General features: G+C 41.8%; 46 protein-coding genes, 1 pseudogene and 1 riboswitch (2 of these 48 cut by a window edge). Of the genes and pseudogenes, 42 read left to right on the top strand and 5 right to left on the bottom strand.

Annotated features, from left to right (window positions below; translation table 11 throughout):
- The 25 genes and pseudogenes from DWY31_RS08870 to DWY31_RS08760 all read left to right on the top strand — a co-directional run.
- Positions 1-168 carry the 3' end of a type I restriction endonuclease subunit R gene (locus DWY31_RS08870; RefSeq protein WP_199671962.1) on the top strand. The gene continues 2,904 nt to the left of window position 1, outside the view, so only the last 168 of its 3,072 coding nucleotides appear in the window; its start codon lies beyond the left edge, outside the window; it ends in the stop codon at positions 166-168.
- 15 nt (positions 169-183) lie between these two features.
- Complete coding sequence (locus DWY31_RS08865) at positions 184-2,580, top strand: AAA family ATPase (RefSeq protein WP_118520148.1); 2,397 nt, start codon at positions 184-186, stop codon at positions 2,578-2,580.
- Entirely contained in the window at positions 2,577-3,647 is a 1,071-nt protein-coding gene (gene mcrC / locus DWY31_RS08860) for a 5-methylcytosine-specific restriction endonuclease system specificity protein McrC (protein ID WP_118520146.1), read from the top strand. The genes DWY31_RS08865 and mcrC overlap by 4 nt, the downstream gene beginning before the upstream one ends.
- A gap of 71 nt (positions 3,648-3,718) precedes the next feature.
- A complete protein-coding gene (locus DWY31_RS08855) occupies positions 3,719-4,765 on the top strand; it encodes a virulence RhuM family protein (protein ID WP_118520144.1) in 1,047 nt (348 codons plus the stop codon).
- Positions 4,766-5,291: 526 nt separating this feature from the next.
- Positions 5,292-6,569 carry a threonine/serine ThrE exporter family protein gene (locus tag DWY31_RS08850; protein WP_118520142.1) on the top strand — a complete coding sequence of 426 codons (1,278 nt, stop codon included), beginning with the start codon at positions 5,292-5,294 and terminating at the stop codon, positions 6,567-6,569.
- Positions 6,570-6,694: 125 nt separating this feature from the next.
- The gene (locus DWY31_RS08845) at positions 6,695-7,054 is read left to right on the top strand and encodes an Hpt domain-containing protein (RefSeq protein WP_118520140.1); all 360 of its coding nucleotides are present in this window, start codon (positions 6,695-6,697) and stop codon (positions 7,052-7,054) included.
- Between the two features lie 27 nt (positions 7,055-7,081).
- Positions 7,082-9,124, top strand: coding sequence for a diguanylate cyclase (locus DWY31_RS08840; RefSeq protein WP_118520138.1), 2,043 nt, complete (start codon positions 7,082-7,084; stop codon positions 9,122-9,124).
- 241 nt (positions 9,125-9,365) lie between these two features.
- A riboswitch (ZMP/ZTP riboswitch) is annotated at positions 9,366-9,452 on the top strand.
- 106 nt (positions 9,453-9,558) lie between these two features.
- Positions 9,559-11,244, top strand: coding sequence for a formate--tetrahydrofolate ligase (locus DWY31_RS08835; RefSeq protein ID WP_118520136.1), 1,686 nt, complete (start codon positions 9,559-9,561; stop codon positions 11,242-11,244).
- Positions 11,245-11,662: 418 nt separating this feature from the next.
- The gene (locus tag DWY31_RS08830) at positions 11,663-13,486 is read left to right on the top strand and encodes a SpaH/EbpB family LPXTG-anchored major pilin (RefSeq protein ID WP_158575505.1); all 1,824 of its coding nucleotides are present in this window, start codon (positions 11,663-11,665) and stop codon (positions 13,484-13,486) included.
- A complete protein-coding gene (locus tag DWY31_RS08825) occupies positions 13,474-14,301 on the top strand; it encodes a class C sortase (protein WP_118520132.1) in 828 nt (275 codons plus the stop codon). Before DWY31_RS08830 ends, DWY31_RS08825 begins: the two co-directional genes overlap by 13 nt.
- The gene (locus DWY31_RS08820) at positions 14,301-20,987 is read left to right on the top strand and encodes a sortase (RefSeq protein WP_118520130.1); all 6,687 of its coding nucleotides are present in this window, start codon (positions 14,301-14,303) and stop codon (positions 20,985-20,987) included. Before DWY31_RS08825 ends, DWY31_RS08820 begins: the two co-directional genes overlap by 1 nt.
- On the top strand, positions 20,971-22,266 hold the full coding sequence (locus tag DWY31_RS08815; protein WP_021861430.1) for an InlB B-repeat-containing protein: 1,296 nt from the start codon (positions 20,971-20,973) through the stop codon (positions 22,264-22,266). The genes DWY31_RS08820 and DWY31_RS08815 overlap by 17 nt, the downstream gene beginning before the upstream one ends.
- Before the next feature lie 40 nt (positions 22,267-22,306).
- Positions 22,307-22,411 (top strand): annotated as a pseudogene (locus tag DWY31_RS14600) (ABC transporter permease); the annotation flags it as partial.
- Positions 22,412-22,656: 245 nt separating this feature from the next.
- Positions 22,657-22,848: a DUF6472 family protein gene (locus DWY31_RS08810; protein WP_021861429.1), complete on the top strand. Its 192-nt coding sequence runs from the start codon at positions 22,657-22,659 to the stop codon at positions 22,846-22,848.
- A gap of 75 nt (positions 22,849-22,923) precedes the next feature.
- Positions 22,924-24,309, top strand: coding sequence for an alanine/glycine:cation symporter family protein (locus DWY31_RS08805; protein ID WP_118520128.1), 1,386 nt, complete (start codon positions 22,924-22,926; stop codon positions 24,307-24,309).
- Between the two features lie 40 nt (positions 24,310-24,349).
- Positions 24,350-24,583 (top strand): FeoA domain-containing protein, encoded by a 234-nt coding sequence (locus DWY31_RS08800; RefSeq protein WP_330422633.1) that lies wholly within the window; start codon positions 24,350-24,352, stop codon positions 24,581-24,583.
- A 169-nt stretch (positions 24,584-24,752) separates the two neighbouring features.
- Positions 24,753-25,685, top strand: a complete 933-nt coding sequence (locus DWY31_RS08795) for a ketopantoate reductase family protein (protein WP_117537386.1) — start codon at positions 24,753-24,755, stop codon at positions 25,683-25,685.
- A gap of 53 nt (positions 25,686-25,738) precedes the next feature.
- Positions 25,739-26,581, top strand: a complete 843-nt coding sequence (locus DWY31_RS08790; RefSeq protein ID WP_118520168.1) for a putative ABC transporter permease — start codon at positions 25,739-25,741, stop codon at positions 26,579-26,581.
- Positions 26,582-26,597: 16 nt separating this feature from the next.
- Positions 26,598-27,023, top strand: coding sequence for a Fur family transcriptional regulator (locus DWY31_RS08785; protein WP_021861425.1), 426 nt, complete (start codon positions 26,598-26,600; stop codon positions 27,021-27,023).
- 90 nt (positions 27,024-27,113) lie between these two features.
- Positions 27,114-28,031 carry a metal ABC transporter substrate-binding protein gene (locus DWY31_RS08780; protein ID WP_442873167.1) on the top strand — a complete coding sequence of 306 codons (918 nt, stop codon included), beginning with the start codon at positions 27,114-27,116 and terminating at the stop codon, positions 28,029-28,031.
- Between the two features lie 64 nt (positions 28,032-28,095).
- Positions 28,096-28,758: a metal ABC transporter ATP-binding protein gene (locus DWY31_RS08775; RefSeq protein ID WP_243060503.1), complete on the top strand. Its 663-nt coding sequence runs from the start codon at positions 28,096-28,098 to the stop codon at positions 28,756-28,758.
- Positions 28,758-29,558, top strand: a complete 801-nt coding sequence (locus DWY31_RS08770) for a metal ABC transporter permease (protein WP_021861422.1) — start codon at positions 28,758-28,760, stop codon at positions 29,556-29,558. Before DWY31_RS08775 ends, DWY31_RS08770 begins: the two co-directional genes overlap by 1 nt.
- Positions 29,559-29,710: 152 nt before the next feature.
- Positions 29,711-31,234 (top strand): alanine/glycine:cation symporter family protein, encoded by a 1,524-nt coding sequence (locus tag DWY31_RS08765; RefSeq protein WP_158575504.1) that lies wholly within the window; start codon positions 29,711-29,713, stop codon positions 31,232-31,234.
- Positions 31,235-31,317: 83 nt separating this feature from the next.
- Positions 31,318-31,455 carry a hypothetical protein gene (locus DWY31_RS13935; RefSeq protein ID WP_158575503.1) on the top strand — a complete coding sequence of 46 codons (138 nt, stop codon included), beginning with the start codon at positions 31,318-31,320 and terminating at the stop codon, positions 31,453-31,455.
- Entirely contained in the window at positions 31,452-32,294 is an 843-nt protein-coding gene (locus DWY31_RS08760; RefSeq protein WP_118520122.1) for an L-ribulose-5-phosphate 3-epimerase, read from the top strand. The genes DWY31_RS13935 and DWY31_RS08760 overlap by 4 nt, the downstream gene beginning before the upstream one ends.
- A 133-nt stretch (positions 32,295-32,427) precedes the next feature.
- On the opposite strand, the gene DWY31_RS08755 is transcribed toward DWY31_RS08760, so the two are convergent.
- Positions 32,428-32,754 carry a tRNA-binding protein gene (locus DWY31_RS08755; RefSeq protein WP_118520120.1) on the bottom strand — a complete coding sequence of 109 codons (327 nt, stop codon included), beginning with the start codon at positions 32,752-32,754 and terminating at the stop codon, positions 32,428-32,430.
- Positions 32,755-32,991: 237 nt separating this feature from the next.
- Between DWY31_RS08755 and DWY31_RS08750 the strand changes: the two genes are divergently transcribed.
- Genes DWY31_RS08750 through DWY31_RS08740 form a run of 3 tightly spaced genes read left to right on the top strand, consistent with a single transcriptional unit; the run spans position 32,992 to position 35,942 of the window.
- A complete protein-coding gene (locus DWY31_RS08750; protein WP_021861418.1) occupies positions 32,992-34,716 on the top strand; it encodes an ABC transporter ATP-binding protein in 1,725 nt (574 codons plus the stop codon).
- Positions 34,717-34,757: 41 nt separating this feature from the next.
- On the top strand, positions 34,758-35,015 hold the full coding sequence (locus DWY31_RS08745; RefSeq protein ID WP_021861417.1) for a hypothetical protein: 258 nt from the start codon (positions 34,758-34,760) through the stop codon (positions 35,013-35,015).
- A gap of 45 nt (positions 35,016-35,060) precedes the next feature.
- Positions 35,061-35,942 carry an exonuclease domain-containing protein gene (locus DWY31_RS08740; RefSeq protein ID WP_118520118.1) on the top strand — a complete coding sequence of 294 codons (882 nt, stop codon included), beginning with the start codon at positions 35,061-35,063 and terminating at the stop codon, positions 35,940-35,942.
- A gap of 82 nt (positions 35,943-36,024) precedes the next feature.
- Here the strand turns inward: DWY31_RS08740 and DWY31_RS08735 are convergent, their stop codons facing one another.
- Complete coding sequence (locus DWY31_RS08735; RefSeq protein ID WP_118520116.1) at positions 36,025-37,053, bottom strand: aldo/keto reductase; 1,029 nt, start codon at positions 37,051-37,053, stop codon at positions 36,025-36,027.
- Between the two features lie 214 nt (positions 37,054-37,267).
- On the opposite strand from DWY31_RS08735, the gene DWY31_RS08730 reads away from it, so the two are divergent.
- Positions 37,268-37,651, top strand: coding sequence for a hypothetical protein (locus tag DWY31_RS08730; RefSeq protein WP_330422632.1), 384 nt, complete (start codon positions 37,268-37,270; stop codon positions 37,649-37,651).
- A 148-nt stretch (positions 37,652-37,799) separates the two neighbouring features.
- Here DWY31_RS08730 and DWY31_RS08725 read toward each other — a convergent pair whose 3' ends face one another.
- On the bottom strand, positions 37,800-38,048 hold the full coding sequence (locus DWY31_RS08725; protein WP_118520114.1) for a hypothetical protein: 249 nt from the start codon (positions 38,046-38,048) through the stop codon (positions 37,800-37,802).
- A 236-nt stretch (positions 38,049-38,284) separates the two neighbouring features.
- On the opposite strand from DWY31_RS08725, the gene DWY31_RS08720 reads away from it, so the two are divergent.
- The 3 genes from DWY31_RS08720 to trpS all read left to right on the top strand — a co-directional run bounded on the left by DWY31_RS08720 (position 38,285) and on the right by trpS (position 41,115).
- On the top strand, positions 38,285-38,737 hold the full coding sequence (locus DWY31_RS08720) for an Hsp20/alpha crystallin family protein (RefSeq protein WP_021861412.1): 453 nt from the start codon (positions 38,285-38,287) through the stop codon (positions 38,735-38,737).
- A gap of 156 nt (positions 38,738-38,893) precedes the next feature.
- Entirely contained in the window at positions 38,894-39,925 is a 1,032-nt protein-coding gene (locus DWY31_RS08715; protein ID WP_118520112.1) for a DnaJ C-terminal domain-containing protein, read from the top strand.
- A 128-nt stretch (positions 39,926-40,053) separates the two neighbouring features.
- Entirely contained in the window at positions 40,054-41,115 is a 1,062-nt protein-coding gene (gene trpS / locus DWY31_RS08710; protein WP_117537379.1) for a tryptophan--tRNA ligase, read from the top strand.
- Positions 41,116-41,289: 174 nt separating this feature from the next.
- Here trpS and DWY31_RS08705 read toward each other — a convergent pair whose 3' ends face one another.
- Positions 41,290-42,318, bottom strand: a complete 1,029-nt coding sequence (locus DWY31_RS08705) for a YeiH family protein (RefSeq protein WP_118520110.1) — start codon at positions 42,316-42,318, stop codon at positions 41,290-41,292.
- A 255-nt stretch (positions 42,319-42,573) separates the two neighbouring features.
- Between DWY31_RS08705 and DWY31_RS08700 the strand changes: the two genes are divergently transcribed.
- The 9 genes from DWY31_RS08700 to DWY31_RS08660 all read left to right on the top strand — a co-directional run bounded on the left by DWY31_RS08700 (position 42,574) and on the right by DWY31_RS08660 (position 56,544).
- Positions 42,574-43,548 (top strand): tRNA-dihydrouridine synthase family protein, encoded by a 975-nt coding sequence (locus tag DWY31_RS08700; protein WP_021861408.1) that lies wholly within the window; start codon positions 42,574-42,576, stop codon positions 43,546-43,548.
- An 86-nt stretch (positions 43,549-43,634) separates the two neighbouring features.
- Positions 43,635-44,126 (top strand): prolyl-tRNA synthetase associated domain-containing protein, encoded by a 492-nt coding sequence (locus DWY31_RS08695; RefSeq protein ID WP_021861407.1) that lies wholly within the window; start codon positions 43,635-43,637, stop codon positions 44,124-44,126.
- Positions 44,127-44,225: 99 nt separating this feature from the next.
- Positions 44,226-45,212: a CPBP family intramembrane glutamic endopeptidase gene (locus tag DWY31_RS08690; RefSeq protein ID WP_118520108.1), complete on the top strand. Its 987-nt coding sequence runs from the start codon at positions 44,226-44,228 to the stop codon at positions 45,210-45,212.
- A 127-nt stretch (positions 45,213-45,339) separates the two neighbouring features.
- Complete coding sequence (gene gltB / locus DWY31_RS08685; protein WP_117537377.1) at positions 45,340-49,875, top strand: glutamate synthase large subunit; 4,536 nt, start codon at positions 45,340-45,342, stop codon at positions 49,873-49,875.
- Between the two features lie 13 nt (positions 49,876-49,888).
- On the top strand, positions 49,889-51,391 hold the full coding sequence (locus DWY31_RS08680) for a glutamate synthase subunit beta (RefSeq protein ID WP_118520106.1): 1,503 nt from the start codon (positions 49,889-49,891) through the stop codon (positions 51,389-51,391).
- A gap of 158 nt (positions 51,392-51,549) precedes the next feature.
- Positions 51,550-52,731 (top strand): coiled-coil domain-containing protein, encoded by a 1,182-nt coding sequence (locus tag DWY31_RS08675; RefSeq protein WP_117537375.1) that lies wholly within the window; start codon positions 51,550-51,552, stop codon positions 52,729-52,731.
- 152 nt (positions 52,732-52,883) lie between these two features.
- Positions 52,884-53,651, top strand: a complete 768-nt coding sequence (locus DWY31_RS08670; protein WP_118520104.1) for a class I SAM-dependent DNA methyltransferase — start codon at positions 52,884-52,886, stop codon at positions 53,649-53,651.
- Between the two features lie 87 nt (positions 53,652-53,738).
- Entirely contained in the window at positions 53,739-54,614 is an 876-nt protein-coding gene (hslO, locus tag DWY31_RS08665) for an Hsp33 family molecular chaperone HslO (RefSeq protein WP_118520102.1), read from the top strand.
- A gap of 16 nt (positions 54,615-54,630) precedes the next feature.
- Positions 54,631-56,544 (top strand): NAD(+) synthase, encoded by a 1,914-nt coding sequence (locus tag DWY31_RS08660; protein WP_117537373.1) that lies wholly within the window; start codon positions 54,631-54,633, stop codon positions 56,542-56,544.
- A gap of 134 nt (positions 56,545-56,678) precedes the next feature.
- On the opposite strand, the gene DWY31_RS08655 is transcribed toward DWY31_RS08660, so the two are convergent.
- A complete protein-coding gene (locus DWY31_RS08655) occupies positions 56,679-57,356 on the bottom strand; it encodes a S1 RNA-binding domain-containing protein (protein WP_021861399.1) in 678 nt (225 codons plus the stop codon).
- A 267-nt stretch (positions 57,357-57,623) separates the two neighbouring features.
- Between DWY31_RS08655 and DWY31_RS08650 the strand changes: the two genes are divergently transcribed.
- Positions 57,624-57,671, top strand: partial view of a putative manganese-dependent inorganic diphosphatase gene (locus DWY31_RS08650; protein ID WP_117537372.1) — the 5' end (the start) only. It continues 1,599 nt past the right edge of the window; 48 of the gene's 1,647 nt are visible here — the first part of the coding sequence; its start codon is at positions 57,624-57,626; its stop codon lies off the right edge, out of view.

The raw sequence follows: 57,671 nt of genomic DNA, 5'->3' as shown, positions 1-57,671 counted from the left end.
CAAGATTTCGAGTTCTCTTATTTTGATGATATCGACGATGCACTCATCGAGGGATTATCGCAGAATCAAGACTTCTTCTCGATGCTGTTGTCGAACGATGAAATGAAGCGTCAGGTGCTGGGTATTTTCTCTGGAGAGATTTATAAGAGTCTCAGAGAATCATTGTAAAGGCGGTGAAAAACAGTGTTTGACAAATTTCGACTAAAAGAGGTACTGGTAGAGTACAAAAAGCGTTTTGTGCAGCTGCAGTGGCCTAATGAAAAATACAAATGGGAAGCGGTACAATGCTTTCAGTTGAATTGGGATGTTAATTCAGATGACTTTGCGCAGATGCTTACAAAGGCACTTGCGCAGACTGCTAATTTACTTGCGTCTGTTAATAACTTTCCAGCAAGAATGATTACCAAGTTTGCGGAGATTGCTCCGGAAGAAGTTCGCTCGATGTATATCGAACTCTATGACGAGAGTAAGGATTTATACGAGAGAGTTGCTAACTTTAAAAACAAATCCAACACATTATTAGAGCGCTACGGAAATGGAGCAGCACAGCATTATCAGTATGAAAATGCGATAATGACATATTTGTGGCTGCGCTATCCGGATAAGTATTACATCTATAAATTAAGCGAAGTGAAAGCTGTCTCATCGGAACTTGAAAGTGATTATCGTTTCAAGAAGGGAGCCTATGCTGATAACATCAGGAACTTCGTGGCATTCTACGATGAGATATGTGCTGAACTGCAGCAGGACGATGAGCTTAGAAATTTGCTTAATTCTCAGATTACATCTACTTGCTATGCTGACCCTGAGTTACGAACGCTTACGATAGATGTAGGATTCTTCATTTCTCGCTATTGGAATAAGGAAGCAGAAGGCCCTAAAGCTGATGAGTGGTGGCCGACAGATTATACTCCGGCGTTAACTGTTGAAGATTGGGTTGTCCTTCTGGGTGATTCGGAAGTGTTCAACGAGAGTAGTCTGGAAATCATGAAAAGAATAAAGGACTACGGAGGCAAGGCGACATGCACTCAACTTGCTGTAAAATATGGGGAGACGAAGAATTTTTACAATAGTGGTTCTGTGTCACTTGCAAGAAGAGTCGTTACTAAAACAGGATGCCCTGTTATGGCGAGAGATGAAGAAAATGCTCGTTTTTGGCCAGTTCTTTATGTTGGAAAAAACGCTAACAAGGATGAGGAGGGCTCCTATGTTTGGAAACTTCGTGATGAGTTATCAGAAGCACTTGAACAGGTTGATTTAACGAGTGTGCATCTTTATGCACAGCTTCCTGAAGGAGAAGACGGACAGCGATACTGGTTCTTGAATGCAAATCCTAAAATGTGGAGCATGTCCAGCATGCCTGTTGGAGAAGTACAAGATTATACATTATATAATGATAATGGTAATAAGCGTCGTATTTTTCAGAATTTCTTAGATGCAAAGGCTGGAGATATGATAATCGGCTATGAGTCCACACCGGTAAAGCAGGTCGTTGCAATTCTCAAAATTAGTGCAGAACAAGATGGAAAATCAATTTATTTTGAAAAAATAGAAGGGCTGTCTTCTCCAATTGATTATGCAACTCTGAAAGCTTGTCCAGAACTTGAAAAGATGGAGTACTTTGGTAATCCGCAGGGGAGTCTGTTCAAGCTGACAAGGGGTGAATATGATTTCATTTATGACATGATTCGTGATGAAAATCCAGCACCACCTGCAGCAGATAGTATTGAAAAATATGACAAAGAAAAGTTCTTAAATGATGTATATATGACTGAAGCAAAGTATGATCGCTTAGTTGCAGTTTTGAAAAAGAAGAAAAATATTATTCTTCAAGGTGCTCCAGGTGTTGGAAAGACATTTGCGGCAAAGAGACTTGCATATTCGATTATGGGTGAGAAGGATGATGATCGCATAGAGTTTGTGCAATTCCATCAGAATTATTCCTATGAAGATTTCATGATGGGGTATAAGCCGGTTGAAGATGGATTTGAATTGAAATATGGTATTTTCTATAGATTTTGTCAAAAGGCTGCAAACCATCCTGATAAAGATTATTTCTTTATCATTGATGAGATCAACCGTGGAAATATGAGTAAGATCTTTGGTGAGTTACTCATGTTAATTGAGGCAGATTATAGAGATACGAAAGCAACATTAGCCTACAATGGACTAAGCTTCTCTGTCCCAAAGCGTCTACATATCATTGGCATGATGAATACTGCTGATAGAAGTCTGGCGATGATTGATTACGCACTTCGTCGTCGTTTTAGCTTCTTTGATATGGAGCCAGGATTTGATTCGGAAGGTTTTATTAAGTATCAGGAAGGATTCGCAAATGACACATTCAATACTCTGATTGACCGCATTAAGGAACTGAATAGAGAAATTGCAAAAGATAAGTCGTTAGGTAAAGGATTCTGCATTGGCCATAGTTATTTCTGCAATGCAGATGAATGTACTGATGAGTGGATGCAAGATGTGGTTGATTTTGATGTATTGCCAATGTTAGCTGAGTATTGGTTTGATGATATCGATAAACTGCAGCGTTGGGAGAATATTTTGCACGGTGTATTTCAATGACAAAGGATAAAAGCATTCTAATCAATAATATTTATCACATGCTTTCTTATGCCTTTCAGACGCTGAATCAAGAGACATACGATGATGTTGCAGTGGAGTCTTTTGATGAAATGTATAATCTGCTGGCTGCAATCCTAGCAAAAGGCATAGGGGTGCAGCTGAAGCAGGGACTTTACAGAGAATACATAAGTCGTCAGGAAGAGCTGCCTGTTATGCGTGGTAAAATAAACATGCCAGGAACAATAAAAAACAAGCTGGCACATGAAAGAGTGCTTACCTGTGATTTTGATGAGCTGTCAGAAAACAACACATTAAACCAAATCCTGAAAACGACAGTGATGCTTCTTCTGCGAAACGGAAAAGTGCAGGAAAAATATAAGGATGACTTGAAGAAAAAAATGCTGTACTTCTCCAATGTGGATGTTATAGAGCCTACGGGGATAAAATGGTCGTCCATTCGTTTTCAACGTAATAATCAAACTTATAGAATGCTGGTTAGTATCTGTCAGTTGATTATCGAAGGAATGCTTATTACAACAGATGCAGGTGACTATAGATTGGCGTCCTTTGTAGATGAGCAGCGCATGTGCAGACTGTATGAAAAATTCATTCTGGAGTATTACAGCATACATTATCCAGCATTATCTGTCAGTGCATCACAGATTCCGTGGTCGCTAGATGATGGTGTTGGGACCATGCTTCCGGTCATGCAAAGCGATATTCAGCTGCAGCGTGGAAATACCGTACTTATTATTGATGCGAAATACTATAGCCACACTACGCAGGTCCAGTTTGATAAACATACTCTTCATTCAAATAACTTGTATCAGATTTTTACCTATGTAAAAAATCGAAGCTATCAATTTGGAGAAGAGGAGAATACAGTTTCGGGTATGCTTCTTTATGCGAAGACAGAAGAAGAAATTCAGCCAGACAATGTGTACCAGATGCATGGTAGTCAGATAAGTGTTAAGACGCTTGATTTGAATTTACCGTTTGCAGAGATTGCTAGTCAAATGGATAGAATTGTGGAGACACATTTTTCTGGATTAACAAAGGCATATTGAAGCTATGAATTTATAGAGTGCTTTTCAATTGAATTGTTGAAACGAGAAATAACAAAGAGGAGGCCTCCTATTTGAAAAAGAAAAAAGACGAAATTACTATCCGTTCCAGTGCAGCAGAATACTTAACCTATGTTGCCTCTGTGGGTGATCAGCAGGACAGCATTGAGATGCGCTACGAGGATGAGAATATATGGCTGACACAGAAGATGATGGCCACGCTGTATGATGTGGATGTTCGTACAATCAATGAGCATATTAAGAAGATTTATTCCGACTCAGAGCTTGAGGAAGATTCAACTATCCGGAATTTCCGGATAGTTCAAACCGAAGGTTCACGTCAGGTGACTCGTGATACAAAGCATTATAATCTTCAAATGATTATTGCGGTTGGATTCAAGGTGAATAATGAGCGAGCGGTGCAGTTTCGCAAGTGGGCCAATGGCATCGTGAAGGACTACACCATCAAAGGCTGGGTCATGGACGATGAGCGTCTGAAAAATGGTGGATCTGTGCTCACAGTGGAATACTTCGACCGTTTGCTTGAGCAGATTCGTGAAATCCGTCTTTCTGAACGTAGATTTTACCAGAAGATAACGGATATCTATGCTACAGCTCTTGATTATGACCGAACAGCGAAAACAACAAAGCAGTTCTTTGCAAAAGTGCAGAACAAGATGCACTATGCAGTTCACGGACATACAGCAGCGGAGTTGATTTATGAGAGGGCCGATGCTGATAAGCCACATATGGGATTAACCACTTGGGCAGCAGCACCGGAAGGCAAGATTGTAAAAAGTGATGTGAGCGTTGCGAAGAATTATCTTTCGGAGAAGGAAATGCGGTCACTGGAGCGTATTGTATCCGCTTATCTGGATTTGGCAGAGGATCGTGCGGAACGTCATATTCCGATGACAATGGAGGACTGGGCAAAGCGTCTGGATTTATTCCTGATGGCTGATGACAGAGAGGTTCTTCAGAATGCAGGTAAAATCACTGCTGAGATTGCTAAAGCAAAAGCTGAAACTGAATTTGAAAAATATCGTGTTATTCAGGATAGATTATTTATGTCTGATTTTGATAAGTATATGCTGGAACTGGAAGAGAATGCGAAGAAGTAGCAACATCGCCATTAAATTTTTAGCTTACCAAGGTCGAGTGTATGGGAGTTGGGTCATCAGTTGGGATGAAAAATAGCCGTTGACCTGTTATAAGTACGAAGAACAGACAAGGTGGAGACGATGGCAGTTCTTCGTCAAATTTGACTTTTCTATTGGAATCACTATAATAGTAGAAACGAATAAAAAAGTTGAACTTTTTCCATGAACAGGCGAGGTTCAGGCTGTGATATGGATAGCGAGTTGTATTAATACTTTTTTGCTACAGAATTTGTTGATATGTTTCCGCAAACAAACGGAGATATTTTGCTACAGTCTACATTAGTCTGGATCGGTTCCCGAAAACTGACATCAATCTGGACGTATCGTGCCACGTGGAGACTGTGGCGGTGATGAGCAGAGAACACGGTTAATAGACCTCCGGACATGAGGATGATTCAGTTATTCGAAAATTTTGGATAACTGTCGCTGATGGAAAAAGCTTGTAAGTAATATATAGAATTTGAAAACAATAGAAAGGGAAATACCTGTGAATTATGATAAAATCGTTCAGGGAATTATGGATATTGGCGAATCGCTACTGTGTACAGGCGCGGAAATCTACCGGGTGCAGGACAGTATTGATCGCATGTGTGCAAGCTATAGCTTCCTTCGGCAGGATGTATTTGTGATACAGAACAATATTCAGATCACGGTGGAAACAAAAGAGCATGAAATGATCACGCAGATTCGTCATGTCGAGACGACAGGATTCAATTATGACCGGTTGGATGCATTAAACGGGTTATCCAGATATATATGCACCAACAGACCGGACGATGAAGAATTGCAGAAAAGATATCGGGAAATTATGGACGCACCAACACAGAAAGCATGGATAATCGTTCTTGCGCAGATTGTTGGAGGTACCAGTTTTGCGGTGTTTTTTGGATGTAATTTCGGAGACGCGCTGATAGCGCTGGTGCTGTCCGTGTTCATCGTGTTCTTTGGAAAATGGTTGGAGAAGCGGGAAGAAAATCTCCTGATCTACAATCTGATACTTTCTTTTCTGTCAGAAGTATTTGCTGTTCTGGCATTCCGGGCAGGAATTACGGGGCATCCGGACTGGATCATGATTGGTGTTGTAATGCTGCTTGTTAGTTCGCTTGGTCTGATTAACGGAATCAGGGACGTAATGCAGGCAAATTTTATATCCGGCTTTCTGGAAATTATGAATTCACTGCTGGGAGCATTTGGAATTGCTTTTGGAATTGCACTTGCCATGATGTTGATGAAATGGAACGGCACAGATCACTTTGTGATAAATCCAAGTGTCTGGATACAGATTGTATCCTGCACAATAGGCTGTATAGGATATGCAAGCTGGTTTGGCATCCGCGGAAAAAGGATGGTATATTCCGGAATCGGCGCATTCATTACATGGGGAATCTATTTGCTTGCATTTGCATGCAATGGAAATAATTTCTATTCAGTTATTATATCGTCCTGCTTTGTGGCAGCTTATGCGTATATGATGTCCAGACTCATGAAATCTCCTTCAACGTTGTTCCTGACAGGTTCGGTTTTTCCGCTGATGCCGGGAGCACGTCTTTACTATATGATGGCGGGGATGGTTGCCGGAAAATATGCAATCGCATTTGAGCATCTGACAGTTATAGCGGAAACCTGCATTGGGATTGCCTTTGGATTCTGGATTATAGATATTGTAGTGAGAAATATAAGGAAAACCGGGAAAAAATTACAGACAGACCATAGTCTGTACATTGGTTTAAACGATAGCAGAAAATGTCGAAAAAGATTGAGGTAAGACGGATTTTGGTATACAATGATTGTATATATATGCAAAAAAATGCATGAACATGGACAGAATACAGATATACGGAATGTTTGTATCATTTTTTATAGAAAATCAGAGTAATGGAGGACATAGAGATGGATATAAGAGAGTGTTATGAAAAAATGGGAGCAAGTTATGATGATGTTCTGCAGAGAATGGGCAGCGATGCGCTGGTAGCACGTTTTACAGGAAGTTTCTTAAGTGACGGAAGCTACCAGATGATCGCAGATGGCATTGAAGCAAAAGATGCAGAGACAGCTTTCCGAGGTGCACATACATTAAAAGGAGTATGTCTGAATCTTGGCTTTCAGAAGTTATACGAAGTGAGCGCTGAACTAACAGAGGCATTAAGAGATCGTGAACTCAAAGGGTATGAAGAACAGTTTGCAGCGGTACAGAAACAGTATCAGATCACAGTAGAAGCAATCAGGGAGTGGCAGCAGGAACAGAATTAAAAGCCGGAACGGCTAAAAGGAGAATAAATGGATACACAGTTATCAGAGATAAGGCTGACAAAAGAACAGGCAGAAGAACAATTGGAGATTTTTAGACGGATATACAGTAAAGTCCGACTGCTCAGTGCAGAAGAACTCAAAGAAGAAAATACAACGCAGGCAGGAAAAGGCGAAAACTACTGGAAAGAGTCATGCCTTGGCGCAGGGAAATACTGCGACGATTGTGTTTGCGTAGTTGCGTTGAAAGAGAAAGCACGGAAGACACAGCTGAAATATATAGGCACAGAACTATATGAGGTAACTGCACAGTATGTGGAAGTTGACGGGCAGTCCTGTGTATTGGAGATGATACAGAATCTGGGAAATGGAGCAGACATTGCTCAGTCAGATGAGATCAAAGATACGAAAGCATTTTATGAAGCATTGTATACGGATGCTCTGACAGGAGCATACAACCGCAGATATTATGAAGACCAGATCAAGAAGAAATCCATGCATGCCGGAGTTGCAATGTTCGATCTGGATGATTTCAAATTAGCAAATGATACATACGGACATGATATCGGGGATGCATTTTTAAAGACAGAAGTTGCTGTAATCAAGAAGATGATCCGTAAGACAGATGCCCTGATTCGCTATGGCGGTGATGAGTTCTTGCTGGTTATGCCGGGAATATCGGAAGATTTTTTTGAACAGAAGCTTCGTGATATCCGCAGACAGATCTGTTTGGTGGAGATGCCGGAGAGTATCGGAAGCAGGATTTCCGCCAGTGTTGGAGCGGTTATGGCTCAGGGAGAGCAGATCCGGGACGCAATTGCACGTGCGGACCGTTATATGTATCAGGCAAAGTCACATAAGAATGCAATCGTGACAGAATGGGGAACCATTGCCATGGATGACAGCCTGCCACAGGTGAACGCAAAGAAGAAAAAGCGCCAGCGGATACTGATTGTTGATGATTCCAAGATGAATAGAGAGATCTTATACGAGATGCTGAAAGATGAATTTGATATACTTGAGGCTGAGAATGGAAAGGAAGCACTGGAAGTCCTGGAACGGTACGGATGCGAGATATCACTGGTGCTTCTGGACATTGTAATGCCGATCATGGATGGATTTGAAGTTCTTGGACACATGAATGAAAAAGATATGATCGAAGAGATTCCGGTTGTCATGATTTCCAGTGAAGATTCCGCATCTTTTATCCGTCGTGCATATGAGATGGGTGTATCGGATTATATCAGCAGACCGTATGATGCGCAGATTGTATATAAGCGTGTTTATAATACGATCAAGCTGTATGCGAAACAGCGGAGACTGACAGTAATTCTGACAGAACAAATCCGTGCAAAAGAAGAAAGCCGTAAGATCATGATCGGAATTCTGAGTCATATTGTAGAGTTCCGTAATGGTGAAAGTGGACCGCATGTGCAGCATATCAATGTATTGACACAGCTATTGCTCGGAAGACTGGTTCAGATCTCGGATCAGTATCATTTATCATGGATGGATCGTGATCTGATCGTGATGGCATCTTCCCTGCATGATATCGGTAAAATTGGGATTGATGATAAGATTCTGAATAAAAAAGGCCGGCTTACAGATGAAGAGTTTGAGATTATGAAACAACACACTGTGATTGGTGTGGAGATTCTGGAAGAGTTACAGTATTATCAGGATGAACCTCTGGTGAAGACAGCGAGAGAGATCTGCAGATGGCATCATGAACGTTACGATGGACGAGGATATCCGGATGGACTGAAAGGAGAAGATATTCCGATCAGTGCACAGGTTGTATCACTGGCAGATGTGTATGACGCACTGGTGAGCAAGCGTGTATATAAGGCAAGCTATTCTCATGAGAAAGCAATGCAGATGATTCTGAACGGAGAGTGCGGTGCATTTAATCCGCTGCTTCTTACCTGTCTCAAAGATATAGAAGATGAGATACAGGAGATGGTTTACGATACGGATGTTGTAATGTTTGATTCTGCCCAGAAAGAACATGAGAAGATAGGAAAGATAATAGAAATGTCTGAAAAATCCGGGGGGGGCAGTACTAAAAGTTAGTGAATTTCTGAATATGGACGACAAAATTAGATAACAGAAAGACGGCGGGCCACATCGGGAAAAGTGAGTGGAAATATGAGGAGCAGTTTTTGAGATACCGTTATCTGATACGGCCTGATTTAGAATTATAGGAAAAAGGATTCAGAAAAAAGGGAAGAAATAAGCATTAAAAAAACTGGAAGAACTAAAAGGGAGAAAGTCTTGACAATTGTATTTTTCTATAATATTATAAATGGCAGATATAGGTACTGATTACTGACGGATAATTGTGGAGAACCACAGGGGAATCAAGTATTAGAAAGACAAGCCGACCGTCTGGGCAACATTTATTCGAAAGGATAGATGTTGTCCTTTATTTTACTACTATTGTATAGACAGGAGAAAATAAAGGACCGAGAGAAACTGTCGATAAAAAGGACACAGATCAGGAGGATATGACGATGAAAACAGATATTGAAATTGCACAGGAATGTACGATGGAACCGATTACGAAGATAGCAGAAAAAGCAGGAATCCCGGATGAATATCTGGAGCAGTATGGAAAATACAAAGCAAAGATTGATTATAATCTGCTGAAAAAGTCAGAAGCAAAAGACGGTAAACTGATTCTGGTGACTGCGATCAATCCAACTCCGGCAGGGGAAGGTAAGACAACAACAACGGTAGGCCTTGCGGATGCGATGCAGAAGCTGGATAAGAAGGTTATGGTTGCTTTAAGAGAGCCTTCTCTCGGACCGGTATTTGGAATGAAAGGCGGAGCAGCAGGCGGAGGATATGCACAGGTCGTTCCGATGGAAGATATCAACCTGCATTTTACAGGCGATTTCCATGCAATTGGTGCGGCAAATAATCTGCTTGCGGCAATGATCGATAATCACATTTATCAGGGAAATGAGCTTGGCATTGATCCGAGAAAGATCGTATGGAAACGCTGCGTGGATATGAATGACAGACAGCTTCGTTTTGTAACAGATGGTCTGGGAGGAAGAGTCAACGGTGTACCGCGAGAAGATGGCTATGATATTACAGTTGCTTCTGAGATTATGGCAGTTTTATGTCTGTCCAATGATATCAAGGATCTGAAAGAACGTCTCGGTAAACTGATTGTCGGATACACATATGGAAAAGTGTCCGAGCAGAAACCGGTAACAGCGCATGATCTGCATGCAGAAGGCGCGATGTGTGCACTTCTGAAAGATGCATTGAAGCCGAATCTTGTACAGACATTGGAACATGTTCCGGCAATTGTGCATGGTGGTCCGTTCGCAAATATTGCACACGGATGTAACTCTGTGACAGCAACGAAGATGGCATTAAAATTAGCCGATTATGCGATCACAGAGGCAGGTTTTGGAGCGGATCTTGGAGCAGAGAAGTTCCTGGATATCAAATGCCGTATGGCAGGTCTTAAGCCGGATGCGGTAGTGATCGTTGCAACTGTACGTGCACTGAAATACAATGGAGGAGTTCCGAAACAGGAGCTTAATGAAGAGAATCTGGAAGCACTTGAGAAGGGACTTTCGAATCTTATGAAACATGTACATAATATTAAACATGTATATGGACTTCCTTGCGTAGTTGCAATCAATGCATTTCCGACAGATACACCGGCAGAACTTGCGTTAATTGAAGAAAAATGTAAAGAAGCAGGTGTGAATGTGGCACTTTCCGAAGTGTGGGCAAAAGGTGGAGAAGGCGGAATCAAGTTGGCAGAAGAAGTAATCCGTCTGTGTGATGAACCAAGTGACTTCCATTACAGTTATGAGCTGGAAGGAACGATTGAAGATAAGATCAACCAGATCGTACAGAAAATATATGGCGGTAAAGGAGCGGTACTGACTGCAAATGCGAAGAAGCAGGCAGATCAGCTTACAGCACTTGGATTTGACAATGCACCAATCTGTATGGCGAAGACACAGTACAGTCTGACGGATGACCCAAAGAAACTTGGCGCACCGGAAGATTTTGAGATTACAGTAAGAAATCTGAAAATTTCTGCAGGAGCTGGATTTATTGTCGCACTGACCGGAGATATTATGACTATGCCTGGACTGCCGAAAGTACCGGCAGCAGAGCGTATAGACGTAGATGATGAGGGCAGAATTACAGGTCTTTTCTAAGAATAAGAGAAAATATGGATGCCGCACAGATGAATAGAGTCTGTGCGGTGTTTTGGTTCTGATATTGTTATGGTATACGGAGGAAACTGCCAGTGGCAGACTCTGCATTTTGTGCATTCGGAGAAAGAGCTGACAAATATTATAAAAAATATGCTTGCATAAAAGAAAAACTCGTGTTATTCTATATTCACTTTTAGGAGAACATTCTGTAATCCAGAAAGTGATTCTTAGCCGTAAGGCATCTTACATTCGGTGTTTTATTTTCAAAACAAGATCCGATGAAGACAGTTAGTTTAATTATGGGAGAGTGATGTTTCTTCGAAGGAGGATTGTATTTATAAGAGACGTAGCTCTGGAACCAATTCTCAAATTATCCTGGGATTGCCATAATGCAAGACAAGGGAAAGGAGAACATTTTATGAAGAAAAGAAGATTAAGTGCATTTGTAATTGCGCTTGCACTGGCAGTGGGAAGCGTATTTCCCGCATTTGCAGCAGAACACATTGTAGACACATCGAAAAAAGGTTCACTTACGATTTACAAGTATGATATAACAGGCGCCGGCAAAGCTGGTATACAGGCAGGAGAACCGGGAAACGGGCGGAAAGATGAATCTGTAGAGAACAAGTTAAAGGATTACGCAATGGAAGGTGTGGAATTTACCTGTCTTCGTGTCGGAGATGTGGATACATACAGTAAGAATGGGGATGTGAAACTAATATATGGAATCCCGGATATTTTGGAGAAGATTTTAGGTCTGGAGAAGAAAGCAGCCACAGAGACAAAAGATGGAACCTGTTATTATACAGCAGATCAGATTCAGACAGCCATGAGGAATGCACTTGCGGATAATGTGACAACGAAGAACCGTTTGGAAGATTATGTAAAAGCCGGAGAGAAGATGACGCTCACTGACACAACCGGAAAGACAACGAAAGCAGGTCTGGAACTTGGTTTGTATCTGCTTGTAGAGACGAAAGTACCCGAGGATGTTACCGATACGACAGATCCGTGGTTTGTACAGCTTCCGATGACGGATGCAGGTGGAGAAAGCTGGTTTTATGATGTGACCTGTTATCCGAAGAACCAGACTGGAGATCCGACACTGGATAAGAAGGTAAAAGACCGGGCAGATGGAAAATCTGGGTACAAAGACACGGTGACAGCTTCAGAAGGTGCAGCACTGGATTATCAGTTTATATCAAAACTTCCGCATATTACAAGCACATCAACTTATCTTAGTAAATACACATTCAAAGATACAATGGCGAAAGGTCTTCGCTATGGAGAAAATGCAGTTCTTGCATTTTATGATTCCGCAGAAAAAGCAACAACAACAAATATAGATAATGTCGCCGGAAGCGGTGCGGTGGCAGTGTGGACGAAGGATTCAGGAAAATTCACACAGGATTATACGAAAAATGAGGATGAAAGTTCCCAGATGCTTCTTGGCATGACAAAAGAAGGATTAAAAGAAATTAACGAAAATTATTCGGATAAATATCTGGTTGTGTATTATACCGCAACCGTCAGATCTGAAGAATCGGTTGTAACCGGAGATAAAGGAAATCCAAACGATGTTACGCTTGAATGGAGAAGAACAAGCGACTCTTATTACGACACGCAGGATGATAAGGCACTTGTTTATACTTATGGGATCCATTTGAAAAAGACATTTTCAGATGGAAAAGGAGATGCCACGCAGGTACAGTTTGTATTGCAGAATCAGACAGATAGATATTATGTAAAGGCGAATGGAACAGACGGTGTCTACTATGTGACAGGAAAAGAAGAAGAAAGAAATAAAGCAACAGACTTTACACCTGCAGCGGACGGAACGCTCTTGATCCATGGACTGGAAGGAGATACTTACGTGCTGACAGAGACACATTCGGATCAGGGATACAGTCTCTTGAAAGAACCACTTCAGATTGTGATCCATGGGACAAAAGGTGTAGTAAGCAGTTCGGCAAAAGGAACAGAAAGCTCGGTGCAGGTTACAGCGGCTTCTGCAACAGTCGATGGGACAAATGCAATAATGGAGAAATCTTCCACTGATCCGGCTTCTGCAAATGCGCTTGTGAAAATGGAAGTGCAGAATGCAAAAGGTTTTTCGCTTCCGAAAACAGGAGGAAGAGGGCTGTATCTGCTTACGATTGCAGGTGTGATCCTGGCAGGAACAGGAATGATGTTTACTACCGGAAAAAGAAAAAAAGATGAAAAAACTCCATGCGTAAAATAATGCAGATCGGATTAATCCTGGCAGGGATCGGAATGGCTTCTTATCCATGGATCAGTAACAGTTTGTATGAAAAAGAAGCAGGTTCCCGGATACAGGTATATGAAAAAAAGAGCAGGGAACTTCCGAAGAAAAATTATCAAAATCTTATGCGGGAAGCAAGAGATTACAATGCGAATCTTGCAAAAGCGGATGTGATACTGACAGATCCATTTTCATCAGAACAGAGTAAAAAAAATACCGGAAAGGATTACCGGGAGATATTACATATCCCAGGAAGTGAAGTAATGGCATATGTGGATATTCCGGGAATCCGTATATATCTTCCGGTATATCATGGAACGGACGGTGAGGTGCTGGAAAAAGGGATCGGGCACCTCGGTGCGACAAGTGTTCCGGTTGGCGGTAAAGGAACTCATGCAGTACTTACCGGGCATACAGGACTGGATAAAGCAAAATTATTTACAGATTTGGAAGAGGTCAGAAAAAAAGATCAGTTTTATATTCATGTGCTGGGAAAAATCCTGGCATATGAAGTGGACGATATTTCTGTTGTACGTCCCGATGATACGAAGAAACTGTATGTGCAGGGAGAGCAAGATCTGGTGACGCTTTTAACCTGCACGCCGTATGGAGTGAACAGTCACAGATTACTGGTCAGAGGACATCGTATTTCTTACCGGAAGGAAGCATACAGAGAAGAAAAGCATAAGAAAAGGAAGACCAGATGGCAAAAGGAGTATCGGAAAACTTTGCTGATCGCAGCGTCGATGGTTGTGTGCGTTGGAATTTTAAAAAGAAAGTGGACATCTGAGTGATGAAAAAGACAAAGCTTGCGGGAATTGTTTTGTGGTTACTTGGAATATGTCTGTACTTTTATCCGGATGTGGCAACAGATCTGCAGGAGATAAAAGTACAGGCATTTGTAAAAACGTATGAGCGTGAACATAAAAGCAGACGAAGGAGTGTAACAGGAAGCAGGCAGGAAGAATACGGATATATTCAGATCCCGAAAATGAATGTGACGCTGCCACTTTATAGAAATGAGACAGAAGAACATCTTGCGTGGGGAGCTGCTATTTTAAAAGAAAGTGGACTTCCAGAGGAAAAAGGGCAGAATTGTATCATTGCAGCGCACCGGGGATACCGGGGAAAGCCTTATTTCCGGGATATTGAAAAGCTGGAGTATGGTGATGTAATTTATGTACGGACACCTGAGCAGAAACTGGAATATAGAGTGCAGGATATGGATATCATCCGGCTGGAAGAAACACAGAAAATAAAAAAAGAGAAAGATATGCTTACGCTTCTGACCTGTCATCCATATCGGGGGAATGGAAAATTCCGTTACCTGGTATATTCAGTCAGAAAGCGAAGAAAAGAAGGAGACAGGAGCATGACAGAATGCAGGAAGATACAGAAAACGCAGGATGTACGGTTAGAGCAGTATTTCCGGAAAATCTGCGGAATAATTCTGCTTATATTATTGCTGACCGGAATATGGGGAATGTCTGCAAAGGCTGCCAGACACAGCTTGTCAAAGAAAATAGATACGAGCAGTCACATTGTGACTTATCAGTGGAAAAGTAATGCAAAGTTCAATACCGGAAAAGGGTTACAGTATATAAGGGAAAATGCCTGTGTGCTGCTTCATTATATGGATGGCGAACTGGGGCAGTGTGTCTATGCGGAGCAGGATACACCGGTTGGTCCTGCGAAAGAATTCGATGTGACAAAAGACAGCCGTACAAGCTGGATGTATGAACGGAAAAACGGATATGAGAAATATAAATATATCGGTATCGCACAAGAATATCTGCTTTCAGGAAAAGTCACACTTCGTGGGATTACCGGGAGCAGTAAACTGATGAAACTTCCGAAAAACAAAAGACAGATGCTCGCCCAGGGATTCAGTTGGTATATGCAGCATGCATCCTACAACCGGACGGAAGGAAAGACGGTAAAGCTGATCAGTCAGGTTCCGGATTTTGGTGCATCGAAACAGATCATTCTATATGATCAGCTCTATACGGAAGCAAAGAATATACTGGGAGATTATACGATCACAGAGAAAACTTACAAACTGGAGAGGGATGGAAACACTCATCAGCCGATCGCTGTTTTTAAAATTGTGACGAATCCAAAACCGGTCATAAAGAATGTAGAAAGAAAAGGTGCCGGTGAGTCATCCCAGAAAGTATCACTTCGGATCGACAAGAGAGACATTCGTACAGAAAGAGCACTGGAAGGAGCTGTTTTTCAGTTAAGCTGTGACGGAAAAGCGATTGTGGATGTGATAACGGATGCAGATGGGAAAGCGCAGTATATTTATGAGCGGCTGTTGAAGACGAAGACATACACGGTGTCAAAAAAATATGTGTCAAACTGGGATGATCTGGATAAAAAGAAGAAATCAGAGGCGACAGAAAATGGCTATTATCAGAATAAAAGTCTGGCAGAAAAGGCAGCAAAAAGAGAGATAAATAAAAAAGTTCAAGCGGAACTGGCTTCTTTGCAGAGTAAGTTCCACTTATGGAATATAAAAGAGATAAAAGCGCCTTTCGGTCACAGGATTTCCGATGCAGACGGAGTGATGCTCACAGAACAGACGGAGAAAGATCTAAAAGTACAATTGTGGAATTATCCGGAAGACAGAGAACTTAAGCTTGAAAAGATCAGTGCAGAAAAAGAAGAGAGTGCGGAGACATCCCTGGCAGATGCAATTTATGGTCTGTATGCGGAAACAGAAATAATGGACAGTGATAACAAGCGGGTGCTCTATGTACCGGGAGAAGAAGTGACGGAACTTTGCACAAACCAGAAGGGGCAGGCGAATGCAGGAGGACTTCGCCCGGGGAAATATTATTTAAGAGAAAAAGAAGCTCCGAGAGGATTCTTGTTGGATGACACTGCTTATCCGGTGGATTTACGGACTGAAGATCAGAAAATTACTGTACAGGATGCTATGATCAGAGGAAAGATTCGTATACATAAAACATGTGGCAGACAGGATGGTACAGACAGTATGCCGGAAGAAGGGGCAGCGTTTGTACTGTATGACAGTCAGGGAAGAAAGGTTGAGACTCTGCTTACAGATTTAGAAGGAAAGGCAGAATCGGGATGGCTTCCTTATGGACATTATCGTCTGGAACAGATACAGGGAATTGGAGGATACAGTTTTCTGGCACCGCTGACAGTTGCGGTTACAAGAAATCAGAAAATCTATGAGATAAAAGGGCATGACATGCCAGCATATGCAGGTATTGCAATTTCAAAAGTAAAGAAACTATTTGATGCTGAGACAGGAATGAACGAATGTGAAGCAGAAAAAGGTGCTGAATTTGAAATCCTGGACGCATCCGGGAAAAAGGTGGAGAGTCTTGTTACTGATGAGAACGGAACAGCATACAGTCAGGAGATGGAGCCGGGAATTTATACGATACATCAGAGTAAAGGTGCGGAAAATTATAAAAAGATTCCGGATTTTAAAGTGACGATAAAGTCAGGAGAAGAGCGCTTATTATCTTATTATCTGGAAGATGAGAGTACTGCGCAAAAGATACGGATACGAAAAACCAAGGAAAAGGATGGCAAAGAGACACCGGAAGCAGGAGCGGAGTTTGAAGTATTGAATGAGAAAAAAGAGAAGATGCAGACACTTGTAACAGATGAAAAAGGAGAAGCCTGTGCTTTACTGGATATGCTTTCCTCTGGCGAATCATTCTTTGTAAGACAGACAAAAGGAGCAGAAGGTTATTCCTTTGCGGAAATCTTTGATTCGTCCAAAGAAACACCGGTAGAAGAAGACGGTCATCTCGTCTATACATTCAAAGCAAAAGATGTATTTGAGGATTATGCGTTTATTCACATAAAGAAAATGATGGTTACAGATCGTCCGTCAAAGACAGAAACTGTGACACAGCCGGAAGCAGGAGCCAGGTTTGAGATTCGGAACGAGCAGGGAAAAGCAGTGGAGACACTTACGACAGACGAAAAAGGGGAAGCAGTAAGCGGAAAACTTGCATTTGGAACATATATGCTTCATCAGATAGAAGGAGTGTCAACGCACAGATTCAGCGAAGACAGGAAAGTCATCCTTGGGAAAGAGCAAAAAGGAAAAACGGAAGTAATTACTATAATAAATGAAGAAAATTTGATTTCTTTTGAATTAACAAAGCGTTCGGCAGAGACAGGAAAGCTTTTAAATGATGCAACTTATCTTGTGCAGGATGAGAAAGGAGAAACGGTTGCCAGATTTACAACCGGACAGGGGGAGGAGACAGAAAAGCAGGGAGCCGGGATGTGTCGTCTGCCTTACGGACATTACACACTGAAAGAAATTGTATCACCTGATGGTTACAAATGCAGTCAGAAGAAAGAATTTACAATTACATTCAAAGATGCGCCGGATGGAATTATGAAAATGGAAGATCAAGATGTTCCGGTTCGTGGGAAGATCCAGATGACGAAGATGGGTGACCGGTTACATGGATTTTCACAGGGGCAGTTCCAATACAGAACTGGGCAGGTGGCAGGAGCTGTCTATGGATTGTATGCAAAGGAAGATATCTGCCTGGATGATGATTCGGTATTGTGGAAGACAGGAGCATTGATCGATAAGAAGAGGACAGATGAATCCGGTAACATAAAATTCACACGCAAACAGGCAGATGGAACAAAGACAGAATTATTTCCACTTGGAATATATGAAGTACGGGAGCTGGAAGCACCATATGGCTATCGAAAAGATGAAGAGATATATGAAGTCCGTCTGACATGGGATGAAAATGCCAAAAAGGAGAATAAAGTCACATCGCCGGATGTACCGGATAACAATACGGATGAGTCACTGCCTGTTACATACCCGGAAGCGAGCAAGGGACGTTATATTTTAAAGTCCGGAAAAGAATTCCGAAGAATACTACACAGCGTGGAAGATAAGCTTGACACAATAACATTTACAAATGAAAAGGCACCGGAAGGAGCGTCATATAAAGATGTATCTTCATTGGAGGATGGAAGTGTTGTGATGTGGATGGAAGATCAGAATTGCATGATTTCCACGCAGACGGAAGAACAGGATGTCATTCTGAACGCAGACAGTTCTGCGGTGTTCAGACAACTGGTTATGTTGGAGAAGATTTATTTTGATGCTATAGAGACTTCCAGTGTGATCAATGCAAATGATATGTTCAGCGGGTGTACAAAATTAAAAGAACTGGATCTGACAAGATTTTATACAAAAAACATGAAGTATGTAAAAAATATGTTCCGAAATTGTACGAGTCTGGAAAAAATCTATGCCAATACAAGAATCGAAAATGAGGAGACAGAAGGCTCGCCGGTTCCGGTGAAGGCGGACGTAAGTCCGAAATATGATTTTACAGTAGGAAGTGTTTATAAAACGGAAGATTTTAATTTTCAGCTTGTGTATAGTGACGGTTCCAGGAAAGAAGTATATCCTTCGGACGAAGAAGTACAGATTTTGCCACAGAAAGCAGAAAAAGAAGGAAAAGAGACGGTTGGATTTGTATTTACAAAAGGAAGTCTTGCAGATTATCCGAAAGCAGAGACAATCGTACAGGTTGTAGATGTAATAGATGCAGACAGGCAGGAAGTGAAAGATGTTGATTTCCGGTTGGAAGCAGAAGATGCACTCCTGACGCAGACAATTGAGATTGGAAAAGAAGATGAAAGTGGAAATCCGGTAGAAGGAGCTCTGTTTGGTATGTATGCAGGCAGAGAGATCCGGAATGCGGACGGAGAAATTCTCTTCCGGAAAGGTGAACGAATTATGGAAGCACAGTCAGAAAGTACAGGAGAAGGAACACGTTCGAAAGTAATGTTTTCTGGACTTCCATCGGATCTTTACAGTTCTGGCGCAGATGGATTATATGAAGTAAGAGAAATAAGAAGTGCACCGGGGTACAAGATTGAAAAAGGAACAAAGAACAGTTGGAGTTTTGATGGAGAACCGAAAGAAAACAGCAGGACAGTAACAGTCAGCAACCGGAAACTTGAACATGCGGAACTTGTGAAGATATGGGATGATAATCGTAATGCGGCAGGGAAACGCCCTTCGGAGATTCTTATTTCTGCAAAAAAAGACGGAACAGAAAAGACATATATATTATCGAAAGAAAATGACTGGAGGCTGGAAACAGACATTCTGGTTGCAGAGATGAAAGAGTGGAAGTTGTGTGAAGAAGTACCGGAAGGATATGAATCTGACGGGATGATTACAGATGAGAAGAAAGGAGTCTGGACGGTGACAAATAAAATTAAGGACCGGCGATGCAATCTGCAGGTAGAGAAGAAGTGGGAAGATGAAGACAATCTGGATGGAATTCGTCCGGATAAGGTAAAAGTGTATCTGTATCAAAATGGTATTCCGTATCGGGAAACAATTTTGCAGGAGGAAAATAACTGGAAAGATGAAAAAAGCTTTGAGGATCTTCCGGCAGAAGATGAGAAAGGAAGAGCTTATGTTTATGAATTCCGGGAAGAACAGACAGAACTTATTGACGGAAACAAGAAGACAGGATATTTACCGCTTTATACGGAAGAAGAGACAGAGGAAGAGAACAGAAGTTTTCTGAAAACGACAATTACGAACCAGCATGTTCCGGAGAAAGGGAAAATTATAATCTTCAAGAAAATTAAAAAAGATGAGATTGACTGGGAAAAATGGAGACCGGAGTTTTCATTTACACTTCATGGAAAGACGCTTTTGGGCGAGGAAATCAACCAACAGGGAATCCTTTCTTTTTCAAAAGAAGAAGTCAGGTATCTGTTGGAAGAAACGGATGGATATATTACCAAATCTCTGGAGTTTACAGATCTGCAGCCGGGAACCTATACGGTGCGGGAAGAGCAGACAGATCCTTATTACCGGCTGTCACAGATAAGCTGTACAGACGAAGGTGTGAAGATTGATGAAACAAACCAGGAGATAACCTGGCGGATCGGACGTGACGGACAGTCACAGGGGAGAAGAACGCTGGAAGGACATGCTGTATTTGAAAATCGTGCAAGAACCGGAAAGATCCAGATTATGAAAACAGATGAGCATGGAAATGCGCTTGCCGGAGTTTTGTTTGGAATCTATGATGCTAATGGAAAGCAGGTTGCCGTGTCCACATCAGGAAAGGATGGGAAACTGGCATTTTCCGGGCTTAAAACCGGACAGTATGAGATAAAAGAATTGCAGACAGTTTATGGAAAAAGTAAACTGACAAAACCAATTTCTGTAACAATCCCACTTGTGCTGAAAAAGGAAGAAGCAGAGAAAGAAGGAGCCGATGTAGAGAAAGCAGTTGTTTTTCGGGATTCCTGTTATTATTATGATCTTTCTTACCAGATAAGTAACAGCGCTGTTTTAGAACTTCCGGAGACAGGTGCGCACATTGGATATGGATTATTGCTCGCAGGGATGGCATGTATGAGTATGGGAATGTATGCAGGAAGAAAAAGGAGGAAAGGTAAATATGCAGGAAAAGGATAGACAGTCTCTTTGTACCGGAAAAAGAATTGCCGTTATACTGACAATAAGCATTCTTGTACTGGCAACAGCCGGAATGGCTCTATGGAATGTATTTGCGGCAGAGTCAGCATATAAATCTGGTAGCATGGAGATCAGACTGGACGGAATAAATATGCCTTTTCTCTCACCGGAAGATAAAAATCCGGGAGTGCAGACAGCAATCGGAAAGCTGACACTATCCAGAACAACTGCCCCGACGATAGAAGAACTGCGTGCAAAGTCTACGAAATGGAATGTAAGTCTGAAAGTAGCAGATGGATCAGGAAATGCAGTGAACCGGTATAATTTCCGTATTGGAAAATATGTGAATGGAGAATTTACGGCAGTGACGCAGGTTAGTACCGGTAAGGATGCAAATCAGGGATATTATTATATATTTAATATTCCGGTGACGTTTACAATCCCTGCACATAGCCAGATTACCGGGCAGTCTGTCACAAAGAACTGCCCGGATGGCAGATGTCTCTATTATACAGATGCTGCCGGAACGAAGAAGCTTGCGAAAGAGAAATGCACAGATGAAGTGACAATCGTAACTGTTTACCTGCAGGTAAATGCAGCACAAACCGGATTAAAGACATATTCCGGAACGCGTTATGAAGGAGCAACTGCAGGAATTACACTGGAGCGTCCTAAGTATCAGGTTACATTTCGTGCGCCGGGATGTACAAACTGGCAGACAGAGGAAATAAAGAAAGAAGTTTCAAGAGGAGAAAGTGTCGGTAAACCATTGGAACCGAAAAAAACAGGATATCGTTTTGAAGGATGGGATAGATCCGGGGAGGAAATGAGCTGTGTAAAAAGTAATCTTAGCATCAACGCAGTGTGGAAACCGGAAGAGTTCAGCTATCGGTTTCATGCAAATGGAGGCAGTGGAACGATGGATGTATTCCGGCTGGAATATCTGGATTCAGGAAAGCTTCCTGCCAATCAATATGTAAGAAGAGGATATTTATTTCTGGGATGGAGCAAAGAAAAGCGTGGCGAAGTAATGTACAAGGATGAAGAACGGATGCATGCAGACAATCCAGAAGAATGTAAATATAATCTGTATGCCATCTGGAAGAAAAAGCGTGCGAATTTTTATCTGACAGAAGTGAAAGAAGATGCAGATATGTTTACAGGTGATGGAAAACTGACCGGCGGTAATGGAACAAAGTATCAGGAACATTTCACTGACTCGTCTTATGCACATACCGATCAGGAAGATGACCCGGGATATTTTACCGGGAAAGAATAAAAAAAGTAGGTGGTATCAGATGTCTGTACCGGTTATGTGAATCGCCGTGCTTTTTTCCGTAGCGATCGGTGTAATCTTCGGATTGTATCCGGCAAATAAGGCAGCTAAGAAAAAACCGGTGGAAGCACTTCGGTATACGGCTTGACATTTTCCGTATCTTCCTACAAAATAGTAGAGCATATGATGCCAGGGTCAAAAGCCTGAAACCACGATGTGCTTGCACGTGAGTGGTTTTATGGCTTAGTGACCCGCCCCCCGATATGAGCATAAAAGTGGAGCGTAAGCTTCACGATATGCGAATATTGGGTAGAATTGTGGGAGTACGCAGTACGGAACAATTCGTATGGCATCTTTTAACTTTAACATCATTTTACAATAAGAGGAAAAACGATGGCAAGCAAACAGACAAAAGGAAGCTGCGAGAGCTGCACTTATTTCACATATGATGAAGATTATGAGAGCTATGTATGCGATATTAATATGGATGAAGACGAATATATGCGTCTTATTTCCGACCAGCATTACCAGTGCCCATACTACCGCAATGGTGATGAATATATGGTTGTAAGAAAACAGATGTAAGTAAATATAGTAATAAGTTCCGGTCTGTGGTAAAATAATTCTTAATATGTTTACGTTATGGAAAGGACCGGGGAAATGATCATTACAATTATTGAAACAATTTACAGATTTTTATGGGGAGATTTCCTGCAGATACCACTTCCTGGCGGTGGCTCTGTAGGAATATCCCTGCTTATTATCTTGCTGATACCGGTAGGAATTTATTTTACAATAAGGACAAGAGTGTTGCCTATCCGGTTATTTTCGGAGATGGTGAAGGCACTTCTTGAGAAAAAGAAAGAAGAGAGCAGCCTTTCTACATTTCAGACATTGATCGTGTCTACGGCAACACGGGTAGGCATGGGTAACCTGGTCGGCGTGGTAGCAGCAATCTCAGCAGGAGGAGCCGGGGCAGTGTTCTGGATGTGGATAACGGCAGTGATCGGCTCATCTACGGCATTTATAGAAGCAACACTGGCACAGCTTTACAAGGAGAAGGACCCTCTGTACGGTGGTTACCGGGGCGGTCCGGCTTATTATATACATCACTATATAGAAGATAGACAGGGAACGAAGAAAAAGCATGTACTGATTGCTGTTTTATTTGCAATATCCGGACTGATCTGCTGGTGCGGAATCAGCCAGGTGATCAGCAATTCGGTAGCATCTTCATTTGAAAATGCATTTTCGATTCCACCTTTATATACTACGATCGTTCTGGTTATTCTGGCAGCGTTTATTGTGTTAAGAAAGAATGCGACCGTGAAAGTTCTGGATGTAATTGTACCAATTATGGCAGTGTTTTATTTTGCAATCACCGTTTTTCTGATCATGACACACATTCCGAGCCTGCCGGGTGTATTTTCCAGAATTTTCAAAGAAGCATTTGGCTTCAGACAGGCAGCTGCAGGTGGCTTTGGAGCCGTGATCATGAACGGAGTGAAGAGAGGACTGTTCTCTAATGAAGCAGGTTCCGGTTCAGCACCTTGTGCAGCCGCAGCTGCTGAATGTGAGCGACCGGGAAAAGCCGGACTTGTACAGGCTTTAGGTGTATTTATTGATACGATCGTGATTTGTAGTTGTACAGCAATGATCATGCTGCTTGCACCGGAGAAAATGCTGGCAGGAAAAGAAGGAATGGAGCTTTTACAGGCAGCTATGCGGTATCATTTCGGGGAAGCCGGAGTTATATTTATTGCGGTCACGCTGTTTTTGTTCAGCTTTTCAACATTCTTGGGAATCCTTTTCTATGCGAGAAGTAATGTTGCTTATCTGTTTGGAGATAACTGGTTTTCCCAGACAGCATACAAAGTGCTGGCACTGGTAATGCTTTTCATCGGAGGAATCGCGACATACACATTTGTCTGGGATCTGGGGGATGTCGGTATCGGACTTATGACCATTTTCAATATTGGGATTTTGTATCTGATGGGTGGCCAGGCACTTGCAGAGATGCGGGATATGGAGAAAAATATGAAATAAAAAATGTTACGATTGACTAACAGGCAGGTGCGCTCATACAATGAAAAAAAGAGGTGATAGTATGCAGGCACTTGCAGAGGCGAACGTAGGAGAAGACTACACGATTAAATGGATGTTCGGAGTACCGGAAGTGCTGGATCTAATGGCACAGTACCAGATAAAAGAAGGTGTGGATATCCACATTATACAGAAGTTTATCGGAGGATTGATCATCGGAACGAATCAGGTGAGAATCGCGATCAGCGATGATGCAGCATGGAGAATCAAGGTGTAACAGCCTTGATTCTTTTTATATTGTAGGTGTGGAAATTTATTCCGGATTTTGCTATGATAAAAATGATATGCGAATGATCGGAGAGAATTGTGGAAGTACGAAGTACGGAACAATTCGTATGGAATCTATAGTACATGACAGCTTATGAATACGGACAGGAGGAAAAAAGATGGATATAAAAAATGCAGCACTGATCGGACTGGGAGCGATGGGCGTATTTTTCGCGCCACGTATGGAGGAACATCTTGGAAGAGAGAATTTCTGCGTGATCGCAGAAGGGGAAAGAAAAGAAAGACTACAGACAAAAGGCGTGACAGTCAATGGTGTAAATTATCATTTTCCAATCTGTACTCCGGAAGATGGAACACCGACAGATCTGATCATTATGGCAACAAAGGATCTGGGACTTGCACAGGCAATTAAAGATATTGAGAAATTTGTCGGACCGGATACACAGATTTTATGCGTTATGAACGGTGTGAACAGTGAGGAGCAGGTAGCGGCAGCATATGGATGGGAGCATGTACTGTATTCTTATATGCGGATGTCGATTGTAATGAAGGATGGAAAAGCAGATTTTGATCCGTACTGGGGAAAGATTTATTTTGGGGAAAAAATAAATGAGACATTGTCCGGGAGAGTAGAAGCAATAAAAGAAGTATTAGAACGCTGTGATATTCCATATGTGATCCGGAAGGATATGTTGAACGGGCTGTGGTTTAAATATATGTGTAATGTTGGTGAGAATCTGACCTGTGCACTTCTTGGTATTCCGTTTGGCGCTTATGTAAAAAGCAAAGAAGCAAGTGCTATCCGCGTAGAAGCAATGGAAGAAGTCCGTGCAGTTGCAAAAGCAAAAGGAATTATCATTACCCAGGAGCAGTTAGACGACCAGTATGAAACGATCAAAAGAATCCCGCCGCAGAATAAGCCGTCTACGCTTCAGGATATAGAAGCAGGAAAGAAGACAGAGATTGAGATGTTTGCAGGCGAGATGGTACGCATGGGAGAAGAACTTGGCGTGGCAACACCTATTTGCCGGCTGTTTCTGAACGGAATTAAAGTACTGGAGCAGAAAAATGACGGATTGTTTCAGTTTTAAAATGACCGGTAAGCTGGCAGCAGAATAAAAATTATAGAAGAAAAGAGATGAATATGGAAATACAGAATATTATTTTATACTTTTTTATTTACGGCTTTCTCGGCTGGTGTACAGAGGTTGCCTATGCCGCAGTCAAGGAACGGAAATTCGTAAACCGTGGGTTTTTGAACGGTCCGATCTGTCCAATCTATGGAGTCGGTGTTGTGATCGTTGTACAGCTTTTAGATCCGTACGCGCATCAACTTGGATTATTATATTTACTGTCGATTGTGCTTACAACGACACTGGAGTGGCTGACCGGATTTGCGCTGGACAAATTATTTCATCACAAATGGTGGGATTACTCGGAAGTTCCATTTAATCTGAATGGCTATGTGTGTATTCCTTTTTCGGCGGCGTGGGGTGCAGCGTGTGTATTTGTTGTAAAGATTGTCCATCCGCTGATCTGTAAACTGGTACTGCTTGTACCGAAGTGGCTGACAATCGGTGAGGACGTTGCATTTGGTATCAGTATTTTTGTTGATATTTCCGTAACGGTAGCTGCAATCCTGAAATTTAATAAACGTCTGGAGAAAATGGAGGAGATTGCCGCAGAGTTCCACCGGATCTCTGATCAGATCGGCAGCGACATTTACAAAAGTGTCATGGAAGGCATGGAACGCCAGGAGCGCATAAAAGAACAGACAGAAGCGAGAAAAGAGGAGCTTCGTGGTATGTACCTGGAATTGCAGAAACGCAGTCCTAGAATGACAACACGTATGCTGCGTGCATTCCCGAAGATGCAGCCAAGACTTCATAAGGAGCAATTTGGACGATTAAAAGAGTTCAGACGTTCAGAATGTCTTGCGACGAAAGCACTGAAAAAAGCAAGAAAAGCAGCAAAGAAAAATAAATAACAAAGAGGCGAAAGCAATGGCAGAGCGAAAAACATATATAACAAAAACGAGAACGGAGATTCTGGAATATCTGAAACAGAACTGGTCAGTAACGGTCAGTGCTTCCGATATTAAGAAGCATCTGGAAGAAAAAGAGATAAAGGCGAATACGACAACGATTTACCGTTATCTGGATAAACTTCTGGCAGAACATGTAATCATCAAGTATGCGGATGCCGGATCAGAAAGAGCAGTTTATCAGTATTCCGGAGAGATGGGGCATTGTGTACAGCATTTGCATCTGAAATGTGTCAAATGCGGAAGAATCCTGCATCTGGACTGTGGGTTTATGGATGAGTTCCGCAACCATCTAAAAGAAGATCATAAGTTCCGTCTGTTGTGTGAAGGAGATCTGCTGCATGGGATCTGCGGTGACTGTGAGAAAAAAATGGAAGATAAATAAGCAAATGAGTTGCAAATATCGAAGAAGATATTGACAAATAACTGAAAAAGCATTATTGTGTTAAATGCAAATGAGTTGCATTTTTGGAGGATGATTAGGATGAAGAAGATATTCCGTTATCGATTCAGCACAGTGGTGCTTTTTTTATTGGCAATTTCCATGCTTGTAACCGGATGTGGAAAGGAAAGCAGCATGGAGCGTAAAAAAGCAAATGGAAAAGTACAGGTTGTGGCGAGTTTTTATATGATGTATGATCTTGCAAAAAAAATAGGTGGAGATCAGGTGGAAGTGAAGAACCTTGTTCCGGCAGGAACAGAACCACATGAATGGGAACCGGGCGCAAGAGATGTAGCCAGTCTGGAAGATGCAGATGTGTTTGTATATAACGGCGCAGAGATGGAACACTGGACGGATACAATTTTAAATACATTGGATAACAAAGAGCTTGTTGTCGCAGAAGCAAGTAAGGGAGTTAAGCTTACAGGCAGTGATCCGCATGTCTGGCTTGCACCGCTCAATGCAAAAAAGGAAATGGAAAATATCAAAGATGCACTGATAAAAGCAGATCCGAAACACAGAACTGTTTATGAGGAAAATTACAAAAAAAGTGCCGAAAAATGTGAAAAACTGGATGAGCGGTATAAAAGAACACTCGGTCAGATTAAGAGAAAAGAAGTGATCACGGCGCATGAAGCATTTGGATATCTGTGCCGCGCTTATGATCTGAAGCAGATTGGTATTGAAGGGATTCAGTCAGATTCGGAGCCGGATGCTGCAAGAATGAAAGAAATCATCCAGTTTGCTAAGAAACATGATGTAGGTACGATTTTCTTTGAGGAACTGGTAAGCCCGAAAGTGGCAGAGACGATCGCAAAAGAAATCGGTGCAAAGACGGCAGTGTTGGATACACTCGAAGGAATGAGCGATGAAGATCAGAAAGCGGGTGCAGATTATTTTTCTGTGATGGAAGAGAATCTCAGGACACTTAAGAAAGCTCTCGATAATTAAGAAAAATAAGAAAGCGTTTTGGGAAAAGACAGTGAGAGTAAACATGCAGAAAGCAGGTGGCAAAATGGAAGTTATACAGATGAAGGATGTTTCTTTTCATTATACCGGGGATGTACCTATATTGGAAAATGTAAATATATGTTTGAACAGTGGTGATTATGCAATCCTGACCGGAGAAAACGGAAGTGGAAAAAGTACGTTCTTAAAGCTCCTTTTAGGAGAATTGGAACCGGATCAGGGAACTGTGGAGATTTTTGGAAAAAAAATTGGGAAAGCGGATTTTAAAGAACTTAAGATTGGTTATGTGCCACAGAACAGTATCAGTGGAAACAAAGACTTCCCGGCAACCGTAGAGGAAGTGATGATGACAGGTCTTTACCGCCCTTTCAAGAAGCGGCTGAGCAGAAAAGCGTGCAGACAAAAGATCACAGTGGCGCTGACAGAACTTGGAATGGAAAGTTTCCTGAAACGAAGAATCGGTGAGCTTTCCGGTGGACAGCAGCAGCGCGTCATGCTGGCAAGAGTTCTGGCAGCAGATCCGGGACTTCTCATACTGGATGAGCCAACCGTCGGCGTAGACTCTGTTTCACTGGAAGCACTTGCGAAAGTGTTACAGAAAAAGAACGAAGAAGGACTTACGATTTTGATGGTAACACATGGAAATACAAAATTATTCTGTGGCGTAAACAGACATTTTAAAGCAGATGAAGGAGGCATTACAGAGTAATGGAGATTTTACAGTATGGATTTATGCAGCGAGCTTTTGTAGTAGGGCTTCTTCTTGCAGTGATCACGCCGTGTATCGGAATTACGATTGTATTAAAGCGACTGTCCATGGTGGGTGATGCACTGTCACATTCGTCACTGGCAGGTGTAGCACTTGGACTTTTACTTGGAATCAATCCGGTACTTGGTGCGGGGGCGCTTTGCATTGTTGCGGCATTTGGAATTGAAGCTATTCGAAAAAAAATACCGCGTTATTCGGAGATGGCAATTGCGATCATTATGTCGGCGGGAATCGGGCTGGCAGGTGTGCTTTCCGGTTTTGTGGAAGACAGTGCGAACTTTAACAGCTTTTTATTTGGAAGTATTGTGTCGATCAGCAGGGGAGAAATGCTCGCAGTATGTATCATCAGTGTGGCTGTCCTGCTTGTGCTTGGCATCTTTTCTAGAGAACTTTTCTATATTGGATTTGACGAAAATGCGGCAAGAATCTCCGGCGTTCCGGTCAGACAAGTGAACTTTATTTTCACGATTCTGACAGCGCTAACGGTATCGGCAGCATCCAGAACGGTCGGAACACTGATCGTGTCCTCCATGCTGGTAGTTCCGGTTGCCTGTGGGATGCAGATGGCAAAGAGTTACCGCATGACGCTGGTGTGTGGAGTGATCGTTGCAGTGGTCACGACAATTACAGGATTATTTTTATCTTACTATGTGGGAGTGAAACCGGGAGGAACAATCGTACTGTTAGAAGTACTGTGGTTTCTCGTTGTAGTGATCGCGAAAAGAGTATTTATACGATAGATAGAAAATTAACAAAGAAGTTCTACCATATCATGTGTGAGAACTTCTTCTTTTTTATGTGGGATTATGCCGAAAAATATTTGAAACGCAGGATGTCTTATGGTAACATAAATGCATTGGCAAAATATTTAAGGGAAAAGGGAAAAGGGAAAATGGAAGTATTTGTAAAAGTTATGAACATGGTCAACGACATCATATGGGCACCGGTTATGTGTGTGTTCCTGATGGTTGCTGCACTTTGGTTCACAGTAAGACTTCGCGGCATGCAGGTGAGACGATTAAAAGATATGGTTCACTGCCTGCTCGAAGAAGGCCACAATGACAAAGATACAGGTCTGTCACCATTTCAGGCATTTGCGACGACGGTCGGAGGACGTGTCGGAACCGGTAATATTGCCGGAACAGCGACAGCGATCTTCATGGGTGGTCCGGGAGCATTGTTCTGGATGTGGATCACAGCGATCTTAGGAGCATCTACCGGAATGGTAGAGTGTATGCTCGGACAGGCTTATAAGACAAGAAATCTGGGAGAGCTGACCGGAGGTCCGGCATTCTACATGTCCAGAGGAATGAAGAATAAATATTTCGGAAAGGTACTTGCTGTACTGTTTTGTATTGCGGTATTTATCGGACCGGGATTTTTACTTCCGGCGATGCAGACACAGACAGCAGCTACAGCAGTAAACGGAGCGTTTGGACTTCCGTTTATTGTAGTCGGACTTGCAATGACAGTGATCGTCGGTATCGTCATCATGGGCGGTATCAAACGAATCGGACAGGTTGCAGAATTTCTGGCACCGATCATGTGCGGTATTTATTTCCTGATCACGATTCTGATCATCGTAATGAACATCCAGAAAGTACCGAGTGTATTTGGATCTATTTTTACAAGTGCATTTGGTAAGGATGCTGTATTTGGCGGAATCGTAGGTTCCGCAGTTGCATGGGGAATTAAACGTGGATTCTTCTCCAATGATGCAGGTAATGGTATGAGCCCGTTAATATCAGCTACAACAGACACCTCACATCCTGTAAAGCAGGGACTTGTGCAGGGATTATCTGTATATATTGACACATTGCTTGTATGTACCTGTACCGGAATTTCCGTATTGATGGCAGGAACTTATAATGTCTCAGCAGACGGTGGTAAGAGCGCAGCACTTCTGATTGAACACGCGCCGGGAGTACAGTACGGAATCGCATTCATGCAGGAAGCGATGTCCGATACAATTGGAAAAGCAGGAGCAATGCTGCTTGCAGTGATGTTGTTTATCTTTATTTTTACAACCATGTTGTCTTATTCTTATCAGTTAGAATCAACATGCAAATATCTCTTTGGAGAGAACAGGATGATTGTAACTGTAGTCAGAATTTTATTTTTAATTTTCTGCCTGTTTGGAATCTTGATCGACGGAGATACCATCTGGCCAATGGGTGATATCGGAGTCGGCTGTATGTTATGGGTAAATACATTCAGTGTTCTGCTTCTTACACCGAAAGTACTGAAGATTGTAAAGGATTATGAGACACAGATTAAGCTTGGATTAGATCCTTTATTTGATCCTGCGACAGTTGGTATTGAAGACGAAGCTGGTGTATGGGATACATATGTTCAGAAGAAAAAGGAACGCGGAGACTATGAGAACGAATTACTTGGATACGCAAAGAAATCATAGTATCTGTTTTTGAAGAAAATGGAGCCTATCCGGAAACTTATATCGGACAAGGCTCTAATTTTGGTTTTAACGGGGGTATGCTTGTGGATCAGACGGATGCTCCGAGAATAAAAGATGCTGTGAAGATTGCGTATCTGAAAAAAATGTGGGATAATAAAAGCAGACTATTTACAGGAACGACAACAGATGTAACAAAGAAAATGAGAGAGGTGGCAGTGTGAAGAAGTATAAGATAGGCTTGTATGAAAAAGCAATGAGAAGTACACTTTCCTGGAAGGAAATGCTTGAATGTACAAAAGACTGTGGATATGATTACATGGAGATCAGCATTGATGCTTCAGAGAAGCGTATCAGCCGTGTGTATATGAGTGAACAGGAGCGTAAAGAAATCGTAGATGCGATGTTTGAGACGGGAGTCCCAATCCAGTCTATGAGTGTCAGTGCATTGACAAAATACGCAGTAGGAGATCCGGATCCGGAGATCCGTAACCGTGGCATGGAGATTGCAGTTAAATCAATTGAATTTGCAGCAGCAATTGGCATACGTACAGTGATGATTCCGGGATATGATATTTATTTTGGAGAATCTACAGTAGAGACGAAACGGTATTTCCTTGAAAATATCCATATTATGGCAGAAGTGGCAGAGAGAGAAGGCGTGCTTCTTGGATTTGAGACAATGGAAAATGAATTTATGAATACAGTCGGAAAGGCTGTTCATTATGTAGACCGTGTCAATTCTCCGTATCTGAAAATCTATCCGGATGCTGGTAATATTACGAATGCAGCGGTTTTATATAAGCAAGATGTGTGTGAAGATCTGTTGCTTGGTGAAGGAAGACTGATCGCACTGCATTTGAAAGAAACAAAACCGGGAATTTTCCGCGAAGTTCCATTCCTGACCGGACACGTGGAATTTGAGAGAGTCATTAAAACGGCATGGAAACTGGGCGTGCGCCGTTATGTAACGGAACTCTGGGATGTAGGGCAGGACAGTTGGAAAGAAGATATTTGCTTTGCAAATCAGAGTATGAGAAAATTACTGGATGCACAGGAATAACATGAATACATGACAAATCAGAAAACCTGATTTTTGAAGCTATAACAGAAAGAGACTACCTGTTGAGGTGACACACCCTGCATCAGGTAATCTCTTTTTATACGGAACAATTAGCAACTGCAAATTAGCAGATTTAATAAATCTTACTTCCATTCTTCACCGGTGAGACGGATGTCAATATAATGCATCCTTTGTCGGTATCACTTCCGAGAATACGGATTTCACTTTTTACATCACCGATCCGGATCGGTTCAAAATTACATATACAGACAACCTGTTTTCCAATCAGTTCTTCCGGTTCATAATTTGTAAGCTGTGCCGAACTGTTTTTAATACCGAGTTCATCACCGAGGTCTACAGTGATTTTATAAGCTGGCTTTCGCGCTCTTTTGTTCAGGGACACGGCAGTAACTGTGCCGACATGCATGTCAATTTCATCAAAATGTTCTAAAGAAATCATAGCGATACCTCCTCAGATAATATATAGAATAGTATATGCTATAGTATATACTTAAAGTGTTTGTGAAACAAGTATCAATAAGAAAAGAAGTTTATTGAAAAAATGTGTGAAAGAACAGTTATGTAACATAGAGAATGGTTATAAAAGGGTGGAAGTACGAAAGAAAATCATTTATAATAGGAAAAGTGCCGAAAATGAATCAGGCATATTGAATCATGATAGAAAGAGGGCATTTTTATGTATACAATAAAGAAATTTATTCAATATTATGCGCCGTATAAAGGTGTATTTTTCCTTGATCTTGTATGCGCGGCGGTTATAAGTCTTGTGGATCTGGCATTTCCGCAGATCCTTCGTACAATGACGAAGACATTATTTACCGAAACACCAGAGAAAATACTGCATGCGCTATTACCGGTCGGAATTGTTTTGCTGATTGTATATCTTGTGCAGATGGGCTGTAAATATTATGTCAGCTATCAGGGACATATGATGGGAGCGAGAATGGAACGCGACATGCGCCAGCAATTATTTGAACATTATGAAAAATTATCGTTTTCTTATTATGATCAGAACAATTCCGGACAGATGATGAGCAAATTAGTTTCAGATTTGTTTGATATATCTGAGTTTGCACATCATGGACCGGAAAATTTATTTATCTCACTGATTAAGATCATCGGTTCGTTTGTATTTTTATTCCTGATCAACTGGAGACTGGCGATTCCATTGCTGGTGCTGGTTGTATTTATGCTGTTTTTTTCTTATGGACAAAATCGTAAAATGCAGGAAACTTTTATGGATAACCGGAGAAAGATTGGAGATGTGAATGCGAGTCTTCAGGATACACTTGCGGGAATCCGGGTTGTGCAGTCTTTTGCAAATGAGACAGTTGAATGTGAAAAATTCAAGAAAAGCAATGAAGGATTTTTAAAATCCAAAGATGCCAATTATCACTGTATGGGAAGTTTTATGAGTGGAAATCTCTTTTTCCAGGGATTGATGTATCTGGTGACGCTTGTGTTTGGTGGATGGCTGATCGCACATGGACAGATGGAAGCTGCTGATCTTGCCATGTATGCATTATATATCGGAATCTTCATCAGTCCGATCCAGATTCTTGTAGAACTGACAGAAATGATGCAGAAAGGCTTATCCGGTTTTCATCGTTTCCTGGATGTTATTGATACAGAGCCGGAAATTGTAGATGCGCCGGGAGCAGAAGAACTTACAGATGTAACAGGGCATGTCTGCTATGAGGATGTTTCTTTCCATTACAGCGATGATGATACATCGGTACTTTCCCATGTGTCATTTGAAATTCCGGCAGGAAAATCAATTGCACTTGTCGGACCTTCCGGAAGTGGAAAGACAACCATCTGTTCTTTACTTCCGAGATTTTATGATGTGACAGGTGGAAAAATAACGATTGACGGAAAAGATATCAGAAATCTTACACTCAAGAGTCTTCGTGAGACGATCGGGTTGGTGCAGCAGGATGTCTATCTATTCTGTGGAACAATCCGGGAAAATATTGCATATGGAAAACCGGGAGCTTCGCAGAAAGAGATTGAAAGTGCAGCAAAAAAGGCGAATATTCATGATTTTATTATGGGATTACCGGATGATTATGATACATTTGTAGGAGAACGTGGAACAAGACTGTCCGGTGGACAAAAGCAGAGAATATCGATCGCCCGCGTATTTTTGAAGAATCCATCAATCTTGATTCTGGATGAAGCAACCAGTGCATTGGACAATGAAAGTGAACGTCATATCCAGAAGAGCCTGGAAGAGCTGGCGAAAAACCGCACAACCATTACGATCGCACATCGGTTATCTACGATACGGAATGCGGACGAGATACTTGTTGTAGCAGAGAGTGGAATTGAAGAACGCGGTACGCATGAAGAACTTTTGAAAAAAAATGGCATTTATGCACATTATAATGAAATGGTGTAAGAGTTTAATAAACAGATGATATCAGAGAGTGAGGCAGACAGATGAATGAATTATTCGAAGTAATTGAAAAAAAGATAAAAGAAGCAGGATACCCGAGAAAGATTTCCGGAGCAGATGTATATGATGATATCTGTGACCAGATTGAAGGAAAAGAAAACGGAGAGTATATTTTATTATCCAAAATTGAGGATGATGTAATTTTTGAATATCATATTACAATTCAGGATGAAGATTTTAATCTCGGAATCTTAACAATGAAAACACCGGAAGGTACGTTCGAGGCAGATTTTGACGCATAAAAAGTGCCGGAGCGAAAAATAAGTTGATGAACAAGAGGTGGCTCTTTGGGAAAGACAAGAAAGAAATATACAATCAAAAGAAAAAAATCAAAAGCAGTTTTTAAAGCTGCAGATTTTCTGGAAGAAGGAAGGATTGCTTTTCTGGATTCCGAATATGTGACGTCACAGAAGAAAGGCGGTCCACCGGCAAAACTGGTATCGCTTGGTATGGTGATCTGTCGGGAGAATTTTGAGGAAGTAGAGAGGTTCCATTCTTATATTTATAATGATGAACCGCTGCATGATAAATTCCGTGAGCTTACCGGGATCACGGAAGAGGAGCTCCTGCAGGCACCACCTTATGAACAGGTTATGAAAGAAGTGGCAAGAAAACTGCGCGCACGTAATGTCAGAATAATCTGCGTATGGGGACCGGATCAGCAGGTGATTAGCCAGGATTTAAAATATTACCGGACAGGCATTTCCAAACACATCCGCAAGACAGTGAGTCAGATGCTTGAACAGATGCGCGATATCGAGGGAATCTATTCCAGAAAGCTGAATATGCACAGCATAGGCATTGCGAATCTGAAGCTGTTATGCGGACTTGGCTCTTCTGTCAGTCATGATGCACTGGAAGACGCAGTGGATTTGAAAAATGTGATTGCATATCTGGATGTACACGGCTGTCCGGAGCGTGCGGCACAGATGCTCAGACAATATATGAAGGAAAAAGAACTGTATTACAGATACCGGAGATTCCACGAGAAGTGGGATGGAATATCGGAAGCTGTAGTCAGAAAAAGCAGAGAGCTTATGAATGAACTGGAGAAAAGCGGGATGATGGAAGCGAGGGCGCTCCTAGATGACTTGAGAGTGATCTGTACCGGAGAAGACAGTTCATTTGAAGAACCGGAAGAATATATGGAGCGGATGAAGGAAAAATGACTGATCACATCATTCTAAGTGTGACCAGTCCTGTTTTGGTGGGAGAACCACGACTTGTTGATTTTGTGCGTGGAGAGGCTGGTTACTGTACTTTTACTTCTCCGGCAAGTACTTTTTTGTAATCTTCATAATTCTTTTTCAGAAGCTCCGGTGTGTTTAATTCATACGGACATTTCTTCCTGCACTGCCCGCAGTTCAGACAGTTTTCAATTTTGCGCATCTCTTCCTGCATTTCAGGTGTCAGCCAGGCTTCGGATGGCGCACGGCGGAGCATCAAAGACATTCTGGCGCAATTGTTGATCTGGATACCGGCAGGACATGGCATACAATATCCACAGCCGCGGCAGAATTCTCCGGTCAATACTTTCTGCTCTTTTTCAATGTAAGCGGCCAGATCCGGTGTCATGGATGGCGTCTGCTCCATGTAGCTGAGCCATTCTTCCAGTTCGTCCTCTTTCTGGATTCCCCAGATTGGAAGCGCATTATCGTATTGCGTCATATAAGCCATGGCTACTTCGGAGCGGTTGATCAGACCGCCGGCAAGTCCCTTCATAGCGATAAATCCCATATTTTTTTCTTTACAGGCGTTCACCAGTGCGATTTCCCTTTTAGAAGAAAGATAACTGAACGGATACTGCAAAGTCTCGTACAGACCGCTTTCGACGATTTCTTCTGCTACACCCAGCTTATGTGCAGTGATTCCGATATGGCGGATCGTACCTTCTTCTTTTGCTTTTTGCAGGCATTCATACATTCCAGTGCCATCTCCTGGACGGTAACACTGTGGCACACAATGGAGCTGATAAATGTCAATATAGTCTGTACGGAGATTTTTTAAGGAAGTTTCCAGCTCTTTCCAGAAATCGTCCGGTGTCTTGGCGGCTGTTTTAGTGGCAATGTATACCTTGGCTCGCATACCATCAAAGGCTTCCCCAACCTTGATCTCACTGTCGCTGTAGGCTCTTGCCGTGTCGAAGAAACGCATGCCACCCTCATAGGCTCTGCGCAGCAATTTCACAGCATAGTCCTGACAGACGCGCTGGATTGGTAAAGTGCCGAACGCATTCTGTGGAACAGTAATACCTGTTTTTCCTAATGTAACTTGTTTCATAGATTTTCCTCCTCATTATGGATTATCAAAGTGGAATTTATATTAAGTAATTATAATATAACACTTTTCTTTGATAGTTACATCTGAAAAAATTTCAAAAAATTGCACGCACTCTTGATAATGGAAGTCGATTTTTGTCCTGTCTTGTGTATCTCGAAAGTGGCTGTTTTACAGGCTTTCCGTTGCATCGGTTATTTTGTCTGGCAAAGTTGATTTGCGTATCAATATTTATCGAGGTCAGGTTGATACCAATAACGCCATAATTAACGCCAATGACACTAAAAATGGCGCTAATGGCGTTAATTGTGGCGCTGATTTGGATGGAAAGAAAATTGTTGTAATCAGTGATATTCGTTTTAAAGGAAAGAGGAATATCAATTGGGAAGAAGTTGAGCAGTATTTAAAAGAATACATAGGAGATTGCTATGAATTCCTATGCTTCTTCAATGTGCTACGAATAAACGATGGCAGGAAAACTTTAAAGGAAAGCATAACGTTGATGCAAAGTTTGGCTGGTATAGATTTACGACAAGGTTTGCACTTCCAGTATATAACAATGATACTGGAGATCTTGAACGGTTTAATATATTCAGGATAGAAATGTTGATACGACATGCTGCAGACGGAAATTTATATCTGTATGACATGGTGAACATAAAAAAAGAAACGAGCACCCCGCTTGAGCAATAGCTGTACGGTAACAAACCCATTTCTTGATTATATGATACATTGAACAGTATTAAATGTCAACGAAAAAGCATAAGAAATTTCAATGAAAAGCCAGCCCAGCTATTCATCGGAAAGACCATGACAAATTCATCTTTGGTGAGTTTGCTATATTTGATTCCTAATTGTTTCAGGAACATGGCAACTTGGGCTTCTTCAGCAGATCCTTCAAAATGATTGGCTTGATCCAAAGCATTTTTTACAACATCGGCTCCGGTAGTATCAGCAGTTGTACGGTGCTGGGTCTTGCAGGGCGTTATTTTTACCATTTTGCATGGCTTGTAGTGTTCACAAAATCTTCACAAAATAATTAGCACTCACCTCTTGACAGTGCTAATAGTAAATGTTATAGTACAACTAGAACAAAGGAAGAGGGGTAAAAAGAAAGAACTTCTTAGAAATCCGGAATCCTGGATGTTCCAGATAACAACACATCAGATATTCCAGACGAATATTTCATATGTGCTTAATAATATTTATAAAGTATTGGAAGGAGATATGACTTATGATGATGCCTAGTATTTTTGGAGAAAACTTATTTGATGATTTTATGAATGATTTTACATTCCCGAAATTCCCGGATGTGGAGAAAGAGCTCTATGGTAAACATGCAAAGAACTTAATGAAGACAGATGTAAAAGATACCAAAGAGGGTTATGAAGTAGATATTGATCTTCCTGGATTTAAGAAAGATGAGATCCAGATGGAACTGAAAGAAGGAGTTTTAACAGTCAGCGCAGCTAAAGGACTGGATAAGGATGAAGAGAAGAAGGATGGAACTTACATCAGAAAAGAACGTTATGCAGGAAGCATGAGCAGAAGCTTTTATGTAGGTAAACATGTAACAGAAGAAGATATCCATCCGAAATATGAGAATGGTATTCTTTCCTTCAGCGTTCCAAAAGAGGAAGCAAAACCGGTAGAAGAGAAGAAACATTATATCAGCATTGAGGGATAACAACAGAGCTGCAATGTAAAATTCGTATTACCTCGCGGGCATGATCCCGCGGGGTAATCTTCATATAGATGGTTTTCATAAAATGTTAAAACAAGATTACAATACACTCTGTGTGGGGTGTAAATAACAGCAATAAAGAAAAACGGGAGGGATTTTATGGCGGCGAAAAGAGATTATTACGATGTTCTTGGAGTTGCGCGTAACGCAGATACCGGAACAATAAAAAAAGCTTACCGTAAACTGGCGAAAAAGTACCACCCGGATACGAATGCAGGAAATGAGCAGGCAGCGGAGAAATTTAAGGAAGCTACCGAAGCATATAATATATTAAGTGATAAAGAAAAAAGAAAAATGTATGACCAGTATGGACATGCAGCATTTGATGGATCTATGGGAGCCGGCGGTGCTTATGGAAATGATAGTGCGTCTGGTGGCGGTACTTACCGTTATGCAGGACCGGATGGTACATTTCATGAATATCATTTCGAAGGAAATGGAGATATGGATGATTTCCTAAAGCAGATGTTCGGTGGTGCGTTTCATGGTTTCGGCGGCACACACAGTTCATTTGGAGGTTTCGGCAGACAAACAGGACACCAGGGCGGAGATTCCTACAGAAGTTATGGAAGGAGTTTTCAACAGGATGGTGCAGATGTGGAAGCGGACATTACAGTTTCCTTTGATGATGCGGCTTTCGGATGTGAAAAACTGATCCATGTGACAGATGGAAGCGGAGAACGGAAGTCTCTGAAAGTGAAGATACCTGCCGGAATTGATACCGGACAGAGCATCCGGCTCCGTGGCAAAGGCAGTCCGGGATATGGCGGTGGAAAAGACGGTGATCTGTTCTTAAAAGTGACTGTCAGCATGAAACCGGGATATGAACGTAAAGGAAAAGATGTATACAGTACTGTTCAAATCCCATTTACAACAGCTGTGCTGGGAGGAGAAACAATCGTGCAGACGCTGACCGGTAAGGTTATGTGTAAAATCGCACCGGGTACACAGTCTGGAACGAAGATCAGACTTCGTGGCAAAGGAATCGTATCTATGAAAGATAAAAATATACGGGGAGATCAATATATAACTGTTCGAATCCAGGTACCGAAAAATCTGAGCGAAGATGCAAAGAGAAAATTAAAGGCTTTTGAAGAAGCCTGTGAAAAAAAAGGAAGAGGCGCTGCGTAAGTGCCTTTTTCTTTTTTTGTTGCCTGTATTGTTGACGGTCTGTCGTTCGCGCTTTATAATAAAAGGGTTAAGAAAAATACACTTTCCGTATGGAAATGTGTGAATGATATAGCGTAAGGAGAACAAGAATGAGCAAAATTATTTTAACAGGTGACCGTCCGACCGGTCGGCTTCACGTAGGACATTATGTAGGATCCCTGAAAGAGCGTGTAAAACTGCAGAATTCCGGTAAGTTTGACGAGATTTATATTATGATCGCGGATGCACAGGCACTGACAGATAATGCAGAGCATCCGGAGAAGGTACGTCAGAATATTATGAATGTAGCGCTGGATTATCTTGCTTGCGGAATCGATCCGGAGAAAGCGAATATTTTCATTCAGTCTATGGTTCCGGAACTGACAGAATTTACATTTTATTATATGAATCTTGTTACTGTATCCCGTGTACAGAGAAACCCTACAGTAAAAGCTGAGATCCAGCAACGTAATTTTGAAGCAAGTATTCCGGTTGGATTTTTTTGCTATCCGATCAGCCAGGCGGCAGATATTACCGCTTTCCGTGCAACAGCCGTTCCGGTTGGAGAAGACCAGCTTCCGATGTTAGAACAGTGCAAGGAAATCGTACACAAGTTCAACAGTGTATATGGCGAGACACTTACAGAGCCTGAGATCATTCTTCCGTCTAATAAAGCATGTCTGCGTTTGCCGGGTATTGATGGTAAAGCGAAGATGAGCAAGTCTCTTGGAAACTGCATTTATCTGTCTGATGAGCCGGAAGACATTAAGAAGAAAGTTATGTCCATGTTTACAGATCCGAATCATCTGCGTGTGGAAGATCCGGGACAGGTAGAAGGCAATCCGGTATTTATTTATCTGGATGCATTCTGTAAGGATGAGTATTTCGCAGAATTTTTACCGGATTATGCAAATCTGGATGAATTAAAGGCACATTATCAGCGAGGTGGTCTTGGTGATGTGAAAGTTAAGAAATTCCTGAATAATGTTATGCAGGCAGAACTGGAGCCGATCCGTGCAAGAAGAAAAGACTGGGAAAGCAGAAAGACAGATGTTTATGATATTCTGAAAGCCGGAACAGAAGTTGCCCGTGCAAAAGCAGCCCAGACACTGCATGATGTGAAAGATGCAATGCATATCAATTATTTTGACGATGCAGATTTGTTAAAATAATTGATATTTAAGGAATCTGCCAGAGATAGTTTCTGCCAGAGATTGTGATAATTATAATAATAGTAAAAAATAAAACGGCAGTTCGTGGATAGATATAATTGAGATGTTTTCAAAGATCTGATTCCATAAACTGCCGTTTTGCTGTAATAACTTTGTTATTACAGCAGAGATATCCTACCAGATTCCAAGTATATGCTGCATGCCAAGACTGGCAAGAGCAATTCCAACCCAGCAGCAGAAACCGAGCAGAAGTGGTTTTCCACCGGTTTTGATGAGCTTGATAATATTTGTATTCAGACCGACTGCGCTCATGGCTAGAACGATAAAGAATTTACTCAGTGTTTTCAGTGGAGTGAATACATCTGCGGAGATACCGCAGGAAGTCGCAATTGTTGTAATGACAGAAGCAAGTACAAAATAAAGAATGAACATTGGAAAGATTTTTTTCAGCTCTATTTTTTTGCCTTCAGCTTTCTGACTTCGTGTGCGGATGAATGCAAGTGCCAGAGTGATCGGAATGATCGCAAGTGTACGTGTCAGTTTAACGGTAACGGCTTTATCCAGTGTCGCAGAACCCAGGTGGTACAGAGAATCCCATGTAGATGCCGTTGCTGTTACAGAAGAGGTGTCGTTGACAGCCGTTCCGGCAAAGATTCCAAATGATTCGCCGCTTGTTGTGGAAAAGCCAAGAATTCCGCCCAGCGTTGGAAACAGTAAAGCTGCAATCATATTGAAAAAGAAGATTACAGAGATTGCCTGTGCGACTTCGTCATCATCTGCATCAATGACCGGTGCTGTAGCTGCAATTGCAGAACCACCACAGATGGAAGATCCGACGCCAACCAGAGTAGAGATGTTGCCCGGAATATGCATGATTTTATGCAATACATAGGCAAGAATCAGAGAAGTTGCGATTGTGGTTACAATGATCGGAAGTGATTGCTTCCCGGTTTCCAGAATAACAGTCAGGTTCAGCCCGAACCCAAGAAGGATGACAGCATACTGTAATACTTTCTTTGATACAAAAGTAATTCCGCTCTGGAAAGCAGATTTGTCTTTGATAAATAATGTCAGGATCATCCCGGCAAGAATACCGAATACCGGTCCGCCGATAATTGGAAAATGTTGTCCCAGTATCCAGCAAGGAATAGCGATGCAGAGACATAATAAGATCCCTTTCGTATTTTTCTTTAAAAATTCCATTTGATATACTCCTTTAGATTTTGTTATATTTCCGTCAGATATGATAGCACACAATGAAAAAAATGAAAAGAAAAACAGAACAGGGAGATTAGTTCGTAATATTTAAGCAAGCCAGTCACCGAGCCATACAATAATAGCAGTACAGATCAAAGTTTAGATCAATCGGAAAATTATTTCAAAACAGCTAGTGTATAAAAATCATTGCAGTGGTGAGAAAGCTTTGCTAGAATGTTGAAAGATGAAAAGGAGAACATGATGGCAAAGTATTACCTTGCCCCGATGGAGGGGATCACGACCTATATTTTCAGGAACGCGTATCATAAGTATTTTCGAAAAATGGATAAATATTATACACCTTTCTTCGTACCGCATAGTAAGCGCGGGCTGAATTTGAAAGAACAGGAAGAGATTCTGCCTGCGCATAATGCAGGACTTTTTGTTGTTCCACAGATTTTAAGCAACAATGGAAATGACTGTGTACAGACGATTGAAAAACTGAAACGATATGGATACGAAGAGATCAATCTGAATTTTGGCTGTCCGTCAAGGACGGTTGCATCAAAATACCGTGGCTCCGGATTCCTTGCAAAGACGGAAGAGCTGGATCGATTTCTGGATACCGTATTTTCGAATGAAAAAGATGTGAAAATCTCTGTGAAAACGAGGCTTGGAAGAGATGAACCAGAAGAATTTGAACAGATTCTTTCTATATATAATCAGTATCCGCTGGAAGAGTTGATCATTCATCCGCGAGTACAGAAGGATTACTATATGCATGAGGTAAGACTTTCCTGGTATGCATATGCTGAAGAACATAGCAGACACAGTCTTTGCTATAACGGAGAACTGAATACTGTAAAAAATATCCAGGAGATGCAGCAGAGATTTCCACAGACAGACTGCTGGATGATCGGACGAGGAATGATTGCTAATCCGGGACTTTTGATGGAACTGGAAGCAGAGAAATTAAAAAATGAAAAGAAAATACAAAGCTATGGTGGCTTTTCGATAGAAAAAGAGCGTATGGCAGCATTTCTGGAAGATATCTGCATTCATTATGAAGAAGCAAGTCCGAAAGAAATATATGTATTATTTAAAATGAAAGAAATCTGGACTTACTTGATGCGGTATTATCCAGATCATCTGGAAAAAATAAGAAAAATCAAGAAAACACAGACAATAGAGGAGTATAAGCGAGAAGTGCAAGAAATTTTCGCTTTACTTCGTTAAATAAATACCATATAATAAATAAAAAGTTTATTTGTAAATACAGACAGACTGTCTGAAATTGCAAAGAGAAGAAAGGGGCTTTTAATATGGAAGACCAGAAAAAACGCGTATATGATGCGCTTGATAAATTGAAAATTAAATATGAAGTTGTGGAACATGAACCGGTGCATACAATGGAAGATATGGATAGGCTAGGACTTCCCGAAAAAGGAACTTTATGTAAGAATCTTTTTCTGAGAGACTCTAAAGGAAAGAGACATTTCCTTGTTACCTGTGATGAGAAGAAGAAAGTAGATTTAAAATCTCTTGGAAGACAGCTCGGAGCAGGCAATTTAAGTTTTGCATCCGAAGAACGTCTGGAAAAATATCTGGGAGTAAAACAGGGAAGTGTGACACCGTTTGGACTGATGAATGATACCGATCACGCAGTAGAATTTTTCATTGATAAAGATCTCAGTAAATGCAAAAGCATGGGAATCCATCCGCTGGAGAATACAGCGACAGTATTTTTATCATTTAAGGATCTGGACAAATTCCTGTGGGATCTGGATGTGGATGTTGTAAAAGTACGATTATAAGAGAATTATAAAATATAAAGATATTTAATAGTTTTTTAATTGCATGTTCGTTGTGTTCGAAGTAGAATAGTACAGTGACAGAAGAAAGTGAGGAATACTATGGATCATTATCAATACAACGGACAACAGACACCCCCGGTGAATCGCAACAGTTACGGGAACCAGATCTGGTATATCTGGGGACCGATCGTAGTGAAAATAGTGATCGGTATGATTGTATCCGGTGTGGCATCGGCAGCGATCGGGGCAGCATATATGATCAGACATTATGGACTGTCGGCACAGATGACAGATTATGCACAGCAGATTGCAAACATATATCAGAAGGATTATGTACAGATTTTAAAAGCGGTGACAAAGGAAGCAGCAAGGCTTTCTTCCTATGTAGAAGGTGTGGCGGCATTTGTAACAATTCCGGTGTTGCTTATCATGTTCCACAAAGACAGGATCAGGGAGAAACTTACCGGATTTACACCGAATAAGAAAGCGCCGCTGTGGAAATACAGTGCAGTAGCGCTCTTAAGTGCAACATTATGCGTAGGAGTGAACAACTTGCTTATTATAGGCAACATTACAACTGTCAGCGAGGAGTATCAGACAGTAATGCAGGGATTCTATTCCGCACCGCTTCTGATACAGGGCATATCACTTGGCATATTAGTTCCAATCTGTGAGGAACTGGTATTTCGTGGACTCGTTTTTCAGAGGCTGCGTATGCGGAGCGGATTTTTATCTGCGGCATTGTATTCAGCAGTGATCTTCAGCTTGCTGCATGGCAATATGGTTCAGATGATATATGCACTTTTCCTTGGAGTGGTATATGCTTATATGTATGAAAAATACGGTTCTGTGAAAGCACCGATATTTGCACATATGGTTGCAAATCTGATTTCCGTATTTGCAACACATTACAACTGGTTTGAGTGGATGGCAAAAAATCCGATGCGGATTGGCATTATTACTGTTTTATGTGGAACGATCGGTTCCAGCATGTATGTATGGATGCAGCGGATCGATGAAAAGCCGGATCATCCGAATAAACCGGAACAGACTTTGAATCAGGAAAATCTGACTTCTCAAGAGTAGAGAAGTCAGATTTTTTGTATATATACGAGCAATTATCTGAATATCTGACAATTTAAGAAAAAAAGAGGTTTACAAGCTGGAAAAATTGTAGTATAGTAGGACAAAAATAAGAAAGGAAAGAAAAGGTATGTATGAGCAGAAGCAGAATCTGCATACCGGTTTGTATCGCACAGAGTTTGAACATGATAACTGTGGTATCGGTGCAATCGTTAATATCAAGGGCAGGAAATCCCATAACACGGTAGCAGATGCACTTAAGATTGTAGAAAATTTAGAACATAGAGCTGGCAAGGATGCCGAAGGTAAAACAGGTGATGGAGTTGGAATTCTATTACAGATTTCACATAAGTTTTTCTCCAAAGTCTGTGAACCTCTCGGCATCCTTTTACGTTCTGAGAGAGATTATGGTGTGGGAATGTTTTTCTTCCCGCAGGATGAACTGAAAAGAGAACAGGCAAAGAAGATTTTTGAAGTTATTGTCAGAAAGGAAGGAATGAATTTCCTGGGATGGAGACAGGTACCGGTAAAAGAGGAAGTACTTGGAAGCCGTGCAGCAGCTTGTATGCCATGCATTATGCAGGGATTTATTGAAAGACCGGAGCATATTGCGCAGGGAATTGATTTTGACAGACGTTTGTATGTTGTAAGAAGAGTCTTTGAGCAGAGCAGTGATGATACTTATGTAGCGTCTCTTTCAAGTAGGACAATTGCGTATAAGGGTATGTTCCTTGTCGGACAGCTTCGCTCTTTTTTTGCGGATCTGCAGGATAAAGACTATGAATCTGCAATTGCACTGGTACATTCCAGATTCAGTACAAACACAAATCCGAGCTGGGAGAGAGCACATCCGAACCGGTTCATCGTACATAATGGAGAGATCAATACAATTCGTGGTAATGCGGATAAGATGCGTGCCAGAGAAGAAAACATGGAATCTGAGTGCCTGAAAGGAGAATTGCATAAAGTTCTTCCGGCGATCAATACATCCGGATCCGATTCCGCGATGCTTGATAATGCCATCGAATTTATGGTAATGAGCGGAATGGAACTGCCACTGGCAGTGATGATCGCGATTCCGGAGCCATGGGCAAATACAAAAAATCTGTCACAGAAGAAAAAAGATTTCTATCAGTATTATGCAACAATGATGGAGCCATGGGACGGACCGGCATCTATTCTGTTCAGTGACGGCGACTGCATGGGAGCAGTACTGGACCGGAATGGATTACGTCCTTCCAGATATTATATTACGGAAGACGATACGTTGATCCTATCTTCTGAAGTAGGTGTACTTGATATTGATCCGTCTAAGATCATTGTTAAAGAGCGTCTGCATCCGGGCAAGATGCTTCTTGTGGATACAATAAAAGGTAAAGTGATTGATGACGATGAACTGAAAGAATCTTATGCAAGAAGACAGCCGTATGGAGAATGGCTGGACAGCAATTTGATCGAGTTAAAAGATTTAAAAATACCGAATCAGAAAATTGAGACATATTCAGAGGAGGAACTCGGAAGATTACAGAAAGCATTCGGTTACTCTTATGAAGATGTGAAGACTTCTATTTTAAATATGGCGAAAAATGGAACAGAAAGCACTGGAGCCATGGGAATGGATGCCCCACTTGCCGTTCTTTCACAGAAATCTCAGAATCTGTTCGGATATTTCAAACAGTTATTTGCACAGGTTACTAATCCACCGATTGATGCAATCCGTGAAGAAGTCGTAACATCTACAACCGTATATATTGGTGAGGATGGCAACCTGTTGGAAGAAAAAGCAGAAAACTGTAAAATGTTAAAGGTAAATAATCCAATTCTTACCGATACAGACCTGCTGAAAATTAAAAATATGAAAACAGAAGGTTTCCAGGTTACAGAGATCCCGATCACTTATTATAAAAATTCCAGTCTGGAAAAGGCGATGGATTACTTATTTATCGAAGTAGATCGTGCAATCCGTGAAGGAACCAATATTCTGATTCTTTCCGACCGTGGTGTGGACGAATATCATGTGGCAATGCCGTCACTTCTTGCATTGTCAGGACTTCAGCAGCATCTGGTACGGACAAAGAAGAGAACTTCCGTGGCTATTATTCTGGAAACAGGAGAACCGAGAGAAGTCCATCATTTTGCAACACTGCTTGGCTATGGTGCATGTGCGATCAATCCGTATCTTGCACATGAGACAATACGCCAGCTTATTGATACTGATATGTTGCAGAAAGATTATTATGCTGCAGTTGACGATTATAACCATGCGGTTATCAGCGGAATTGTAAAGATTGCCTCCAAGATGGGAATTTCCACCATTCAGTCTTATCAGGGTGCAAAAATCTTTGAAGCGATCGGCTTGAAAGAGTGTTTTATTGATAAATATTTTACAGATACGGTCAGCCGTGTCGGAGGAATCGGAATTGAAGAAATATCGGAAGATTACAGTGCGAGACATTCCCGTGCATTTGATCCGCTTGGACTGGAGGTGGAGCTGACACTGGATAGTGTCGGGCATCATAAATCCAAGAGCGGTGGCGAAGAACATCTGTACAATCCGCAGACAATCCACATGCTGCAACAGTCAACCAGACGTGGTGATTATGAAATGTTCCGGAAATATACGGAGATGGTCAATGCAGAAGGAGAAAAGATCAATCTGCGTGGACAACTCGATTTCAATTACCCGGAAGAAGGCGTTCCGATTGAAGAAGTTGAGAGCGTAGATGATATCGTAACAAGATTTAAGACAGGAGCAATGTCTTACGGTTCTATTTCCAAAGAGGCGCATGAGACACTGGCAATAGCTATGAATCAGCTCCATGGAAAATCAAACAGTGGTGAAGGTGGCGAAGAAATTGAACGTCTGGATACAAACCGTTGTTCTGCAATCAAGCAGGTAGCGTCTGGAAGATTTGGTGTAACATCCCGTTATCTAGTCAGCGCAAATGAAATCCAGATTAAAATGGCACAGGGCGCAAAACCGGGCGAAGGTGGACATCTTCCGGGAGGAAAAGTATATCCGTGGATCGCAAAAACCAGACATTCAACGCCGGGGGTAAGCCTGATTTCACCACCGCCACATCATGATATTTATTCTATCGAAGATCTGGCACAGTTGATCTACGATTGCAAAAATGCAAATAAAGATGCAAGAATTTCAGTAAAACTTGTATCCGAAGCCGGTGTTGGAACAGTCGCAGCCGGTGTTGCAAAAGCCGGTGCAGGTCTGATCCTGATCTCCGGATATGACGGAGGAACAGGTGCGGCGCCAAGAAGTTCGATTCATAATGCTGGACTTCCGTGGGAACTGGGACTTGCAGAAACGCATCAGACATTGATCGCCAATGGGTTAAGAGAGCGTGTGCGGATCGAGACAGATGGAAAATTAATGAGTGGGCGTGATGTTGCAATCGCAGCTATTTTAGGGGCAGAAGAATTTGGATTTGCCACAGCACCGCTGGTCACAATGGGATGCGTTATGATGCGTGTCTGCAATCTGGATACCTGCCCGGTAGGAGTAGCAACCCAGAATCCAGAGCTTCGTAAACGTTTTACCGGGAAACCGGAATATGTTGTGAACTTTATGCGTTTTATGGCGCAGAATCTGAGGGAATACATGGCAAAATTGGGTGTCCGTTCGATTGACGAACTGGTAGGAAGAACAGAACTCCTCAAAGTAAAAGATGTACCGGTGTCTGAACGTGCAGAAACCCTGGATTTAAGTAAAATTCTTTATAATCCGTATGATAAAAAGACAGTGCCAATGACCTTTAATCCAAAGAAAGTTTTCAATTTTGAGCTGGAAAAAACACTGGACGAGAAGGTACTTATAAAAGAATTACTTCCAGCACTGGAGAAAAAACAAAAACGGGTTCTCGAAATTGACGTTGCGAATACCAATCGAACATTTGGTACTATTTTCGGATCGGAGATTACAAGACGTTATCCGGAAGGACTGGATGAAGACAGCTATGTGATCAAGTGCAAAGGCGCAGGCGGTCAGTCTTTTGGCGCATTTATTCCAAAAGGACTGACACTGGAACTTACAGGTGACAGCAATGATTATTTTGGCAAAGGATTATCCGGCGGTAAACTGATCGTATATCCGCCGACAGGAGTGAAATACAAACACGAAGATAATATCATTATTGGAAACGTTGCACTTTACGGAGCCACAAGTGGTAAAGCATACATCAATGGTATGGCAGGCGAGCGTTTTGCAGTCCGCAATTCCGGTGCGACAGCAGTTGTGGAAGGTGTAGGCGACCATGGCTGTGAATATATGACCGGAGGACGTGTAGCAGTTCTTGGGAAAACCGGTAAAAACTTCGCGGCAGGTATGAGTGGCGGAGTTGCTTATGTGCTGGACGAAGATAATGACCTCTATCTGAGTGTAAATAAACAGCTTGTAAATATTGAACATGTTACAGCAAAGATGGATGTAGAAGAACTGAAAACAATGATTGAAGAACATGTTGCTTATACGAATTCAGAAATTGGTAAAAAAATTCTGGAACATTTCACAGATTATCTTCCAAAATTCAAAAAGATCATTCCTGCTGACTATGAGAAGATGATGACAACGATTCTCCAGTTAGAAGAGCAGGGAATGAGCAGTGAACAGGCAAAAATCGAAGCTTTTTACATGATCAAAGAAGGAAGATAAGGAGGCGCACAAAATGGGAAAAGCAACAGGATTTATGGAATATGACAGACAGGATAAGAAAGCAGAGGCGCCAAAGGAGCGAATCCGGAATTTTAAAGAGTTTTATAAACCATTATCGGAAGAAGAACAGAAAATTCAGGGAGCAAGATGTATGTCCTGTGGTGTACCATTCTGTCAGTTTGGTCAGATGATCATGGGAATGGCGAGTGGATGCCCGTTACATAATCTGATTCCGGAGTGGAACGATCTTTTGTATCACGGGAACTGGGAAGAAGCGTACTATAGATTAAAGAAAACAAATAATTTCCCGGAATTTACATCAAGAGTATGTCCGGCGCTTTGCGAGGCAGCTTGCACATGTGGATTGAACGGAGACGCAGTAGCGACAAAATCTAATGAATATGGCATCATAGAACATGCGTATAAAATGGGATATGCGGATGCAAGACCGGTGAAAGTACGCACCGGAAAAAAAGTTGCAATTGTTGGTTCCGGACCGTCCGGACTGGCGGCAGCAGATCTTCTGAACCGTCGCGGACATCATGTCACTGTTTTTGAAAGGGAAGACAAAGTTGGAGGACTTCTCCGCTATGGAATTCCGAATATGAAATTGGAAAAACAGATTATCGATCGGAAGATAAAGATCATGGAAGAGGAAGGTGTGATTTTTCAGACAAGTTGCAATATCGGAAAAGATAAACGGGCTTCTTCTATATTGAAAGAGTTTGACCGTGTAATCTTATGCTGTGGTGCGTCCAACCCAAGAGATATCAAAGTTCCGGGAAGAAAAGCCGATGGCATTTATTTTGCAGTGGATTTTCTTAAATCTACGACGAAAGCACTCTGGGCAAATCCTGAACATGAATTAAAAGAAGACACTTATATTTCAGCCAAAGGAAGAAAAGTTATGGTTATCGGCGGTGGAGATACCGGAAATGACTGCGTTGGAACATCCATGCGCCATGGTGCGGCATCTGTTTTACAACTGGAAATGATGCCGAAAGCACCGGATCAGAGAACAGAGATGAATCCGTGGCCGGAGTGGCCGAGAGTCTGCAAGACCGATTATGGGCAGCAGGAGGCTGCAGCAGTATTCGGACAGGATCCGCGAGTATACCAGACAACCGTAAAAGAATTTGTCAAAGATAAAAACGGACGTGTCTGCAAGGCAATTCTGGTAAAGCTTGAATCAAAACAGGATGCAAAAACCGGAAGACGTATGATGGTGGAAATACCAGGCAGCGAATATGAGGTGGAGACCGATCTGGTGCTGATCGCAGCAGGATTTCTGGGAAGTGAATCTTATATTACGAAAGCATTTGGCGTAGAAGTAAATGCGAGAACGAATGTAAGTACGAATCCGGGAGAATATAAGACCAGTGCAGAACATGTATTTACAGCAGGCGATATGCACCGCGGACAATCACTTGTCGTATGGGCGATCCGTGAAGGAAGAGAAGTGGCTGAGGCTGTTGATAAGAGCCTGATGGGATATACAAATCTGAATATCCAGTAGGAGTGTATTCGATCTTCTTTTCAGATAAGAGTTCTGGTAAATGTTACAAAATTATTAAAAGTTATTGCAAAATTGTTTTTTATAGAGTATAATCGTCCCTAGATAGTGATACTATGTCAAATTGGAATTAAAGAAATGTAAAGAAAAAGGATGATATAATGAAAAAATTTGGAGTGAAACTATTATCAGTTGTAGTGACCAGTTCGATGATCGTGACACCTGTAATGGCAGCACCTTCGGTAAAAGATTTAAAACAGAATAAAAAGGCAGCACAGAAACAGGTTGATTCATTGCAGACACAGTTGACAGGCATTATTGAGAAAATCAATAATCTGGAAGATGAGCTGGTTGTAACAGGTGAGAAGATCGAGACAACGTCAAAGGATCTGACGCAGGCTAAGAAAGATGAGAAGAAACAGTACGAGGATATGAAGCTTCGTATTAAGTATATGTATGAAGAGGGCGACAGTACATTTTTCGAGACACTGGTAAGCTCTACGAACTTCTCTGATATGGTAAACAAAGCCGAGTATGTTACGAATGTACATAATTATGACAGAAAGAAACTGGCTGAGTATGTTGCTACAAAGAAGAAAGTTGCAACTCTGAAGACGAACCTTGAGAAAGAACAGAAGAGTCTGGAGAAGAAGCAGACACAGTTCGAAACAAAACAGGATGATCTTGATAAAGTGCTGACTTCCAAGAAGTCAGAAGTTGCAGATTTGGATTCCGAGATTCAGAAAGCGGCTGAAGCGGCAGCGAAAGCAGCCGAAGCAAAACAGCGTCAGGAAGCAGCTGCAGCAGCAGCGGCTCAGAAGACAAGCGGCAGCAACAAGAACAATACAAGCAATAATAACAGTAACAGCGGTAATAAGAACAACGGTGGAAGCGGCAATAGCGGAAACAGCAACAGTGGCAACAAGAATAACGGTGGAAGCAACAATAATGGCGGAAGCAACAATAATGGCGGAAGCAATAACAGTGGTAATAATAGCGGTGGTAACAGCGGTGGACATTATTCTTCAGGAAGCGCAGTTGTAAGCCGTGCGTACGGAAAGCTTGGGTGCCCATATGTATGGGGCGCGTGCGGACCGAACACATTTGACTGCTCCGGTTTCGTAAGTTATTGTCTGACAGGACGGTATGCACGTATCGGTACATCAGGTACATTTGCAGGATGGCCACGTGTAAGCAATCCAAAGCCGGGAGACGTATGTGTACGTTCTGGCCATGTAGGAATTTATATTGGTGGAGGACAGATGATCCATGCACCGCATACAGGAGACGTTGTCAAGGTATCCAGTGTACAGTCCGGAATGTGGTATGTACGCAGACCTTAAAGAGTCTGGATTGTAATATATATGAACATGTATAATAGAAAATGCTCATCACAGCAGTTGTGGTGAGCATTTCTTTTGGCAGTAACTATTTGAAAAGTTTAATGCTTATGTTATAATATGGAAAGCTTGTGACAGAAGAAAGGAGCGCATCAATGAAGGCATATACGAATTTTGCAGAAGTTTATGATACATTCATGGATAATGTTCCATACGAAGAATGGGCAGAATATTTGCTGAAGGTATTAGAACAATATGGGATTAAAGACGGACTGGTACTGGAATTGGGATGTGGGACCGGAACAATGACTGAGATCCTGAATGACAGAGGATATGATATGATCGGTGTGGATAATTCCGAAGATATGTTGGAAATTGCGCTGGATAAAAGAGTAGAAAGTGGAAAAGATATCCTTTATCTGTTGCAGGATATGCGTGAGTTTGAATTATATGGAACGGTCCGCGCAGTTGTGAGTGTATGTGACAGTGTGAACTATATTACAGAAGAGAGCGAACTGGAAGAAGTTTTCCGGCTGGTAAATAATTATCTCGATCCAGGCGGAATTTTCGTGTTTGATTTTAATACAGAATACAAATATCAGAAGATCCTTGCGGATAATGTATTTGCAGAAGACCGGGATGAATGCAGTTTTATCTGGGATAATTATTATGATGAGGAAGACCGGATTAATGAATATGAACTGTCTTTATTTGTAAGAAGTGCAGAGAATCCGGAATTGTATCGCAAATATCAGGAAGTACATTACCAGAAAGCATATACACTGGAGAAGATAAAGACACTGCTTGAAAAAGCAGGACTGTCATATCTGGGCGCTTATGATGCATATACACAGGATGCACCGCTTTATACAAGCCAGAGGATCTGTGTTGTAGCACAGGAATGTCAGAAGATGGTAAGATGATTCTATGAATGTGGAATGTCAGAGGATAATAAGAAAATCAAACGAGAAGATAAGTTTAGAAGATAAGATTAGAAAAGGATGTTAAGTATGAAAGATTATATTGTAAGAGCAACAGCAGCAAACGGACAGGTACGTGCTTTTGCTGCAATTACGAGAGAGACAGTAGAAGAAGCCAGACAGCACCATGGAACAAGCCCGGTTGCGACAGCAGCGCTTGGACGTCTGCTGACAGCAGGTACGATGATGGGAAGTATGATGAAGAATGAGACAGACATGCTGACATTACAGGTACGCGGAGACGGACCGATCGGCGGGATTACCGTAACAGCAGACAGCAAGGGAGATGTAAAGGGATATGTTGAGAATCCGGATGTGATGCTTCCACCAAAGAATGGTAAACTGGATGTTGGCGGAGCAGTAGGTATCGGACTTTTGCAGGTTATTAAAGACATGGGACTGAAAGAACCATACTCTGGACAGACGATTCTGGTGAGCAGTGAGATCGCAGAAGATCTGACTTATTATTTTGCAAATTCGGAACAGGTACCGTCTTCAGTAGGTCTGGGAGTATTGATGGAAAAGGACAATACAGTTAAGACTGCAGGTGGATTTATTATCCAGATGATGCCATTTGCAGAGGATGCAACAATAAGCCAGATTGAAGAGAACTTAAAACTTGTGACTTCCGTGACAGAACTTCTGGACAAAGGCTATACTCCGGAACAGCTGTTAGAAGAACTGCTTGGCAATGTCGGTCTGGAAATTACGGATACGATGCCGACACGATTTTATTGTAACTGTTCCAAAGAGCGTGTGGAGCAGGCTGTGGCAAGTGTAGGTAAAAAAGATATTCAGGAAATGATCAATGATGGCAAACCAATTGAAGTCAAATGTCATTTCTGTAATACCGCTTATCATTACAGTGTAGAGGAACTGAAAAATATTTTAAAGAGAAGTAAGTAAAGGCAGGCGAAAGAAAATGAAACATGGATTCGTGAAAGTTGCAGCAGCGACACCGGATATCCGGGTTGCAGATGTAGAGTATAATACAGAGCAGATCTGTCGGCTGATCGATGAGACAGCAGAAGAGGAAGCAAAAGTAGTTGTATTTCCGGAATTATGTATTACCGGATATACGTGTGGAGATTTATTTACACAGGATCTGTTGCTGGAAAATGCAAAGAAAGGATTGCAGAAGATTGCGACACATACCGGTAATAAGGATGGGATATTCTTTATCGGAATGCCGTTAGCTGTAGACGGTGAGTTGTATAATGTTGCGGCGGCAGTGAACCATGGACATATTCTTGGATTTACGACGAAGACATTTCTGCCGAATTACGGTGAATTTTATGAGATGCGCCAGTTCTGCGCGGGTCCGAAGGAAGCAAGAATGATTTCTTTTGATGGTAAGATGATTCCGTTTGGACCACAGATCCTTTTTGTAGCAGAAGAGATGCAGTCGCTTGTGATCGCTGCAGAGATCTGTGAGGATGTATGGAGTACGGTTCCGCCAAGTATCCAGGCAGCAAGAGAAGGTGCCGTCCTGATCGTGAATTGCTCAGCAAGTGATGAGACGATCGGAAAGGCAACATACAGAAAGAATCTGATCGAGGGGCAGTCTGCAAGACTTTTGTGCGGTTATATTTATGCCAATGCCGGAGAAGGTGAATCTACGACAGATGTTGTGTTTGGCGGACATAATATTATCGCTGAGAACGGAACAACTCTTGCAATGGGACAACGTTTTGTAAATAATGTTATTTATACAGAGATAGATATAAAACGTCTGCTCAGTGAGAGACGGAAGAATACGACATTCCAGCTTGTGGAAGACAGAAAGCTTATGCGTGTTCCGTTTGATATGAAGATACAGGAGACAAAGCTTACGAGAACATTTTATTCCAGACCGTTTGTGCCGGGAGAAGAGGGCGAGAGAGCCAGAAGATGTGAAGAAATCCTTACCATTCAGGCGATGGGACTTAAGAAACGCCTGGCACATACACATGCAAAGAGTGCAGTAGTAGGTATTTCCGGAGGATTGGATTCGACACTGGCACTTCTTGTGACAGCGAAGGCATTTGATGCACTTGGCATGGACAGAAGTGGAATTACAGCGGTTACAATGCCATGCTTTGGTACAACAGACAGGACTTATCAGAATGCATGTAAGATGTCGAAGAAGCTTGGAGCGACACTTAAGGAAGTACCGATCGCAGCTTCGGTAGAACAGCATTTTAAAGATATCGGACATGATCCGGAGGATCACAGTGTTACTTATGAGAATTCACAGGCACGTGAGCGTACACAGGTGTTGATGGATATTGCCAATGCGGCAGGAGGCATGGTAATAGGAACTGGAGATATGTCGGAGCTTGCTCTTGGATGGGCAACATATAATGGCGATCATATGTCCATGTATGGTGTCAACGCTTCCGTTCCAAAGACGTTAGTTCGTCATCTGGTTCATTATTATGCAGATACCTGTGAGGATCAGGAACTTAAAGAGATTCTGTATGATGTATTAGACACACCGGTAAGCCCGGAACTTCTGCCACCAAAAGACGGCGAGATTTCACAGAAAACAGAAGACCTGGTAGGTCCATACGAACTGCATGATTTCTATCTTTATTATATGCTCCGGTTCGGATACGAACCGTCAAAAATCTACAGGATCGCCAAAGAAGCCTTTGCAGGAGAGTATGATAATGAGACGATTTATAAATGGCTTCGTACCTTCTGCTGGAGATTCTTTGCACAGCAGTTCAAGCGTTCTTGCCTGCCAGACGGACCGAAAGTTGGTACGGTTGCATTATCACCGAGAGGTGACTGGAGAATGCCAAGTGATGCGTGCGTAGCCGGATGGCTTAAAAATCTCGATGAGATGGAATAAACACATAGAGAAATATAATAAAAAAGGTTTCATTCACGGCTGTGAGCGAAACCTTTTTTGTACCTTATATAATGAGTCAGTCTATTCGATTGTAATTAGGAAACTGAATTTCATTAAAGAGCGTGGAGATGAGATTATAACTGGATATTCTTGAAGAGATCTCCAAGGCTTGTTCCAATCTCTTCCGCTTTTGGAATCTCGACTTTTTCAACCGGCTCTTCTTCAACTTCTTCCAGCGCTTTCATGCTGAGACTGATCTTACCATCTTTGATACCGATTACTTTGACCTGAACTTCATCCCCGACATTCAGGACATCTTTTGGAGATTTGATACGTTTCTGACTGATCTGAGAAATGTGAACCAATCCGGAAAGACCGTCCTCAAGCTGGATAAATGCACCGTAAGTCTGTAAACTGTCTACGGTACCTGTCATAACAGCGCCAACCTGCAGATTTGAAATCTTCTCTTCTTTTGCTTTGCGTTCTTTTTCTTTCAGAAGTTCGCGGGCAGAGAGGACTAATTTATTTTCAGCCTGGTCAACGTCAATGACTTGGACTTCAATATCTTTCAGAAGATAAGATTCCAGATCGTCAATGTAAGATAAAGATAATCTGGAAGCCGGAATGAATCCGCGCAGTCCTTCTACCATAGCAATTGCTCCACCGTTGACGATCCCCTCAATCTTAACAGGTAGTATAGTTTTCTTCTCGAGATATCTTTTTACGACATTCCAAGGATTGGCATCGTCAAAATGATCTTCCAGATCTGCCATTGTTAAGTTGTTGTCTTCTTTCATTAATTCTTCACTCATAGTTTTTTTGTTCCTTCCTGACATGATTTTGATAAACGTTTTTTCTATATGGCGATAGAAACTGTATACAGTATAACATAAAAATGACCGTTGTTTCAAAAAATGTGCAAGGATTTTGCGTCTGTATGCAAGAAATAGTTGACGAAACGAAAAAAAAATGGCAATCTAACTAGTGAACTTATGAAAAATATATGATATAAAAAGAAGCAAGGAATGCGCTAAAAATATCATAAAATATAATATTAACGAAAGTTTGGAGAGAGATAGATGGGAAAAAAGACTGGAAAAGTGTATGTGGTCGGACATAAGAATCCG

It is taken from the genome of Dorea sp. AF24-7LB, assembly GCF_003478575.1.
Classification (GTDB): Bacteria; Bacillota; Clostridia; order Lachnospirales; family Lachnospiraceae; genus Dorea_D; species Dorea_D hominis.
Note: the sequence above shows the minus strand (reverse complement) of the source record. Positions and strands in the feature narration are given on the sequence as shown.

Bases quoted from the DNA above. Each gene is read 5' to 3' on its own strand.
- mcrC (WP_118520146.1), top strand. From the start codon at position 2,577: ATGACAAAGGATAAAAGCATTCTAATCAATAATATTTATCACATGCTT.
- DWY31_RS08845 (WP_118520140.1), top strand. From the start codon at position 6,695: ATGGATATAAGAGAGTGTTATGAAAAAATGGGAGCAAGTTATGATGAT.
- DWY31_RS08840 (WP_118520138.1), top strand. From the start codon at position 7,082: ATGGATACACAGTTATCAGAGATAAGGCTGACAAAAGAACAGGCAGAA.
- DWY31_RS08835 (WP_118520136.1), top strand. From the start codon at position 9,559: ATGACGATGAAAACAGATATTGAAATTGCACAGGAATGTACGATGGAA.
- DWY31_RS08830 (WP_158575505.1), top strand. From the start codon at position 11,663: ATGAAGAAAAGAAGATTAAGTGCATTTGTAATTGCGCTTGCACTGGCA.
- DWY31_RS08825 (WP_118520132.1), top strand. From the start codon at position 13,474: ATGCGTAAAATAATGCAGATCGGATTAATCCTGGCAGGGATCGGAATG.
- DWY31_RS08820 (WP_118520130.1), top strand. From the start codon at position 14,301: ATGAAAAAGACAAAGCTTGCGGGAATTGTTTTGTGGTTACTTGGAATA.
- DWY31_RS08815 (WP_021861430.1), top strand. From the start codon at position 20,971: ATGCAGGAAAAGGATAGACAGTCTCTTTGTACCGGAAAAAGAATTGCC.
- DWY31_RS08810 (WP_021861429.1), top strand. From the start codon at position 22,657: ATGGCAAGCAAACAGACAAAAGGAAGCTGCGAGAGCTGCACTTATTTC.
- DWY31_RS08805 (WP_118520128.1), top strand. From the start codon at position 22,924: ATGATCATTACAATTATTGAAACAATTTACAGATTTTTATGGGGAGAT.
- DWY31_RS08800 (WP_330422633.1), top strand. From the start codon at position 24,350: ATGAAAAAAAGAGGTGATAGTATGCAGGCACTTGCAGAGGCGAACGTA.
- DWY31_RS08795 (WP_117537386.1), top strand. From the start codon at position 24,753: ATGGATATAAAAAATGCAGCACTGATCGGACTGGGAGCGATGGGCGTA.
- DWY31_RS08790 (WP_118520168.1), top strand. From the start codon at position 25,739: ATGGAAATACAGAATATTATTTTATACTTTTTTATTTACGGCTTTCTC.
- DWY31_RS08785 (WP_021861425.1), top strand. From the start codon at position 26,598: ATGGCAGAGCGAAAAACATATATAACAAAAACGAGAACGGAGATTCTG.
- DWY31_RS08780 (WP_442873167.1), top strand. From the start codon at position 27,114: ATGATTAGGATGAAGAAGATATTCCGTTATCGATTCAGCACAGTGGTG.
- DWY31_RS08775 (WP_243060503.1), top strand. From the start codon at position 28,096: ATGGAAGTTATACAGATGAAGGATGTTTCTTTTCATTATACCGGGGAT.
- DWY31_RS08770 (WP_021861422.1), top strand. From the start codon at position 28,758: ATGGAGATTTTACAGTATGGATTTATGCAGCGAGCTTTTGTAGTAGGG.
- DWY31_RS08765 (WP_158575504.1), top strand. From the start codon at position 29,711: ATGGAAGTATTTGTAAAAGTTATGAACATGGTCAACGACATCATATGG.
- DWY31_RS08755 (WP_118520120.1), bottom strand. From the start codon at position 32,754: ATGATTTCTTTAGAACATTTTGATGAAATTGACATGCATGTCGGCACA.
- DWY31_RS08750 (WP_021861418.1), top strand. From the start codon at position 32,992: ATGTATACAATAAAGAAATTTATTCAATATTATGCGCCGTATAAAGGT.
- DWY31_RS08745 (WP_021861417.1), top strand. From the start codon at position 34,758: ATGAATGAATTATTCGAAGTAATTGAAAAAAAGATAAAAGAAGCAGGA.
- DWY31_RS08735 (WP_118520116.1), bottom strand. From the start codon at position 37,053: ATGAAACAAGTTACATTAGGAAAAACAGGTATTACTGTTCCACAGAAT.
- DWY31_RS08725 (WP_118520114.1), bottom strand. From the start codon at position 38,048: ATGGTAAAAATAACGCCCTGCAAGACCCAGCACCGTACAACTGCTGAT.
- DWY31_RS08720 (WP_021861412.1), top strand. From the start codon at position 38,285: ATGATGATGCCTAGTATTTTTGGAGAAAACTTATTTGATGATTTTATG.
- DWY31_RS08715 (WP_118520112.1), top strand. From the start codon at position 38,894: ATGGCGGCGAAAAGAGATTATTACGATGTTCTTGGAGTTGCGCGTAAC.
- trpS (WP_117537379.1), top strand. From the start codon at position 40,054: ATGAGCAAAATTATTTTAACAGGTGACCGTCCGACCGGTCGGCTTCAC.
- DWY31_RS08705 (WP_118520110.1), bottom strand. From the start codon at position 42,318: ATGGAATTTTTAAAGAAAAATACGAAAGGGATCTTATTATGTCTCTGC.
- DWY31_RS08700 (WP_021861408.1), top strand. From the start codon at position 42,574: ATGGCAAAGTATTACCTTGCCCCGATGGAGGGGATCACGACCTATATT.
- DWY31_RS08695 (WP_021861407.1), top strand. From the start codon at position 43,635: ATGGAAGACCAGAAAAAACGCGTATATGATGCGCTTGATAAATTGAAA.
- DWY31_RS08690 (WP_118520108.1), top strand. From the start codon at position 44,226: ATGGATCATTATCAATACAACGGACAACAGACACCCCCGGTGAATCGC.
- gltB (WP_117537377.1), top strand. From the start codon at position 45,340: ATGTATGAGCAGAAGCAGAATCTGCATACCGGTTTGTATCGCACAGAG.
- DWY31_RS08680 (WP_118520106.1), top strand. From the start codon at position 49,889: ATGGGAAAAGCAACAGGATTTATGGAATATGACAGACAGGATAAGAAA.
- DWY31_RS08675 (WP_117537375.1), top strand. From the start codon at position 51,550: ATGAAAAAATTTGGAGTGAAACTATTATCAGTTGTAGTGACCAGTTCG.
- DWY31_RS08670 (WP_118520104.1), top strand. From the start codon at position 52,884: ATGAAGGCATATACGAATTTTGCAGAAGTTTATGATACATTCATGGAT.
- hslO (WP_118520102.1), top strand. From the start codon at position 53,739: ATGAAAGATTATATTGTAAGAGCAACAGCAGCAAACGGACAGGTACGT.
- DWY31_RS08660 (WP_117537373.1), top strand. From the start codon at position 54,631: ATGAAACATGGATTCGTGAAAGTTGCAGCAGCGACACCGGATATCCGG.
- DWY31_RS08655 (WP_021861399.1), bottom strand. From the start codon at position 57,356: ATGAGTGAAGAATTAATGAAAGAAGACAACAACTTAACAATGGCAGAT.